General features: G+C 72.2%; 51 protein-coding genes and 2 pseudogenes (2 of these 53 cut by a window edge). 17 read left to right on the plus strand and 36 right to left on the minus strand.

Features of this window, described 5'->3' with window-relative positions; genetic code table 11:
- The 6 genes from BLW57_RS08970 to BLW57_RS08995 form a co-directional block, all read right to left on the minus strand.
- Positions 1 to 446, minus strand: partial view of a type III polyketide synthase gene (locus BLW57_RS08970; RefSeq protein WP_093473488.1) — the 5' end (the start) only. 658 nt of this gene lie to the left of the window's left edge; 446 of the gene's 1,104 nt are visible here — the first part of the coding sequence; the start codon lies at positions 444 to 446; the stop codon falls past the left edge of the window.
- Positions 443 to 922: an SRPBCC family protein gene (locus BLW57_RS08975; protein ID WP_093473490.1), complete on the minus strand. Its 480-nt coding sequence runs from the start codon at positions 920 to 922 to the stop codon at positions 443 to 445. Before BLW57_RS08975 ends, BLW57_RS08970 begins: the two co-directional genes overlap by 4 nt.
- A gap of 107 nt (positions 923 to 1,029) precedes the next feature.
- Positions 1,030 to 1,845, minus strand: a complete 816-nt coding sequence (gene ubiG, locus BLW57_RS08980; protein WP_093473492.1) for a bifunctional 2-polyprenyl-6-hydroxyphenol methylase/3-demethylubiquinol 3-O-methyltransferase UbiG — start codon at positions 1,843 to 1,845, stop codon at positions 1,030 to 1,032.
- Positions 1,845 to 3,059 (minus strand): acyl-CoA dehydrogenase family protein, encoded by a 1,215-nt coding sequence (locus BLW57_RS08985; protein WP_093473494.1) that lies wholly within the window; start codon positions 3,057 to 3,059, stop codon positions 1,845 to 1,847. The genes ubiG and BLW57_RS08985 overlap by 1 nt, the downstream gene beginning before the upstream one ends.
- Positions 3,060 to 3,064: 5 nt before the next feature.
- Positions 3,065 to 4,255, minus strand: a complete 1,191-nt coding sequence (locus BLW57_RS08990; RefSeq protein WP_093473496.1) for an acyl-CoA dehydrogenase family protein — start codon at positions 4,253 to 4,255, stop codon at positions 3,065 to 3,067.
- Positions 4,252 to 4,560, minus strand: a complete 309-nt coding sequence (locus BLW57_RS08995; protein WP_073896990.1) for an acyl carrier protein — start codon at positions 4,558 to 4,560, stop codon at positions 4,252 to 4,254. Before BLW57_RS08995 ends, BLW57_RS08990 begins: the two co-directional genes overlap by 4 nt.
- A 201-nt stretch (positions 4,561 to 4,761) precedes the next feature.
- Here BLW57_RS08995 and BLW57_RS09000 point away from each other — a divergent pair, with 201 nt between their 5' ends.
- Positions 4,762 to 6,273 carry an MFS transporter gene (locus tag BLW57_RS09000; RefSeq protein ID WP_256339439.1) on the plus strand — a complete coding sequence of 504 codons (1,512 nt, stop codon included), beginning with the start codon at positions 4,762 to 4,764 and terminating at the stop codon, positions 6,271 to 6,273.
- A 231-nt stretch (positions 6,274 to 6,504) separates the two neighbouring features.
- On the opposite strand, the gene BLW57_RS09005 is transcribed toward BLW57_RS09000, so the two are convergent.
- The 8 genes from BLW57_RS09005 to BLW57_RS09040 all read right to left on the minus strand — a co-directional run bounded on the left by BLW57_RS09005 (position 6,505) and on the right by BLW57_RS09040 (position 15,910).
- On the minus strand, positions 6,505 to 6,948 hold the full coding sequence (locus tag BLW57_RS09005; RefSeq protein ID WP_093473498.1) for a sigma factor-like helix-turn-helix DNA-binding protein: 444 nt from the start codon (positions 6,946 to 6,948) through the stop codon (positions 6,505 to 6,507).
- 242 nt (positions 6,949 to 7,190) lie between these two features.
- Positions 7,191 to 8,966, minus strand: a complete 1,776-nt coding sequence (locus tag BLW57_RS09010; RefSeq protein ID WP_093473500.1) for a fatty acyl-AMP ligase — start codon at positions 8,964 to 8,966, stop codon at positions 7,191 to 7,193.
- A 26-nt stretch (positions 8,967 to 8,992) separates the two neighbouring features.
- Positions 8,993 to 9,787, minus strand: a complete 795-nt coding sequence (locus BLW57_RS09015) for a thioesterase II family protein (protein ID WP_256339440.1) — start codon at positions 9,785 to 9,787, stop codon at positions 8,993 to 8,995.
- Positions 9,788 to 9,993: 206 nt separating this feature from the next.
- Positions 9,994 to 10,794, minus strand: a complete 801-nt coding sequence (locus BLW57_RS09020) for an AfsR/SARP family transcriptional regulator (RefSeq protein ID WP_093473502.1) — start codon at positions 10,792 to 10,794, stop codon at positions 9,994 to 9,996.
- 316 nt (positions 10,795 to 11,110) lie between these two features.
- Complete coding sequence (locus BLW57_RS09025) at positions 11,111 to 11,620, minus strand: O-acetyl-ADP-ribose deacetylase (protein WP_093473504.1); 510 nt, start codon at positions 11,618 to 11,620, stop codon at positions 11,111 to 11,113.
- The gene (locus BLW57_RS09030; RefSeq protein WP_093473506.1) at positions 11,617 to 13,026 is read right to left on the minus strand and encodes a phytoene desaturase family protein; all 1,410 of its coding nucleotides are present in this window, start codon (positions 13,024 to 13,026) and stop codon (positions 11,617 to 11,619) included. Before BLW57_RS09030 ends, BLW57_RS09025 begins: the two co-directional genes overlap by 4 nt.
- A gap of 131 nt (positions 13,027 to 13,157) precedes the next feature.
- On the minus strand, positions 13,158 to 14,003 hold the full coding sequence (locus tag BLW57_RS09035; protein WP_093480613.1) for an inositol monophosphatase family protein: 846 nt from the start codon (positions 14,001 to 14,003) through the stop codon (positions 13,158 to 13,160).
- Positions 14,004 to 14,095: 92 nt separating this feature from the next.
- Positions 14,096 to 15,910, minus strand: coding sequence for a gamma-glutamyltransferase family protein (locus BLW57_RS09040; RefSeq protein WP_093473508.1), 1,815 nt, complete (start codon positions 15,908 to 15,910; stop codon positions 14,096 to 14,098).
- A gap of 119 nt (positions 15,911 to 16,029) precedes the next feature.
- On the opposite strand from BLW57_RS09040, the gene BLW57_RS09045 reads away from it, so the two are divergent.
- From BLW57_RS09045 to BLW57_RS09060, 4 genes are all read left to right on the plus strand, one after another.
- Complete coding sequence (locus BLW57_RS09045) at positions 16,030 to 17,094, plus strand: lipoate-protein ligase LplAB (protein WP_093480614.1); 1,065 nt, start codon at positions 16,030 to 16,032, stop codon at positions 17,092 to 17,094.
- Between the two features lie 71 nt (positions 17,095 to 17,165).
- Entirely contained in the window at positions 17,166 to 17,468 is a 303-nt protein-coding gene (locus BLW57_RS09050; protein ID WP_256339441.1) for a hypothetical protein, read from the plus strand.
- Positions 17,446 to 18,000 (plus strand): hypothetical protein, encoded by a 555-nt coding sequence (locus tag BLW57_RS09055; protein WP_093473510.1) that lies wholly within the window; start codon positions 17,446 to 17,448, stop codon positions 17,998 to 18,000. Before BLW57_RS09050 ends, BLW57_RS09055 begins: the two co-directional genes overlap by 23 nt.
- A 150-nt stretch (positions 18,001 to 18,150) precedes the next feature.
- The gene (locus BLW57_RS09060; RefSeq protein WP_093473512.1) at positions 18,151 to 18,819 is read left to right on the plus strand and encodes a hypothetical protein; all 669 of its coding nucleotides are present in this window, start codon (positions 18,151 to 18,153) and stop codon (positions 18,817 to 18,819) included.
- Between the two features lie 16 nt (positions 18,820 to 18,835).
- Here the strand turns inward: BLW57_RS09060 and BLW57_RS09065 are convergent, their stop codons facing one another.
- The 9 genes from BLW57_RS09065 to BLW57_RS09105 all read right to left on the minus strand — a co-directional run bounded on the left by BLW57_RS09065 (position 18,836) and on the right by BLW57_RS09105 (position 29,845).
- Entirely contained in the window at positions 18,836 to 20,362 is a 1,527-nt protein-coding gene (locus tag BLW57_RS09065) for an NCS1 family nucleobase:cation symporter-1 (RefSeq protein ID WP_093473514.1), read from the minus strand.
- A gap of 121 nt (positions 20,363 to 20,483) precedes the next feature.
- Entirely contained in the window at positions 20,484 to 21,503 is a 1,020-nt protein-coding gene (locus BLW57_RS09070; RefSeq protein ID WP_093473516.1) for a TIGR03842 family LLM class F420-dependent oxidoreductase, read from the minus strand.
- Positions 21,504 to 21,514: 11 nt separating this feature from the next.
- Positions 21,515 to 22,918, minus strand: coding sequence for a dihydropyrimidinase (hydA, locus tag BLW57_RS09075; RefSeq protein WP_093473518.1), 1,404 nt, complete (start codon positions 22,916 to 22,918; stop codon positions 21,515 to 21,517).
- A 91-nt stretch (positions 22,919 to 23,009) separates the two neighbouring features.
- Entirely contained in the window at positions 23,010 to 23,852 is an 843-nt protein-coding gene (locus BLW57_RS09080) for a nitrilase-related carbon-nitrogen hydrolase (protein WP_093473520.1), read from the minus strand.
- A 155-nt stretch (positions 23,853 to 24,007) separates the two neighbouring features.
- Positions 24,008 to 25,591 carry a PucR family transcriptional regulator gene (locus BLW57_RS09085; protein ID WP_093473522.1) on the minus strand — a complete coding sequence of 528 codons (1,584 nt, stop codon included), beginning with the start codon at positions 25,589 to 25,591 and terminating at the stop codon, positions 24,008 to 24,010.
- 120 nt (positions 25,592 to 25,711) lie between these two features.
- The gene (locus tag BLW57_RS09090) at positions 25,712 to 26,962 is read right to left on the minus strand and encodes an aspartate aminotransferase family protein (protein WP_176985916.1); all 1,251 of its coding nucleotides are present in this window, start codon (positions 26,960 to 26,962) and stop codon (positions 25,712 to 25,714) included.
- A gap of 29 nt (positions 26,963 to 26,991) precedes the next feature.
- Positions 26,992 to 27,834, minus strand: a complete 843-nt coding sequence (locus BLW57_RS09095) for a nitrilase-related carbon-nitrogen hydrolase (RefSeq protein WP_093473526.1) — start codon at positions 27,832 to 27,834, stop codon at positions 26,992 to 26,994.
- Between the two features lie 375 nt (positions 27,835 to 28,209).
- The gene (locus BLW57_RS09100) at positions 28,210 to 29,457 is read right to left on the minus strand and encodes a hypothetical protein (RefSeq protein WP_093473528.1); all 1,248 of its coding nucleotides are present in this window, start codon (positions 29,455 to 29,457) and stop codon (positions 28,210 to 28,212) included.
- Between the two features lie 136 nt (positions 29,458 to 29,593).
- Complete coding sequence (locus BLW57_RS09105; RefSeq protein WP_093473530.1) at positions 29,594 to 29,845, minus strand: helix-turn-helix domain-containing protein; 252 nt, start codon at positions 29,843 to 29,845, stop codon at positions 29,594 to 29,596.
- A 63-nt stretch (positions 29,846 to 29,908) separates the two neighbouring features.
- Between BLW57_RS09105 and map the strand changes: the two genes are divergently transcribed.
- Both map and BLW57_RS09115 read left to right on the plus strand, forming a co-directional pair.
- Entirely contained in the window at positions 29,909 to 30,685 is a 777-nt protein-coding gene (gene map / locus BLW57_RS09110) for a type I methionyl aminopeptidase (RefSeq protein ID WP_093473532.1), read from the plus strand.
- A 395-nt stretch (positions 30,686 to 31,080) separates the two neighbouring features.
- Entirely contained in the window at positions 31,081 to 33,621 is a 2,541-nt protein-coding gene (locus BLW57_RS09115; RefSeq protein WP_093473534.1) for an ATP-dependent Clp protease ATP-binding subunit, read from the plus strand.
- Positions 33,622 to 33,695: 74 nt separating this feature from the next.
- On the opposite strand, the gene ggt is transcribed toward BLW57_RS09115, so the two are convergent.
- A complete protein-coding gene (gene ggt, locus BLW57_RS09120; protein ID WP_093480615.1) occupies positions 33,696 to 35,498 on the minus strand; it encodes a gamma-glutamyltransferase in 1,803 nt (600 codons plus the stop codon).
- A gap of 142 nt (positions 35,499 to 35,640) precedes the next feature.
- Between ggt and BLW57_RS09125 the strand changes: the two genes are divergently transcribed.
- Positions 35,641 to 36,387: a hypothetical protein gene (locus tag BLW57_RS09125; protein WP_093473536.1), complete on the plus strand. Its 747-nt coding sequence runs from the start codon at positions 35,641 to 35,643 to the stop codon at positions 36,385 to 36,387.
- 26 nt (positions 36,388 to 36,413) lie between these two features.
- Here the strand turns inward: BLW57_RS09125 and BLW57_RS09130 are convergent, their stop codons facing one another.
- Positions 36,414 to 36,686, minus strand: a complete 273-nt coding sequence (locus BLW57_RS09130) for a hypothetical protein (protein ID WP_093473538.1) — start codon at positions 36,684 to 36,686, stop codon at positions 36,414 to 36,416.
- Between the two features lie 419 nt (positions 36,687 to 37,105).
- Between BLW57_RS09130 and BLW57_RS09135 the strand changes: the two genes are divergently transcribed.
- On the plus strand, positions 37,106 to 38,671 hold the full coding sequence (locus BLW57_RS09135) for a CocE/NonD family hydrolase (protein WP_093473540.1): 1,566 nt from the start codon (positions 37,106 to 37,108) through the stop codon (positions 38,669 to 38,671).
- 48 nt (positions 38,672 to 38,719) lie between these two features.
- Here the strand turns inward: BLW57_RS09135 and BLW57_RS09140 are convergent, their stop codons facing one another.
- The 10 genes from BLW57_RS09140 to BLW57_RS09180 all read right to left on the minus strand — a co-directional run bounded on the left by BLW57_RS09140 (position 38,720) and on the right by BLW57_RS09180 (position 46,300).
- Positions 38,720 to 39,598 carry an amino acid ABC transporter permease gene (locus tag BLW57_RS09140; RefSeq protein ID WP_093473542.1) on the minus strand — a complete coding sequence of 293 codons (879 nt, stop codon included), beginning with the start codon at positions 39,596 to 39,598 and terminating at the stop codon, positions 38,720 to 38,722.
- A complete protein-coding gene (locus tag BLW57_RS09145; protein ID WP_093473544.1) occupies positions 39,595 to 40,239 on the minus strand; it encodes an amino acid ABC transporter permease in 645 nt (214 codons plus the stop codon). Before BLW57_RS09145 ends, BLW57_RS09140 begins: the two co-directional genes overlap by 4 nt.
- 10 nt (positions 40,240 to 40,249) lie before the next feature.
- Entirely contained in the window at positions 40,250 to 41,173 is a 924-nt protein-coding gene (locus tag BLW57_RS09150) for a glutamate ABC transporter substrate-binding protein (protein WP_093473546.1), read from the minus strand.
- 17 nt (positions 41,174 to 41,190) lie between these two features.
- Positions 41,191 to 41,934 (minus strand): amino acid ABC transporter ATP-binding protein, encoded by a 744-nt coding sequence (locus BLW57_RS09155; protein ID WP_093473548.1) that lies wholly within the window; start codon positions 41,932 to 41,934, stop codon positions 41,191 to 41,193.
- Positions 41,935 to 42,103: 169 nt separating this feature from the next.
- Positions 42,104 to 42,523: a DUF6278 family protein gene (locus BLW57_RS09160; RefSeq protein WP_093473550.1), complete on the minus strand. Its 420-nt coding sequence runs from the start codon at positions 42,521 to 42,523 to the stop codon at positions 42,104 to 42,106.
- A 15-nt stretch (positions 42,524 to 42,538) separates the two neighbouring features.
- Positions 42,539 to 43,318: an exodeoxyribonuclease III gene (locus BLW57_RS09165; protein WP_093473552.1), complete on the minus strand. Its 780-nt coding sequence runs from the start codon at positions 43,316 to 43,318 to the stop codon at positions 42,539 to 42,541.
- 41 nt (positions 43,319 to 43,359) lie between these two features.
- Positions 43,360 to 43,995: an MBL fold metallo-hydrolase gene (locus BLW57_RS09170; RefSeq protein ID WP_093473554.1), complete on the minus strand. Its 636-nt coding sequence runs from the start codon at positions 43,993 to 43,995 to the stop codon at positions 43,360 to 43,362.
- 37 nt (positions 43,996 to 44,032) lie between these two features.
- Positions 44,033 to 45,322, minus strand: coding sequence for a bifunctional 3-oxoadipate enol-lactonase/4-carboxymuconolactone decarboxylase PcaDC (locus BLW57_RS09175; RefSeq protein WP_093473556.1), 1,290 nt, complete (start codon positions 45,320 to 45,322; stop codon positions 44,033 to 44,035).
- A 32-nt stretch (positions 45,323 to 45,354) separates the two neighbouring features.
- On the minus strand, positions 45,355 to 45,645 hold the full coding sequence (locus tag BLW57_RS42220; protein ID WP_256339807.1) for an IS110 family transposase: 291 nt from the start codon (positions 45,643 to 45,645) through the stop codon (positions 45,355 to 45,357).
- Positions 45,635 to 46,300, minus strand: a complete 666-nt coding sequence (locus BLW57_RS09180; RefSeq protein WP_256339442.1) for an IS110 family transposase — start codon at positions 46,298 to 46,300, stop codon at positions 45,635 to 45,637. Before BLW57_RS09180 ends, BLW57_RS42220 begins: the two co-directional genes overlap by 11 nt.
- A gap of 435 nt (positions 46,301 to 46,735) precedes the next feature.
- On the opposite strand from BLW57_RS09180, the gene BLW57_RS09190 reads away from it, so the two are divergent.
- On the plus strand, positions 46,736 to 47,068 hold the full coding sequence (locus BLW57_RS09190; RefSeq protein WP_256339443.1) for an SPFH domain-containing protein: 333 nt from the start codon (positions 46,736 to 46,738) through the stop codon (positions 47,066 to 47,068).
- A gap of 150 nt (positions 47,069 to 47,218) precedes the next feature.
- A complete protein-coding gene (locus tag BLW57_RS09195; RefSeq protein ID WP_093473560.1) occupies positions 47,219 to 48,487 on the plus strand; it encodes an ATP-binding protein in 1,269 nt (422 codons plus the stop codon).
- A 38-nt stretch (positions 48,488 to 48,525) separates the two neighbouring features.
- Here the strand turns inward: BLW57_RS09195 and BLW57_RS09200 are convergent.
- Positions 48,526 to 48,732: pseudogene (locus BLW57_RS09200) on the minus strand (DUF5994 family protein); the annotation flags it as partial.
- Between BLW57_RS09200 and BLW57_RS09205 the strand changes: the two are divergent.
- From BLW57_RS09205 to mgtA, 6 genes and pseudogenes are all read left to right on the plus strand, one after another.
- Positions 48,730 to 49,044 (plus strand): annotated as a pseudogene (locus tag BLW57_RS09205) (fatty acid desaturase); the annotation flags it as partial. The pseudogenes BLW57_RS09200 and BLW57_RS09205 overlap by 3 nt on opposite strands.
- An 806-nt stretch (positions 49,045 to 49,850) precedes the next feature.
- On the plus strand, positions 49,851 to 50,012 hold the full coding sequence (locus tag BLW57_RS41325) for a hypothetical protein (RefSeq protein WP_176985520.1): 162 nt from the start codon (positions 49,851 to 49,853) through the stop codon (positions 50,010 to 50,012).
- Positions 50,013 to 51,398: 1,386 nt separating this feature from the next.
- Positions 51,399 to 52,265, plus strand: coding sequence for a GAF and ANTAR domain-containing protein (locus BLW57_RS09215; protein WP_371127851.1), 867 nt, complete (start codon positions 51,399 to 51,401; stop codon positions 52,263 to 52,265).
- A gap of 31 nt (positions 52,266 to 52,296) precedes the next feature.
- A complete protein-coding gene (locus BLW57_RS09220) occupies positions 52,297 to 53,022 on the plus strand; it encodes a GAF and ANTAR domain-containing protein (RefSeq protein WP_093480617.1) in 726 nt (241 codons plus the stop codon).
- Positions 53,023 to 53,047: 25 nt separating this feature from the next.
- Positions 53,048 to 55,459 (plus strand): phosphoketolase family protein, encoded by a 2,412-nt coding sequence (locus BLW57_RS09225; protein WP_093473563.1) that lies wholly within the window; start codon positions 53,048 to 53,050, stop codon positions 55,457 to 55,459.
- Positions 55,441 to 56,249: the start of a magnesium-translocating P-type ATPase gene (gene mgtA / locus BLW57_RS09230; protein WP_256339444.1), read on the plus strand. Its footprint extends 1,834 nt past the window's final position; 809 of the gene's 2,643 nt are visible here — the first part of the coding sequence; its start codon is at positions 55,441 to 55,443; its stop codon lies off the right edge, out of view. Before BLW57_RS09225 ends, mgtA begins: the two co-directional genes overlap by 19 nt.

Below are 56,249 nucleotides of genomic sequence, written 5' to 3' on the forward strand. Positions count from 1 at the left end.
CGCAGGTCCTGGCGCAGCTCGAACTCCTTGGCCAGCAGGATGTCCGGGGTGGGTCCCGCGTATCCGGTGCAGCTGGCCATCACGAACGTGCCGACGCGTTCGCGCAGGTCGTTCGCGCCCGCGTCCTGGAGCACCCCGCCCACCGTACGCCGGCTCATGGCGAGGACGTTCTCCTCCCAGGCCGCCATGCGCGGCTTGATGGTGGGGAACCCGTCGGCGTAGGCGGTGCGCGGGTCCCAGGCCATGTGCCGCTGGGTGACCCCGGAGCCGCGGAAGATCTCCTCGGCCTTGGGCACGTCCCGGTAGACCTCGCGGTAGTACGTGTCGAAGGCGCTCGCCTGCGGTACGACGGTGTCGGGTGCGGCGGTGCGCAGGGCCAGCAGTCTGGCCACCCCGCGGGCGGGGGTCCGTCCAACGGTGTCCGGCGCCTCGGTCGCGGTCGTCATGCCGCCGCCCTCGCGCCCGATTCCAGCCGGTCCTTGATGGCGGCGAGGAACCCTTCGGTGACCTCGTCGCTCTGCTGCCGGGCGAACGGCTCGACCAGCGGCAGCACCACGGGCGCGATGTCGACGTCGGCCTCGGAGCGGGTGTCGATCTCCAGGTAGGTGGTGCCGGGCCCGGTGCCGGGGGTGGTGCGGAACTCGCCCCAGGAGCGGAAGTTGTGCGCGCCGACCGGTTCCCAGCGGATGCGGGCGGGGTCGCCGGTGTCGAAGCGGGTGCGGTGGTCGGGGGTGTGGCTGACGGCCCCGTTGGAGATGGTGGCCAGCACGTAGTGGTAGACGTCGTCGCCCTCGGCGGTGAGGCTCTCCACGCCGGGCATCAGCAGGCCGCAGCCCACCACGTCGAGCAGGAGCCGTCGTACGGCGTCGGGTGCGGCCCCTATTTCGGTGCCGGCGAGGCTGGCGGAGCGTATGGAGACCATGGCTGTCCTGTCCTTGGCGAGGTGCTTCGCGGGGTCCTGGGCGAGGGGCCCGTCGCCGGCCCTTCGCGGGGCGGTGCGGGGCGGGCGCGGGGCCGGTGGGGCCTGCTTCAGCCGGCGTCGGCGTCCGGCGTACCGGGTTTGACGGCGTGGCCGATGTAGCTGGCCGAGACGTCGCCGGTGAGGGTGAACTCGCCCAGCCGCCGGTGGCGCAGCAGGCCGGGCAGCAGCGCGGGCAGAGGGCGGGCCGGGCCGAGGCCGCGGGTCTCCGCCAGCCGCATCCCGGCGCGGCCGAGGAGGCCGTGCAGTTCGGCGGGGCGGATGAACATCTTCCAGTTGTGCGTGCCCGGCTTGATGATGCCGAGGAGCTTCTCGGCGACCAGGATGAGCAGCAGGTAGCTGCGGATCGTCCGGTTGACGGTGTCGAAGAGCAGGACCCCGCCGGGGACGAGGAGCCGTTCGATCTCGGCGAGCGCGGCGGGCAGGTCGTGGAAGTGCTCCAGCACGTCGGAGGCGACGACCGCCTCGGCGCAGCCGTCCGGCAGACCGGTGCCGTAGGCGGAGCCGACCCGGTAGGTGACGTCGACCCCGGAGGCCGCCGCGTGCCTGCGGGCCGCCTCGACGGTGCCCGGCGACAGGTCGATGCCGGTGACCCGGTAGCCGCGGGCGGCGAGGTTCTCGGCGACCAGGCCGCCGCCGCAGCCCAGGTCGACGACGCGGATCGTGCCGGCCGGGCGGCCGCGGTGGCGGGCCTTGATGATCCGGTCGAAGTAGCCGGTGCGGGCCGGGTTCATCTCGTGCAGGGCCCGCAGCGGTCCCTCCGTGTTCCACCAGTCGTCGCCGACCTCTTCGTAGTACTCGTTGTCGATCGGCACCCGGACGGGGTCCAGTGCGCCGGTGCGGTCCGGGGTCGTGGAGGTCGCCATCACACCCACCTCGGGGTCTCGACCGGGCTGATGCCCAGGGTGGCCTTGCCGATGAACTCGCGGGCCATGTCGTTGGTGAAGGGCAGCAGCGGGCCGGCCTTCACGTCCCGCCAGATCTGGCCGATGCGGGAGCCCTCGCGGATGCCGGAGCCGCCGATCACCTCGAAGGCGGTGGCGACGACGTGCTCGGCCTCGTTGGTGATGTAGTACTTCGGTACGCAGGTGTCGGCGACGAAGGCGGGCAGGTCCTCGCCCGGGTCGACGTGCCGGGTGGCGTACTCGGTCAGCAGGGCGTCCATGGTGGCCAGCGAGGAACGCATCCGGGCCACCGCGAACTGGATGCCGGGCAGCCGGGCGAGATCGGCGACGGCGGTCGTGGACCGGCCGCGGGTGCGCTCGACGGCGAGCGTGTACGCCCGCTCGGCGAGCCCGAGGAAGACGGCCGCGAAGCAGTAGTGGCCCCACTGCTGGCGGGCCATCACGAACAGGGGGGTCAGTCCGTCGGGGAACACCGAGTCGTCGGCGTCGACGCGCAGACCGTCGAGCCGCAGCGAGTGCGAGCCGGTCATCGGCAGCGCGAAGCCGCTCCAGGGTGCGACCACCTCGATGCCCCGCTCGGGCTTCTCGACGAAGAACGCGGCGAGGTTGAAGGGCGGTTCCAGGTGCTCGTCGTCCAGGCCGGCCGTGACCACCAGGTGGGTGGCCGCGTCGTAGCCGGTGGCGAAGTGCTTGAGCCCGTCCAGGACGAAACCGTCCGGGACGCGGCGGGCCGTGGTCGAGGGCCGCACCCAGTTGCCGCCCGAGCCCTCGTCGGTGAACGGGCCGACGACGAACGCGCCGTCGCGGACCGCGCCGAACATCCGCTCGCGCACGGCCACGCTCAGGTCGCTGCGCATGGAGCCCGTCAGCACGGCGTGGATGGCGAGCGTGAACGCGGTGGAGCCGCAGCCGCCGGCGATGATCCGCAGCAGCCGGGTGTTCTCCTCCAGGGTGGCCTCCAGGCCGCCCATGTCCCGGGGGACGTTGACCGCGGTGACGCCCGCCTCGACGAGGTCCCGGATGTTGCGGCCGACGAACTCGCCGGAGTCGTACCCGTCCTTCGCCCGCTCCTCGAACCGGGCGGCGAGCGCGCGTGCCGTCATCTCCAACCGCGCCCAGCGGGCGTCCCGTTCGGCGTCGTCGACGGCGGTGGTGTCCTGTACGGCGGTGGCCATGGCTTTCAGCCCTCCCAGCGGGGTTCGGCGAAGACCGGCACTCCGAGCGCGTGCTTGCCCGCCCACTCGGCGGTCACGTCGGAGTTCGGCGGGACGAGCAGCCCGGCCACCACGTCCCGGTAGGCGCGCTGCAGCGGGTGCCCGGACAGCAGCGCGGAGCCGCCCTGGACCTGCATCGCGAGGACGACCACCTCGTGGGCGAGGCGGGCGACGCTGTTCTTCATCACGCTCATCTCGATGTAGTGGCCGAGCGGGTCCGCGGCGATCGCGGTGTCGTGGTCGGCGCGCACCGCCTGGTACAGGTGCGCCTCGGCGGCCGCGAGCCGGGTCTTCATCTCGGCGACACGGAACTGCACGCCCGGCAGATGGGCCACGGTCCGGTCGAGCACGTGCAGAGTGCGGCCGCGCTGTTCGCGCACCACCTGCTCCAGGGCGCCGCGCGCGATGCCGAGGAACACGGAGGCGAAGCTGCACCAGGCCCAGTGGACGCCCTGCATGAACATCAGCGGGAGCGCGCCGGGCCGGCCGACCATCCGGTCCTCGGGCACGAACAGGTCGTCCAGCAGCAGGGAGTGGCTGCCCGTGGCGCGCATACCGGCCGCGTCCCACTCCGCGGTGACGGTGACCCCGCGCTCCGGCTTGGGCACGAGGAAGCCGACGGGCTCGGGCAGTCCGCGGTCGTCCGTGCGGGCGGCGGAGAGGAAGAGCAGGTCGGCGGCCGGGAACCCGGTGAAGAAGCCCTTGCGCCCGTTGAGCAGATAACCGCCCTCCACGGGCTCGGCCTTGGTGGTGGGGTGCCACCAGTTGCCGCCGACACCGGGCTCGCTGAACCCGCCGGCGATGACCGCGCCGTCCTGGGCGATCGCCCGGTAGGCGCGTTCGGCGGCCGGGCCGCCGATGCCCGCGATCATCGCGATGCCGTGCACGTGCATGTTGACCGCGAAGGAGGTGCTCGCACAACCGGTGGCCAGCGTCTCCTGGGCCCGGCACAGCTCCTCCAGGTCCGCTCCCCCGCCGCCGTACTCGCGGGGCACGGTCATCGCGGTGTAGCCGGAGGCGACGAGCTCCTCGAAGTTCTCGTGCGGGAAGCTGGCGTCCGCGTCGTGCCGCGCGGCCCGCTCGGCGAACCGGCCGGCCAGTTCGGCGGCGAGGGCCACGTAGTCCGTACGGGCCGGCGCCTGCGTCGTCACGGTCATCGCGCGCTCCCCGCCACCAGCGGCTGCCCCGCGTCCTCGGGCAGCACCATGGACAGGTAGCGGACGAGGCTGCCGACCGTGTCGCCCTCGGCGCGGGTCGCCAGCGCCAGCCAGTCCGCGATCTCGACCTCCCCGTACACCTCCCGGATGCGCTCGAAGAGTTCGGCGAGCTCCACCGAGTCCAGGCCGAGGTCGCCGGTGAGCCGGGAGCGCTCGGTGACCTGCCGGCCCGCGGTCTCGGGGCGTACGGCGACGAGTTGCTCGATCAGGGTCGTCATGAAGGCTTGCGCCCGGTCGTCCTGCACATCCACTCCTGGAAGTCCTCGAAGCCACGGAAGGTCGCTGCCTGCGGGTGCCTGCGGCGATCCATGCTCGGGGCGGCGGCTGTAGCGGCGGTTGCGCCACCGGCCGGAAATCGCTCAACCACGCCTTCAGGACCGGACGGCAGGCTGTGGCCGGGCGCACGGCGTCGTGGCGCTCTCCCGCCGGCCCGAGAGGAGATCCGCATGCAGGACGCGACGGAGTCGTACGGGAGGCAGGCGTTTCCGCCGCCCTCGCCGCCGGACCCGCGCCGCTGGTGGATGCTCGGTGTGCTGTCCCTCGCCCTGTTCCTGATCATCCTCAACAACGGGCTGCTCAACGTCGCGTTGCCCAGCCTGATGCGGGACCTGCACGCGGGCATCGGCACCACCCAGTGGATCGTGGACGGCTACGCGCTGGTGTTCGCGGCCTGCCTGCTCACCGCGGGCACGCTGTCCGACCGCTACGGCCGCAAACGGGCCACGCTCCTCGGCGCCGCCCTGTTCGGCGTGGGCACGCTGATCGCGCTCGCGGCGCGGGACGCCGGGCAGCTGATCGCGGCCCGGACCGTGATGGGCGTGGCCGCGGCGCTCGTGATGCCGGGCACCCTGTCGATCCTGGTGAACGTGTTCCCGGAAGCCGAGCGGCCCCGGGCGATCGCGGTGTGGGGTGCCACATCGGCGCTGGGCGTGGCCGCGGGGCCGGTGCTCGGCGGCGCCCTCGTCGCCCACTTCTGGTGGGGTTCCGTCTTCCTGGTGAACCTGCTGCCGGTGGCCGTCGTCCTGGTGGCCGGCGCGCTGCTGCTGCCGGAGTCGGCGGCGCCCGTGCCGCGTCCGGCGGACCCGGTGGGGGCGGTGCTGGGCTCGGCGGCGATGGTGGGTCTGGTCTACGGCGCCATCCACGCCTCGGGCGAGGGGTGGACGTCCGCGCCGGTGCTCGGCTCGTTCGTGGCGGCCCTGCTCGCCGGTGCCGGGTTCGCCGGGTGGGAGCGGCGGCACCCGAGTCCCCTGGTGGACTTCGCCCTGCTGCGCCGTCCCGCGTTCCTCGGGGCGGGCGCCGGCAACATGCTGCTGTTCAGCGGCATGTCCGGGACGCTGTTCGTGCTGACCCAGTTCCTCCAGTTCGGGCTGGGCTACAGCCCGCTGCGGGCCGGTCTGTCGGTGGCCCCGGTGGCGGTCGCCGTCGGTGCCGGCTCGGCCCTGTCGCCGTGGGCCGCCCGCCGCACGGGCCCGCGCGGCGCGGTGGCGGGCGGTCTGGCCGTCAGCGCCCTGGGCATCCTGTCACTGGCCCAGGCCGGCACCTACCCCGGCATCCTGCTGAGCCTCTGCCTGATGGGCATCGGCGTGGGCGTGGCGCTCGCGCCCGCGACGGACGCCGTGCTGGCCCTGGTCCCGCCGGAACGCTCGGGCAACGCGGCCGCGCTGAACGACACCATGCAGGAGCTGGGCAACGCGCTGGGCGTGGCGGTCGTCGGCACGGTGCTGGCCCGCGAGTCGGGCACCCACCTCGCCGGCGGTGCGACGGGTGACCGCGTCGCGGCCGCCGCCCCGGCGGGCTTCACGGCGGCCGCCGCGATCGTCGCGCTGGGGGCCGCGCTCTCGGCCGTCCTGCTGAGGGGCCCGGCCCGCGGACCCGCCGGGTCGGCGGTTTCCGCCGGAGGTGCCGGCGAGGGAACGCCGGCCCGGATGCCGGGCGCGCGCCGGGACGCGGCCGCCTAGAGCCTGTCGTTCGCGTCATCCCGCTCGGGCCGGCCGACAGCCACCGTGGGCCGGGCCGGCCCGATCCGAACGACAGGCCCTGGGAGATACCGTCGGACCGGCGGGCGAAGCACCGTTGCGCCTCCTCGCGGCGCCAGTGGGGCTGCCGGTCCGGGGCCGGCGGCCACCCGCCTCGGTCGCCGTGCCGCAGCGGGTCGGGATCCGATCGAGCCGGCATTCGGAAACGATCCGTCAGGACTCCGTCACCTCGGCGAGGTTGTCCATCTCGTTCACCCGCCCGGCGGCCGGCCGCCCGGTCCATTCCTCGTCGTGCGGCGAGGCCGGGTCGAAAACCCGGCCGAGCTGCTGGAGCAGCGCGTCCCGGCCCGTGAACCCCACCGGATCGGGCGGCATGGTCACCACCACGTCGACGCTGAGCAGGTCGGCCGTCATCGACTCCGCACGTTCGGCCGCGTCCATGCAGCGGCGCACGGTGTCGCGCTCCTGCTGACCGTGTCGCCCGGCCGCCCAGTTCGTCCGCCGGGCCCGCTGCAAGGCGCTGCAGGACGCCGCGACGCTCATGTACATCAGCGTCGCGGCCTCCTCCACGGGGCGGCCCAGCACGTCACGGAAGATCAACACCGCGCCCTGCCGGGGCGGGAGGTGCCGGAGCGCGGCGAGGAAGACCGGTTCCATGGTCTCCCGCGACTCGGCGGCGGTCTCCGGCCGCTCGTCGTCGGCTCACTCGTCACGGGGACACTGCGTGACGAAAAGCCTGGGCAGCCGTCGGCCGTCGCACAGGCGGACGCCCACCACCCGGGCGGACTTCTGCGACCGCACCGGGCGCGGCACCGGGCTCCCGGCCCGGAACGGGAGTGCCGTTCCGGGCCGGGAGCCCGAGGGGTGCCGTCGGCGTGTGCGGGCGCGGTGGCCGGGGGTCAGCCGACCGTCGCCGCCGTCCGCTCGGCCGGCGGCCGGACGTCGGCCTCGACCACCGCGTACAGCGGCTCGATCACGCCGGTCAGGAACAGCTTCCGCATCAGCGTGCGCTGGATCTTCCCGCTGGTCGTACGGCGGACCGTGCCCGGCGCGACCAGCAGGACGTTGCCCGCCGGCACCGCGCACTCCGCGGCGATCGCGTTCTGCACCCGTTCGACCAGCCGCGGCCCGTGTTCCCCGGCGGCGGCGGCGAGGGCGGCGCCCGCGACCTCCTGGACGACGACCAGACGTTCCCGTCCGCCGCCGCCCGACTGCACCGCGAAGGCGGCGCCCGTGCCGAGCACCGGGTCCGCCGCGCGGGCCGCGGCCTCCACGTCGTGCGGGTAGATGTTCCGGCCGTTGACCAGGATCATCTCCTTGAGCCTGCCGGTCACGTACAACTGCCCGTCGCTCAGGGCGCCCAGGTCCCCGGTGCGCAGCCAGCCGCCGCCCGCCGGACCCGCCTCGTCCGCCGTCCGGGCCCCGAAGGTCTCCGCCGTGGCGTCGGGCCGGGCCCAGTAGCCGTCGGCCACGCTCGCCCCGCGCAGCCAGATCTCCCCGACACGTCCGGGCGCCAGGGCGCGCGCGGTCTCCGGGTCGACGATCCGCACCTCGAAGTCCTCGGGGCACACCACCCCGCTGCTGACCAGCGTCCGGCCGGTCCCCGTCTCCGGGGCGCGGAGTTCGCCGTTCTCCAGGGCCGCCGCGTCGACGGTCCGCGTCGTGGGCCGGATGCCGCGCGGGGTGCCCGACACGAGCAGGGTGGTCTCGGCCATGCCGTAGCAGGGGAAGAAGACCTCGGCCCGGAAGCCCGCCGGGGCGAAACGCCGGGTGAACGCGTCGATGGTGTCGGCCCGTACGGGTTCCGCCCCGTTGCAGGCCCGCTCCCAGCTGGACAGGTCGAGCCGGGGCAGGTCGGCGTCCTTCACCCGCCGTACGCACATGGCGTACGCGAAGTCGGGGCCGCCGCCGATGGTGATCCGGTGGTCACCGACCATCTCCAGCCAGGCCGCCGGCCGGCGCAGGAACGAGCCCGGGTCCATGAGAGCGGCCCGGGCGCCCAGCCACAGCGGCTGGAGCACGTGCCCGATGAGACCCATGTCGTGGTAGAGCGGCAGCCAGCTGCCGAAGCAGTCGTCGGCGCCGGAGCCGAGGGCCCGCTGGATGGCGGCCTCGTTGGCCACCAGGTTGCGGTGGGAGACCATCACGCCCTTGGGCGCGCTGGTCGAACCCGAGGTGTACTGGAGGAAGGCGAGGTCGTCGGGGCGCAGCCCGGGGTCCCGCCACTGGCTCGCGTCCCCCACCGGGCCCGCGTCGGTGGCCAGGCACGGCACCCGCTCGGGGCCCGTGCCCGCCAGCCAGGACTCGACGGCGGCGGCGTGCCGGGAGGTGGTGAGCACCGCCCCGATCCGTGCGTCGGCGGCGATCCGGGTCAGCCGGTCGAAGTGGCGTTCGCGGTCGGAGGGCAGCGGCGCGGGGACGGCGACCGCACCCGCGTACAGGCAGCCGACGAAGGCCGTGACGAAGGACAGGTCCGAGGGGTGGAGCAGCAGCACCTGCCGTCCGGTCAGCCCTCGTTCCTGGAGCCAGGAGGCGATCCCCCGGGCCTGCCGGTCCAGTTCGGCGTACGAGAGCCGGTCGTCGCCGTCGTCCCGGACGAAGGTGAAGGCGGGGGCGTCCCCGCGGTCCGCAGCTCTGGCGAGAACGCGGTCGGTGTACGTTTCCTGAGCTGTCATCGAGTCCCTCCGGGGGCCTTGCGTCGTCAGGCGGACAGGGCGCCCGCGAGCACCGGCGCGTAGGCGTACTGACGGATGACGGCTGCGAGTTCGCGCAGGAAGCCGTCCTCGTGTGCGCGCATGAAGAAGTGCCCGCCGGGCATGACCCGCACCTCGCAGCCGCGTCCGGCGTGCCGCCGCCAGGCGACGACCTCCGGCACCGACACCAGGCGGTCGCGCGCGCCGACGAACAGATGCAGCGGCACCCGGATCGAGTCGGCGTCCGCGCCGAAGGACGCGGTGCACAGGAGCAGGTCGTCACGGGCTATGGGCAGCAGCGCGGCGAGGAAGTCCGGGTGGTCGAGGATCACCCGCGGGATACCGCCCAGCGCGGCCAGTCCGGCGACCAGCTCCTCGTCGCTGGCGCCCGGGTCGGCGATCTTCGGTGCGGGCAGGTGGGGGGCGCGGTAGGAGCTGAGGGCCAGGGCGAGCGGCAGGGGCGCACCGCGCAGCTGCCGGCGGGCGGTCAGCGCGTAGGCGATCAGGGCGCCCATGCTGTGCCCGTAGAACACGTGCGGGTGCTCCAGTTCGGCGTCGAGCTGCTCGTCGAGGTCGGCGACGAGCGCGGCCAGGTCGGTGAACCGGGGCTCGGTCATCCGGCCCTCGCGGCCGGGCAGTTGGACGGGCAGCACCTGGGCGCCGGCGGCGTGCACGTCGAGACCGCGCTGCCAGCGCCGGTAGGCGGAGGCGCCACCGCCCGCGTACGGGAAGCAGAACAGCCGCACTCCGGCGTCATCGGGGTCCAGTTCGGACGGGGATGTCTGGGACAGGTAACGCGTCATTCCGTTCCGCCTCGGGGCTAGTCCGACGTCGGTGGCCGGCCGGGGCCGGCCCGCGCTGCGCGGCCGACTGCGGCCGGCCGGCGCGGGGGGCGGACGTCCGTGCCCGGGACGCGGACACGGGCGGATCACCTGCCCGACCGGCCGGACGCCTTCGGCTCGCGGTCGAGCAGGCCCCGGCAGGCACGTCCCGAGGGTGGCGGGAACCGCTAAAAAACAGCCAAACCGGCGGCGGGCGACTCCAGGGCGGGGTCGTCGCGGAGGATGGCGTGATGCAGCCGCTGGAGCCGCTGCGAGGGCTCGATGCCGAGTTCACCGACCATGGCCGCACGCAGCCGCCGGTACACCTCCAGCGCCTCCCCGGAACGGCTGCTGCGGTGCAGGGACAGGATCAGCAGGGCGTGCAGGCTCTCCTGCAACGGGTACCGGGCCGTCAGCACGCCCAGCTCGCCGATGAGTTCGGCGTGCCGTCCGAGCAGCAGGTACGCGCTCATCCGGCTCTCCAGGGCGCCGCGGCGGGCCTCGTCCAGCCTGCGCACCTCGGTCTCCAGCACCGGTCCGGTCCGTACGTCGACCAGTGCGGGCCCCCGCCACACGGCGAGGGCCTTGTCCAGCAGCGCCGCCGCCTCCTCCGCCTCGTGGCGGCCGAGGGCCTGCTGACCGCGGACCGTCATCCGCTCGAACTCCCGGGCGTCCACGTCCGCGCCGGGCAGGCCGAGGACGTAGCCCGTGTGGGTACGGCTCAGCACCTGCTTCGCGTCCGGCCCGTCGGCCGGGGCGAGCGCGGCGGCCAGAGCGCGCCGCAACTGCTTCACATAGGTCTGCACCACCGCCGTGGGGCAGCCGGGGGTCGCGTCGCCCCAGAGTTCCTGCACGATGGTGCCGACGGACACGTGCCTGCCGAGGTTGGACGCGAGCAACGCGAGCACCTGTCTCGGCTTGGCCGCGCTCGGTGCGAGGGACGTTCCGTTCACCGTCACCACGAGCGGCCCGAGGATTCCTACCTCCATCTCCGCAGCTCCTTCCACGCCGTCGAGACCTTCCGACGGTCTCCATGGCGACGGTCGCATATGCGCCAATCACGCCGACAGGGACGGGTGCATGCAAGCGGGGTGAATCCGCCGGGGTACGGCATGTGAGATCTTCACATCGCCCTGGTCACGCCTCGTTCCGCGGCGTCCGCGCGCGGCTCCGGGACGCCCTTCGGGGCGGCTCCCGGCTGGTCTGCGGTGGTGCCGTTCGCGTCGTCGCCGGCAAGCGGCCTCCGTCGTCCGGCGGTTGCCCGGAGGCCGGCGTGCCGTCCGGGTCCCGGGCCCGGCGCCGGCGTCAGCCGAGCTGCCGACTGAACACGTCGTACGCCCGCTCGTCGAAGAGGACGAAGCGCACTTCCTCGACGGACGTCGGCGTGGTGCGCACCGTCTGCGTCGCGATGCGGGCGGCGTCCTCCATGGGCCACCGGTACACCCCCGTGGAGATCGCCGGGAAGGCGACCGTACGGGCGCCCAACTCGTCGGCCACGCGCAGGGACTCGCGGTAGCAGGAGGCGAGCAGGTCCGAGCGGTCCTCGCCGGCGGACCAGACGGGGCCCACGGTGTGGATCACCCAGCGGGCGTCCAGTGCGCCCGCCGTGGTGGCGACCGCCTGCCCGGTGGGCAGGCCCTTGCCGTAGTGGGAGGCGCGCAGCCTGCGGCACTCCTCCAGGACGGCCGGGCCGCCGCGCCGGTGGATCGCGCCGTCCACCCCGCCGCCGCCGAGCAGCGAGGAGTTGGCCGCGTTGACGATCGCGTCGGCGCTCTGCCGGGTGATGTCGCCCTGGACGAGGGTGATGGTGGTCATGTCTGCCTCAGTCTGCGCCATACGGCCTTGGCCGCGTTGTGACCCGACATCCCGTGCACGCCCGGTCCCGGCGGGGTGGCCGACGAGCAGAGGAACACCGCCGGGTGCGGGGTGTGGTACGGGAACAGGGACAGTCTGGGCCGCAGCAGCAGCTGGAGTCCGGACGCCGCGCCGCAGGCGATGTCCCCGCCGACGTAGTTGGCGTTGCGGGCGAACATCTCGGCGGGTCCGGCCACGGCGCGGGCGAGCACCCGGTCGCGGAAGCCGGGGGCGTAGCGTTCCAGTTGGCGTTCCATGGCGTCGGTGAGGTCGCCGGTCCAGCCGGCCGGGACGTGTCCGTACGCCCAGAAGACGTGCTTGCCCGCCGGTGCGCGGCCGGGGTCGACCACGCTGGGCTGGACGGTGATCAGGAACGGCCGCTCCGGGGCGCGGCCCTCGCGGGAGGCGGCGCGCAGGGCGGTGCCGATCTCGGTCACGCTCGCGCCGACCTGCACCGTCCCGGCGACGCGCGCCTCGGGGGCGGTCCAGGGCACCGGTCCGTCCAGCGCGTAGTCGATCTTGAAGACGCCCGGGCCGTACCGGTAGCCGGCGTAGTGGTCGCCGAGGCCGGCGATGCGGGCGAGCGCGGTGGGCGAGGTGTCGAAGACGTACGCGCGGGCCGGCGGCAGGTCGTCCAGCCGCTTGACCTCGTAGTCGGTGTGCACGGCACCGCCGAGGTCCTTCAGGAGGGCGGCGAGCGCGTCGGAGACGGCCTGGGATCCGCCGCGGGGCACCGGCCAGCCGCGGGCGTGCGCGGCCAGCGCGAAGACCAGGCCGACGGCGCCGGTGGCGGGTCCGCCGAGGGGGGCCATCACATGCGCGACGAGGCCCGCGAGGAGGGTCTTGGCCCGCTCGTCCTTGAAGCGGCGCATCATCCAGGTGTACGGGGGCAGCCCGGCCAGGCCGAAGCGGGCCAGGGTGACCGGGTCGCGCGGGAGCGCGGTCAGCGGCAGCGACATGAAGTCCCGTACGAGCGTGTCCCAGTGGCCGAGGAACGGCGCGACCAGCCTGCGGTACGCGCCCGCGTCGCGCGGTCCGAAGGAGGCGGCGGTCCGGGCCACCGAGCGGGACAGCACGGCCGCGGTTCCGTCGGGGAAGGGGTGCGCCATGGGCAGTTCGGCGTGCAGCCATTCGAGGCCGTATCGGTCGAGGGGCAGGCCGCGGAACGCCGGCGAGTTGACGCCGAGGGGGTGGGCGGCCGCACACGGGTCGTGCCGGAAGCCGGGGAGGGTCAGTTCCTCGGTGCGGGCGCCGCCGCCGACGGTGGACTTGGCTTCGAACAGGGCGACCGAGAAACCGCGCCGGGCCAGCTCCACGGCGGCCGTCAGTCCGTTCGGCCCCGCACCCACCACGACCGCATCGAGCATCGACGGCACCTTCGGACCCCTTCGTCAGCCGATGGCCACTGGCGGTCAGGATATGCCGGGGGTCCGGCGCGTCCCGGCCCGGGTGGCCCCGCGGCGGGCCCCGGCCGGGCGGACGGTGCGCGCGCCGCTCGTCAGCCTTCCGCGCGGAGCAGGGCGGACACGCGGCGGGCGGTGGCCGCGTCACGCGCGGCGGTGAACGGCAGGGCGTTGCCGCCGGTCACACGGAAGGGCTCGCCGGTGAGGGTGAGGTGCGCCCCGCCCGCCTCCTCGACCAGGAGCAGTCCGGCCGCGTGGTCCCAGGCGGCCTCCCAGGAGAACGCCACGGCGTCCAACTCGCCCCGGGCGACGGCGAGGTACTCCAGGCCCGCGGAGCCGCAGGGGCGGGGCGCGACGCCGTCGGTCCACAGGGCGCGCAGTGCGCCCTTCTGCTCGTCGGTGGTGTAGTCGGGGTGGGAGGTGGCGACGACGAGGTCCCGGCCGGGTGCGGGCGGGCCCGCGAACAGCCGCTCGCCGTCGAGGTAGGCCCCCTGGCCGCGGACGGCCGTGGCGAACTGGTCGCGGGCGGCGGCGTAGGTCCAGGAGGCGATGACGACGCCCCGGCGCGCGAGGGCGACCAGGGTGCAGAAGCCGTCGTCGCCGTGCACGAACTGCCGGGTGCCGTCGACCGGGTCGACGATCCACACGGGCGCGTCACCCTGGAGCGCGTCGTACGTCGCGGGGTTGGCGTGGACCGCCTCCTCGCCGACCACCACCGAGCCGGGCAGCAGGGCGCCGAGGTCCTCGGTGAGCCGGAGTTCGGCGAGCCGGTCGGCGTCCGTGACCAGGTCGTGGGGGCCGCTCTTGGTGTCCACCTCGTGGTCGGCGAGGCGGCGGAAGCGGGGCAGGATCTCGGCCGCGGCGGCCTTGCGGACCGCCTCCTCCACGTCGGCCGAGCAGCGCAGAAGAAACTCTTCGATGGTTTCCGTGTCTTCGTTCATGCCCTCCATGAGAGCACGCACCACTGACAATCCCCGCCGGGCGGGTGGCCGCGAGGTGGACTCCGGATGAAGAGCGGGTGCCGCGGGCGGCCTCAGCGGCCCACCGCGTACCCCTGCATACCGCGCGGGTTCGCCGCCGCGAGCAGGACGCCGGTCTCCGGGTCGCGGGCGACCGCGCACAGCCGGCCCTCGGACCAGGCGGGGCCGACGGTGACGTCGTGGCCGCGCCGCCGCAGTCCCTCGATCACCCCGGCGTCCGCGCGGGACTCCACGGTCACGCTGCCGGGACGGCGCCCGCGCGGGTAGAAGGAGCTGGGGAAGCTGTCGTTGTGCCAGTTCGGGGCGTCGATGGCGCCCTGCAGGTCGAGGCCGCCGCGGACCGGGGCGCGCAGGGCGGCGGCGAGGAGGAAGTGCAGCTGCCACTGGTCCTGCTGGTCGCCGCCGGGCGTGCCGAACGCCAGGACCGGCACCCCGCCGCGCAGGGCGAGGGACGGGGTGAGGGTGGTGCGTGGACGGCGGCCCGGGGTGAGGGTGTTCGGCAGGCCCTCCTCCAGCCAGGTCATCTGCAGGCGCGTGCCGAGCGGGAAGCCCAGCTCGGGCACGACGGGGTTGGACTGGAGCCAGCCGCCGCTGGGGGTGGCCGCGATCATGTTGCCCCAACGGTCGACGACGTCGAGGTGGCAGGTGTCGCCCCGGGTGGTGCCGTCGACGGCCACGTGAGGTTCGCCGGGGGGCTCGGCGACGGTCGGTTCGCCCGCGCCCATCGGGTCGAACGCCCGGTTGCCGTCGTCCACACGCGCGCGTGCCTGCTCGGGCAGGCGCGGGACGCGCCCACCGGGACTGCCGGGGCGCAGCTCGTACGAGGCCTCCGCGCCGACGAGGGCCCGGCGGCCGGCGTTGTACCCGTCCGACAGCAGGTCGGCGAGGGGTACGTCGGCGGCGTCGCCGTACCAGGCCTCGCGGTCGGCCATGGCGAGCTTGCAGCCCTCGATCAGCAGGTGGACGTAGTCGGCGGAGCCGTACGCGGGCAGCTCGGCCGGCAGCAGGGCGAGCTGCTGGAGCAGGGCGGGGCCCTGGCTCCAGGGTCCCGCCTTGCACACGGTCCAGCCGTTCCAGTCGTACGTCACCGGGCTCTCGTAGCTCGCCGACCAGCCGGCGAGGTCGGCCTCGGTGAGCGTGCCGGTGTGCCGTTCGCCGCTGGTGTCCAGGGTGGGCCGGCGGGACTGCCGCACCAGGGCCTCGGCGATGAAGCCGGTGCGCCACACCTCGCGGGCGGCGTCGATCCGGGCCTCCCGGTCGCCGGCCCCGGCGGTCTCGGCGAGCAGCCGTTTCCAGGTGGCGGCGAGGGCCGGGTTGCGCAGCGGTTCACCGGGCCGGGGCGTCCTGCCGCCGGGCAGGTAGAGGTCGGCCGACGACGTCCACTCCGTCTCGAACAGCCTGCGCACGGTCTCCACGGTCGCGCCGACCTTCTCCACGGACGGGTGCCCGTGCTCGGCGTAGCCGATGGCGTAGCGCAGGACGTCGTCGAGGCTCCGGGTGCCGTGGTCGCGCAGGAGCAGCAGCCAGGCGTCGAAGGCTCCGGGCACGGCGGCGGCGAGCGGCCCGGTGCCGGGGACGAGATCGAGGCCGAGCCCGCGGTAGTGCGCGGCCGTGGCGCCCGCCGGGGCCACGCCCTGACCGCACAGCACCCGCACCGCGCCGCCCGCGGGGGCGAGCAGGATCGGCACCTCGCCGGCGGGCCCGTTCAGGTGCGGCTCCACCACGTGCAGCACGAACGCCCCGGCCACCGCCGCGTCGAAGGCGTTGCCGCCCGCCTCCAGGACCGCCATCGCCGACTGCGAGGCGAGCCAGTGGGTGGAGGAGACCATGCCGAAGGTGCCCTGGAGGGTCGGCCGGGTGGTGAACAACAGCGCGCTCCTCGGCTCGGGTACGTCGTCCGGGTGATCGTACGGAGGGGACCGGCGGCCGGGGAACACCCCGGTGGCGGGCGGCGTTGATCTCCGTGGCGGGAACGGAGGCCCAGGCGGTGCACGGTGAGTACAAGGTGCCCGGCGGCAAGCTCGTCGTCGTGGACGTGGACGTGGAGGGCGGCGTGCTGCGGCACGTGCGCGTGGCCGGTGACTTCTTCCTGGAGCCCGACGAGGCGCTGGACGCGGTGAACGGCGCGCTGGAGGGTGCTCCTGCGGACACCGACGCGGCGGGGCTGGCCGCGCGGATCGACGCGGCGCTGCCCGCCGGGACGGTGATGTACGGCCTGACCTCGGAGGGCGTCGGCGTCGCGGTGCGCCGGGCGCTGGCCCGTGCCACGGACTGGACGGACTACGACTGGCAGCTGATCCACGAGGGCCCGCAGGCCCCGGCGCTGCACATGGCGCTGGACGAGGTGCTGACGGCGGAGGTCGCGGCGGGCCGGCGGCCGCCGACGCTGCGGGTGTGGGAGTGGGGCGCCCCGGCGGTGATCATCGGCAGCTTCCAGTCGCTGCGCAACGAGGTGGACCCCGAGGGCGCCGCGCGGCACGGCATCGAGGTGGTGCGGCGGATCTCCGGCGGCGGCGCGATGTTCGTGGAGCCCGGCAACACGATCACGTACTCGCTGTCGGTGCCGGAGTCGCTGGTCCAGGGCCTGTCCTTCCAGGACAGCTACGCCTATCTGGACGACTGGGTGCTCGGCGCCCTCGGCGACATGGGCATCCGGGCCTGGTACCAGCCGCTGAACGACATCGCGACCGACCAGGGCAAGATCGCGGGCGCGGCGCAGAAGCGGATCGTCGGCCCGGACGGCGGGCCGGGGGCGGTGCTCCACCACGTGACCATGTCGTACGACATCGACGCCGACAAGATGGTCGAGGTGCTGCGGATCGGGCGGGAGAAGTTGTCCGACAAGGGGACGAGGAGCGCGAAGAAGCGGGTGGATCCGCTGCGCCGGCAGACCGGGCTGCCGCGCGAGTCGGTCATCGACCGGATGATCGAGTCCTTCCGCGCGCGGTACGGGCTGGTGCGGGGCGAGGTCACGGCCGACGAGCTGGCGCGCGCCCGGGCGCTGGCCGAAACCAAGTTCGGGGCCCCTGAGTGGACGGCGCGGGTGCCGTAGCCGCCGGCCTCCCGGTCGAGAGTGGTTCAGGAACGGGTCAAGGGCCGCCCCGCCCCGGGCCAAGGGGTCGTATGAGTTCCGTGTACGCCGTCGACGGCGGGGTCGCCCTCGGCGGCCTGGCCGCCGGGGTGGCGATCACGGCGGCGTTGCCTGTGGAGGGCGCAGTCGCCGTCGCGGCGGTCGGCGTGGGTACGGTGGTCGCCGCGACGTCCGTCCTCGACCACGCCTTCCACGAGCACTGGAGCGAGGACATCCACGACCACGGGGTCGTCGGGGGCGTGTGGACCGGGACGAAGCACGTCGCCTCGGAGACCGTCGACGACGGAAAGCGACTGGCGAAGGATGTCTGGCATGGCGTCACGAGCACCTTCTGAGGCCCCGGTCCCCGGATACTTGGTCCCGGCCCCGGACCTGCCGCGGCTGGGCCGGACGTGGTACCGGCGGGGCGCGCCGTACTGGCTGCGCCGAGCCCGGACGGCGGTGTTCGCCGTCCTCGCCATGGCCCTGTTCTCCCTCTTCGCGCTGGGGCTGTACGAGGGGGTCCGCGACCTGCTGCCGTCCACCGTGCGGGTCGTGTGGGACGGCGTGCAGGTGGCCGCGTCCTCGGTGGCGCTGGTGTGGGGCGGGGTGGCGCAGCGCCGGGAGCTCCGCGAGGCGCTGCTGGATCCCCCCGATCCCGACCGGGCCCTGCGCGCCCGGCGCGACCACGAGCGGCGTGTCCCGGGCCGGATCGCCCTGGGCCGCGCGCTCGTGCTGCTCGGCGTGCCCGTGATGCCGGCGTTCGCGGCCTATGTCGTCGGCCGGCTCGCCGTCTGGCTCACCGTCCGCGAGTACCCCAGCGAGGTCGGCGCCCGCCGCCGGCTGGCGGCGCACGCTGCCGGGCCCACGGCCCGGCAGGGAGCATAAGGGGCAAAGCGGAGCGTCGTGACCGGGTGCCGTGACCGGCCGCGCACACAGCGGAGTTGGCCCTTCCGCCGCACAGGCAGTCGTGTGACACTGTCGTCCCCGTCCACATTGCGGACCCCTCCGCGCCCCGTCCCCCACGAGAAGTGCGACGTGCGTTTGCTTCCTCTGCCGCTCGCCCTCACCGCGCGTCTGTCGCCGGTCGCGGTCCTCGCCTGCGCCGGCTGGGCGCTGACCTCCGGCCCGGCCGCACAGCCCACGGCCACGCATCGGCCGGCGCCCCAGGGTGCGCCCGCCGAGTCCTCCTCCGCCCCGTCGTCCGACGCCACGGTGAAGACGTACGCCGACGCGCCCTCGCCCTGCGGCAGCGTGCCCGTGGGGACCGTCAAGGCCCTGGTGCCCGGGGCGAAGACGGCGGGCAAGGAGATCCCGTCGACGGACACCGAGCTGCGCCGCACCTGCTCCTGGAACGCGCTCAAGGGTTTCGACTACCGCTGGCTCGACGTGTCGTTCGAGATCAGCGACTCCGACCGGGCGGCGAAGCAGCAGTACGAGCAACGGGTCGAGGAGAAGAGCGGCGGCGGCGCCGTCCCCGGGCTCGGGGACTCCGCCTACTCGGTCGTGAACCTCACCACCGAGGACAAGCAGGAGACCCGGGAAGGCGTGGTCCTGGTCCGCAAGGCCAACGCCCTGGTGGTCGTCACCTACAACGGCAGTGACTTCGAGTCGAAGAAGGCCCCGAGCACGGACGAGATCAACAAGGGGGCCATCAAGGCGGCGAAGGCCGCGGTCGGCGCGCTGGGGGGCGGCCGGTCCGGCTGACCGCCCCCCGACCGCCTCAGGCCGCGGCTCCCTTGCGGCCTGTCGCCAGGGTGAGCGCCAGGTAGAGCACCAGGGAGGTGCCGAGCCCCACCGCCCAGCCGTAGTCGGCGAGCGGGGAGAGCGCGGGGATGGGCCGGCCGTCGATCAGCGGTTCGAAGCTGGCGCCGCCGATCGCGAGGACGCCGCCCACCAGGAAGGCCACGACCGCCCGCCAGTTCCAGCCGGCGGCGTACCAGTAGCGGCCCTCCGCGCGGTACAGGTCGGCGAGGTCGAGGCGGGTGCGGCGCACGACCCAGTAGTCGGCGACGAGGATGCCCGCGACCGTGCCCAGCAGACCGCCGACCAGGCCGAGCCAGGTGAAGATGTAGCCCTGCGGGTCGGAGTACAGCTTCCACGGGAAGATCAGCACGGCGAGGACCGCGGTGATCAGCGCTCCGGTGCGGAAACTCACCTTCCTGGGCGCGACGTTGGAGAAGTCGAAGGCCGGGGAGACCAGGTTGGCCGCGATGTTCACGGACAGGGTGGCCACCAGCACGGTCACCAGGGCGTAGAGCAGGCCGACCACGTTGTCGGTCTTGGCGGCGAGCTGGACCGGGTCCCAGACCGGCTCGCCGTACACGGCCTGCGAGCCGGAGGTGACCAGCACCGACAGGAAGGCGAACAGAGTCATCGTCGTCGGCAGGCCGAGGGCCTGGCCCCAGGTCTGCGCCTTCTGGCTGCGGCCGTAGCGGGTGAAGTCGGGGATGTTCAGCGACAGCGTGGACCAGAAACCGATCATGCCCATCAGGGAGGGCCAGAACAGCTTCCAGAAGTCGCCGCCCCAGCCCAGCTCGGACGGCTGGTCGAAGAGCGGTCCGACGCCGCCGGCCTTGTTGCTCATCCACCACAGCATCACCAGCGCGCCGACGATCACGAAGGGCGCGGCCCAGTTCTCGAAGCGCCGGATGGTCTCCATGCCGCGGTAGATGATCGCCACCTGGATCGCCCAGAAGATCGCGAACGACAGCCACATGGTCCAGGCGTGGCCGCCGATCCGCGCGGCGTCGGCCCAGCTGTCACCGATCAGCTTGCCGGCGAGGAAGTAGATGGCCTCGCCGCCGATCCAGGTCTGGATGCCGAACCAGCCGCAGGCCACCAACGCCCTTACGACGGCGGGCAGGTTGGCGCCGCGCACGCCGAAGGAGGCGCGGGCGAAGACCGGGAACGGGATGCCGTACTTCGGTCCGGCGTGCCCGGTCAGCAGCATCGGCACCAGCACGATCAGGTTGGCGAGGGCGATGGTGAACACGGCCTGTTTCCAGTCCATGCCCACCGCGATCAGCCCGGAGGCCAGGGTCCAGGAGGCGGTGTTGTGGGCCATGCCGACCCACAGGGCGGAGAAGTTGTACGTCGTCCAGGTCCGCTTGGCCGCGGGGACCGGGAGGAGGTCCGCGTTGGCGTACGGGCCGCTGGGCGGCTCGGTGCCGGGAGCGAGTTCCACGCGCCCGTCGGGCAGGGTCACTTGGCCGGAGAGGGGTATGGCCGTGGGAGCGGTGTCGGTCATGGGCTGGCCAATCGGGGAGAGAGGGATCGGGCAATGGCCGTTGCGGGCACCAGCCCCCTCCCCGGGACGGCGGGGAGGGGAGACCAAGAGGGGCGTGGGGGGTTCGAGTCGGGTGCGGGGGTCAGGAGTTGACGGCGGGAATGATCCGGCTGCCGTAGGCGTCGATCGTCGCCTCCTGCGCGTCGTGCATGTCGTACACCGCGAACTGGTCGACGCCCAGCGCGCGAAGCGCCTTCAGCTTCTCCACGTGCTTCTCGGCGGGGCCGATCACGCAGAAGCGGTCGACGATCTCGTCGGGGACGAACTGGGTGTCCGGGTTGCCGCTGCGCCCGTGGTGGGCGTAGTCGTAGCCCTGCCGTGCCTTGATGTATTCGGTGAGTTCCTCGGGGACCTGCGCGGAGTGCGCGCCGTACTTGTCGACCAGGTCGGCCACGTGGTTGCCGACCATGCCGCCGAACCAGCGGCACTGCTCGCGGGCGTGGGCGAGGGCCTCGGGCGAGTCGTCCTCGGTGACGTAGGCGGGGGCGGCCACGCAGATCGTCACCTCCGCCGGGTCGCGTCCGGCGGCGGCGGCCGCGTCCTTGACGGCCTTCACCATGTACTCGGTGAGGTACAGGTCGGACAGCTGCAGGATGAACCCGTCGGCCTCCTCTCCGGTCATCTTGAGCGCCTTCGGGCCGTACGCGGCCATCCAGACGGGGAGTTCGGCGCCCTCTCTGATCCACGGGAAGCGGATCTTCGTGCCGCCGAGGTCGGCCTCCTCGCCGTGTCCGAGGGCGCGGATGACCTTCATGGCCTCGCTGATCCGCGCCAGGGTGTTCGGTTTGCGGCCCGCGACGCGCATGGCGGAGTCGCCGCGGCCGATGCCGCAGACGGTCCGGTTGCCGAACATGTCGTTCAGGGTGGCGAAGGTGGAGGCGGTGACCTCCCAGGTGCGGGTGCCCGGGTTGGTGACCATCGGGCCGACCGTCAGCTTCGTGGTGTTCGCGAGGATCTGGCTGTAGATCACGAACGGCTCCTGCCACAGCACGGCGGAGTCGAAGGTCCAGCCGTAGCGGAAGCCGTTGCGCTCGGCCCGCTTCATCAGGCTGATGACACGGGAGGCCGGCGGATCGGTCTGCAGGACGAGTCCGAAGTCCATGGGCGCCACTCCTAGTTGAGGTACTGACAGGTGGAGCGCGGGGTGTAGACGCCGTGGCCGGCGCGTCCGGTGTACTCCCGCTGGTCGACGACGGGCACGCCGCGCGAGAGCACCGTCTCGACCCGGCCGGTGACGCGTTTGCCCTCGTAGGCCGAGTAGTCGACGTTCATGTGGTGGGTCTCGGCGGACATGACCTGCTCGGCGTGCGGGTCGTAGATGACGACGTCGGCGTCGGCGCCCGGGGTGATGGTGCCCTTCTGCGGGTACAGGCCGAACATCCGGGCCGGGGTGGCGCACGCGATCTCGATCCAGCGGCGGCGGGTGATGTGCCCGTCGACGACGGCCTGGTGGAGCAGGTCCATGCGGTTCTCCACCCCGGGCAGGCCGTTGGGGATCTTGGAGAAGTCGCCGCGGCCCAGTTCCTTCTGGCCGGTGAAGCAGAAGGGGCAGTGGTCGGTGGAGACCACCTGGAGGTCGTTGGTGCGCAGCCCCCTCCACAGGGCGGCCTGGTGCTCCCTGGGCCTGAGCGGGGTGCTGCACACGTACTTGGCGCCCTCGAAGTCGGGCTCCGCCAGGTTGTCGGTGGACAGGAACAGGTACTGCGGGCAGGTCTCGCCGAAGACGTTCAGCCCCTCGTCCCGGGCCCGCGCCAGCTCGGCCACCGCCTCCGTCGCCGAGACGTGCACGACGTACAGCGGCGCCCCGGCGACCTGGGCGAGGCGGATGGCGCGGTGGGTGGCCTCGGCCTCCAGCAGGGCCTTGCGGACCTCGCCGTGGTAGCGCGGGTCGGTCTCCCCTCGGGCCAGCGCCTGCTCGACCAGGACGTCGATCGCGATGCCGTTCTCGGCGTGCATCATGATCAGGCCGCCGTTCTCGGCGGAGCGCTGCATGGCCCGCAGGATCTGCCCGTCGTCCGAGTAGAACACCCCCGGGTAGGCCATGAACTGCTTGAAGGAGGTGACTCCCTCCTCGATCAGCAGGTCCATCTCCTTCAGCGTCTCCTGGTTCACGTCGGAGACGATCATGTGGAAGCCGTAGTCGATCGCGCAGTTGCCCTCGGCCTTGGCGTGCCAGGCGTCGAGGCCCTCGCGCAGGGTGTGGCCGACGCTCTGCACCGCGAAGTCGACGATCGTCGTGGTCCCGCCCCAGGCGGCGGCGCGGGTACCGGTCTCGAAGGTGTCGGAGGCGAAGGTGCCGCCGAACGGCAGCTCCATGTGGGTGTGGGCGTCGACGCCGCCCGGGATGACGTACTTCCCGGTGGCGTCGATGGTCCGGTCGGCGCCGAACGCCTCGGCGGCGGGGGTGCCGGTGGCGGCGAGGGCGGCGATACGGCCGTCCTCGATCAGCACGTCGGCGTGGATCTCGTCGGACGCGGTGATGACGAGACCACCGCGGATCACTGTTCGGCGGCTCATGAGCCCTCTCCTTCGTGGTCGCCTGCGGGTCGTCGGTGGCTGGTCGCGCGGTCCCCCGCGCCCCGTGCCGGAGCCGTTGCGGGCTCCGTCGTCAGGGCGCCGTCAGCGGCCCGTACGCGCCCGGCGCGCGGTCGCGGTAGAACTGCCAGCGGTCGCGGACCTCGCGGAGTTTCGCCAGGTCGAGGTCGCGGACGACGAGTTCGGTCTCCTTGTCGCTCGCCACCTCCCCCACGAACTGGGCCTCCGGGTCCACGAAGTAGGTGGTGCCGTAGAAGTCGTTGTCGCCCAGGTCCTCCACGCCGACCCGGTTGATCGCGCCGACGAAGTACTCGTTGGCGACGGCCGCCGCCGGCTGCTCCAGCTGCCACAGGTAGCGGGAGAGCCCGCGCGAGGTCGCGGAGGGGTTGAAGACGATCTCGGCGCCGGCGAGGCCCAGCGCCCGCCAGCCCTCCGGGAAGTGCCGGTCGTAGCAGATGTACACGCCGATCCGGCCGACGGCGGTGTCGAAGACGGGCCAGCCGCTGTTGCCGGGACGGAAGTAGAACTTCTCCCAGAACCCCTGCACCTGGGGGATGTGGGTCTTGCGGTACTTGCCGAGGTAGGAGCCGTCCGCGTCGATCACGGCGGCCGTGTTGTACAGGACGCCCGGCTGCTCCTCCTCGTACATCGGCAGGACCAGGACGATGCCCAGCTCGCGGGCGAGGGTCTGGAAGCGCCGGACGGTGGGGCCCTCGGGGATCCGCTCGGCGTACTCGTAGAACGCCTTGTCCTGGACTTGGCAGAAGTAGGGGCCGTAGAACAGCTCCTGGAAGCAGAGCACCTGGGCGCCCTGCGCGGCCGCGTCGCGCGCCGCCTGCTCGTGGACCTGGATCATGGATTCCTTGTCGCCGGTCCAGGCGGTCTGGAAGAGGGCGGCTCGGATCACTCGGCTCATCGGGACCTCCGGTAGCTCGGTGTGCCGAGAGCCTAGGAAGCCCGGACGGTGCCTTTGAGTGGCAGCGTGTCACGTCTGCGGGGTCCGGGCGTGCCACCGTGTCACGTCTGCGTGGGCTCATGTTTCACCGCCGTTTTCCCAGGTCGTCGCATGTTTCACCCCTGTTGCGCGTCATGCGCGAGGAGCGCGATGTGCACGGAGGCCGCCTGTTCGAAGTCGTCCAGGTCGACGCCGAGGCGGCCCTGTATCGCCTCCAGACGGCGGTAGAGGGCTGGCCGGGAGACATGGTGGAGCTGGGCGGTACGGGACTTGTTGCGGCCCGTCGCCAGGTAGGTCCGCAGGACGTTCAGCAGTTCCGGTTCGGCCGCCCGCAGCAGCCCGTCCAGCTCCCGCTCGGCGAAGGACTGCACGTGCGGGTCGTCCCGCAGCAGCCGGACCAGCCCGCGCAGATGGACGTCCTTCAGCCGTACGACGGCCGGCGGGTCGAGGGCGGCCGTGGAGTCGGCGACGGCCTCGGCGACATGCCGGGCCTCCCGCAGCCCGGCGGGCACGTCGTCCCAGACGGTGCGCGGTTCGGCGGCGGCGACCGTGGCCGCCGGGTCGGTCTCGTCGCGGAGCCGGGCCGCGAAGTGGGCGGTGAGCGCCTGCGCGTGCTGGTCGCGGGCCAGACTGAGCAGGACCGCGGTGGCCCCGTCCGCCAGCTCGGCGACCAGCCCGGGCAGTCCCAGCATGCGCAGCACCCGGCCGAGCCGGGCCGGGTCCCCGCCGGGGACGACGAGCGGGACGAAGGTCCTTCGGTTGACCGGCAGTCCGGCGGCGCGGGCCCGCGGCAGCACCTGCCGGGCCGGTACGACCCCGGAGACCAGGTCGGTGAGCAGGCTCTGCGCGGACTGCTCCTCCCAGCTGTGGGCGGAGCCGCCGCCGAGCATGCGGTGCAGGACCAGCGCCTCGGCGGCCCGGTCGGCGAGCAGCCGTCCGGTGGCCGTGTCGCCGCGGTAGCCGCACAGCAGCAGCCGGCCCCACCGCTCCCCGCGCCCGCCCAGCTCGGCGCTGATCCAGCCGTCTCCCGCGGCGCCGCCGGCCTGCCGGGCGATGCGTTCCCAGTCGCGCAGCACGTCGTCCACCGCGGACCGCTCCCCCGCCGTGGCGAGGACCCGGTGGGCGAGGTTGGTGACGACGACCGGGCAGCCGCTGTGCCGGGCGACCTCGTCGAGGAGCCGGCCGAGCGGGGCGCCGGCCGTGATGAGTCCGGTGAGGGCCGTCCGCACGGTCTCCGACAGGCTGACCGCGGCGAACTTCCGGCGCACCAGCCGGCTCTGGACCTCCTCCGTCAGCTCGGCGAAGGGGAACGGCCGGTGCAGGACCACCATGGGCAGCCCGCACCGCTCGGCGGCCCGGCGCATCACCTCGGGCGGGGTGGGAAAGGCCCGGCCGAGGCCGAGCACGACGGCCGAGGCCTCGGCCCGGTGCAGGGACTGGATGTACTCGGCCTGCTTGGCCTCGTCCCCGGCGAGGAGCACCCCGGTGGTGAGCACCATCTCCCCTCCGGTGAGCATCACGCCGACGTCGGCCGCCTCGGCGACGTGCACCCAGCGCACGGGCCGGTCGAGCTGCCCGGCCCCGGCGACCACTTCCGGCTCCCCGGCGAGCACCCGCTCCAGGGTGAGCACCTGGCGGACGGAGAGGACGGGTTCGGACGGCTGCCGGGCGGGGGGGCGGAGGTCGGTGTCGGATGCCATGGCCGTATCCCTCGCTCGGACGGTGGCGCCCCGACGGGGCGCGGGGATCTGCGCGACCGGCCGCGACGGCCCCGCGGACGACCGCCCACGAGACCCGTCACGGCTTCCCTCGCCACGCGCCTAGTACGAACTCCGCAGCGCGCGTTCGAGGATGGCCGCCCCTTCCTCGGCCTCCGCCACCGTCAGGGACAGCGGCGGGGCGATGCGCAGGGCGCTGGTGTCGTGGCCGCCGCCCTTCCCGATGAGCAGCCCGCCCTCGCGGGCCGCCTCGAGCACGGCGGCGGCCGCCTTCGGATCGGCCTCGTCCGTCCCGGGCCGGACCAGCTCGACACCGATCATCAGCCCGCGTCCGCGCACCTCGCGTACGCCCGGCAGCTTGGCGGCGACGGCCCGCAGCCGCTCGATGAGCAGCCCGCCGACCCGGCGCGCGTTGCCCTGCAGGTCGTGTTCGACCAGGTAGGCGAGGTTGGCGAGACCGGCGGCCATGGTGATCTGCGTGCCGCCGAAGGTGGAGATGCTGTTGGCGTCCAGGCAGTTCATGATCTCGGCGCGGCCGACGACCCCGCCGATGGACATGCCGTTGCCGATGCCCTTGGCGAAGGTGACGAGGTCCGGCGGGCCGCTGCGGGCGTGCGCCTGCCAGCCCCAGAAGTGGTCGCCGGTGCGGCCCCAGCCGGTCTGCACCTCGTCGGCGATCCACAGGATGCCGTGCTCGTTCAGGACCTCGCGGAAGGCGGCGTAGAGGCCGTCGGGCGGGGAGGTGAACCCGCCCACGCCCTGCACCGGTTCGGCGATCAGCGCGGCGGGCGGCCGGGTGTGGCCGAGGATGTCCCTCAGGTCGGCCACGCACGCGTCGATGAACGCGCGGTCGTCGAGGTGGGCGTACGGGCCCCGGGTACGGACGCCGCCGTGGACGTACAGGGTCTGCAGCGGGGACAGCGAGGTCGGGGACCAGCTGCGGTTGCCGGTGACGCCGACCGCGCTGAAGGAGCGCCCGTGGTAGCTGTTGCGCATCGCGAGGACCGTGTTGCCGCGCCGGTAGGTGGTGGCGAGCAGCAGCGCGGTGTCGTTGGCCTCGGTGCCGGAGGTCGTGAAGAACACCCGGGCGTCCGGGATGCCGCTCAACTGGGCGATGCGCTCGGCGAGGTCGACCATCGGCCGGTTGAGGTAGAGGGTCGAGGAGTGCAGGATCCGCCCGGCCTGCTCGCTCACCGCCTTGGTCACCTCGGGCAGCGCGTGAGCGGTCATCGTGGTCAGGATGCCGCCGAAGAAGTCCAGGTACCGGTTGCCCGCGGAGTCCCAGACGTGCCGTCCCTCGCCGTGGGTGATCTCCAGCGGGTCGTCGTAGTAGAGGGCGAGCCACTCGGGCATGACCTGGCGGTGGCGGGAGTAGAGGTCGTTCACGGCTGTACCAGTCCTTCGTAGGCGTCGGGGCGGCGGTCGCGATAGAAGGCCCACTGCTGCCGTACCTGCTCGATGAGGTCGAAGTCCAGGTCGCGGATGAGGAGTTCCTCGGTCTTGTCGCTGGCTACGTCGCCGACGAACTGCCCACGCGGGTCGACGAAGTAACTCGTGCCGTAGAAGTCGTTGTCGCCGTAGTCCTCCTGGCCGATGCGGTTGATGGCGGCGACGAAGTACTCGTTGGCGACGGCCGCGGCGGGCTGCTCCAGCTGCCAGAGGTAGGCGGAGAGACCGCGGTGGGTGGCGGAGGGGTTGTACACCAACTGGGCGCCGTTGAGTCCCAGTTGCCGCCAGCCCTCGGGGAAGTGCCGGTCGTAGCAGATGTAGACGCCCACCTTGCCGACAGCGGTGTCGAAGACGGGCCAGCCCAGGTTGCCGGGCTTGAAGTAGTACTTCTCCCAGAAGCCCTTCACCTGCGGGATGTGGTGCTTGCGGTACTTGCCGAGGAAGGTGCCGTCGGCGTCGATGACGGCGGCGGTGTTGTAGTAGAAGCCGGACTGCTCGACCTCGAAGACCGGTACGACGATCACCATGCCGGTATCGCGCGCGAGTTGCTCCATACGGCGGACCGTCGGGCCGTCGGGCACCGGTTCGGCCCACCGGTAGTGCTCCGCCTCCTGGACCTGGCAGAAGTAGGGGGCGTTGAAGACTTCCTGGAAGCCGATGATCTTCGCGCCTCGGCGGGCCGCCTCGCGGGCGTACTCCTCGTGTTTCGCCACCATGGACTCGGTGTCGCCGGTCCAGGTGGCCTGGACCAGAGCGGCGCGGACGACGTTGGCCATGAGCTGCTCCTTCGACGCGACCTCAGAGCCTCTACGCCCGTAGAGCAGGCCGTAGAGGGACGAAAGTAAGCCTCCCGACGCCCCTTGCCAAGACCATCGTCGTCAACCCGCGGAGTCGATCACGTTTCACACTCCTGTGGGTGAGCGAAGCCGCCCGGCCAGGGGGCGGACGGGGACACGACGGGACCAGGTCCCGGAGGCGCCTCACGATGGGTGCGGCCGGCGTGGCGGGGGCCCGGCCGTCGGAGCGCCTGCCGGGCGAGGCGGCAGCACCGGCGGGACCCGCCCCGGCGCCCCGCCGGGCAACGGTCGCGTCGGGCGCCCTCAACCCGCACGGCGCGCTCCGGGGACCCGCACGGCGGCTCGGAGGGGGCGTCACGGCGCGTGGCCGGCGACGCGGAGGGCGTGGACGAGGTCCCAGTGGCGTTCGGAGGAGACGGCACGGGCCGCTTCCAGGAGGAGGGGGACGAGGCGGTCGGGGGCCTCGGCGACGCTCCGGGCGGCCTCTTCGGGGGTGCGCATGCGCACGTACGCGTCCAGCAGGGCCCGCACCTCCCGGCCGCGCCCCTCGCCCGCCAGCCGCAGCACGGCGGCGCCGATCTGCTCCGCCGGGCGCACCACGCCCTGCCTGAGCATCTGCCGGCCGTCGGCGTCCCGGCCGGCCCCGGCCAGCGCGTCGGCCGCGTCGACCAGGCGCTCGGCGGGCAGCGCGGCGGACTCCCACAGCAGGGTCGCCCAGTCGGCGCCGAGCCCCGCCCGGTGCAGGGCGTCCGCGAGCAGCGGGAGGCGGCCGGCGGGCCATCCCGTGGCCTCCACCAGCAACGCGTGCGCCTCCCCGCTGCGCCCCTGCGCCCGCAGCCGCGCCAGCCGCTCCACCGCGCGCTCGACGGCCTCGGCCGCCGCGTCGTCGACCGCCTCGACGGGGACCGGCACCGGCTCGGCCTCCGCCGCGGCCCCGGCGAACCGGGCTCCCCGCGGCGCGCGCCGCCCACCGCGAGGCTCCACCACCGGCACCGAGGTCTGCGGCACGGCCACCGCGGCGGCCTCGTCCCCGGCCAGCCCGGCGAACCGAGCACCGCCGCGACGGCGTCCGCGGGCCGCCGCCCCTTCCGCCGGCTTCCGCGCCGACTCCTCCAGACGCGACCGGAGTTCGGCGCAGCGGGCGGTGGCACGGTCGTGGTCGTCCTGGGCCCAGGCGAGGTCGAGGCGCAGGGCTTCCGCCTGTTGCGGGGAGGCCGGCGCCGACAGCAGGCGGCTCAGTTCGGCCTTGCGTTCGGCGGCGTACCGCTGCTCCCCGAGCATGGCGTCGAGCCGGCCCGCCAGGGCGTCCCGGGCGCCCGGCCGGGCGTCGTACGCACCGGTCGCGGCGGTGTGCAGCGCGCGGGCCCGCTGCCGTTCGGCCGTCGCGGCGGCGGGGCCGTACGCCGCACCGAGGTCGTGGAGCAGCGCCTCCACCACGTCCCACGGCGGCACCTCCCGCCCGTCCAGGCAGGCCTGCATGCCCTCCGGGTCGCGCTGCCAGAAGACCGCGCTCCAGCCTCCGCCCTGGTCCAGGCGCGCCATGAGGCCGTCCAGGTAGCTCGCGAACTCCCGTACTCGATCGGGAAGTCGATCCCATGCCATCGCCCAGCTCCCGCCCGACTGCCAGCATTCCGGTCGGTAGGCAACACCAGTTGTGTTACCGGACTGCTACGCAGAGTTTTCGGGAAGCCTGCGGACGGCTCAGCATGGGGGGCCGGCCGGTGCGCGCACGGCCGCGTCAGACGACCACGAGCGCGCACCGCTCGACGATGTCGTCCATCGACAGGCCGAGCACCCGGGCCAGCGCGGCCACCGTGAAGAACGCCGGAGTCGGCGCCCGCCCCGTCTCGATCTTGCGGATGGTCTCGGCCGACACGCCGGCCTCGGCGGCGACCTCGGGCATGCTCCGGCCGCCGCGCGCCTCGCGCAGCAGCTGCCCGAGCCGCTCGCCGCGTTCACGCTCTTCGGGGGTGAGAGGGGTGCGCACCATGGAACCGATTCTAATACCGCCCCTCGGCACGGCACCCATTCAAATACCGGTATAGTAATTGGCATGGTGGAGTTGAAGACGGACGCATCGATCGACGCGATGCACGCGGCGGGCCAGGTCGTCGGGCGGGCCCTCACGGCCGTACGGCAGGCCGCGCACGTGGGTGTCTCCCTGCTGGAGCTGGACGAGATCGCACGGGAGGTGTTGCGCGAGGCGGGGGCGTCGTCGCCGTTCCTCGGCTATCGCCCCTCCTTCGCGCCGACCCCCTTCCCAGCGGTGATCTGCGCGTCGGTCAACGACGCGATCGTGCACGGCATCCCGACCCGGTACCGGCTCCGCGACGGCGATCTGCTCTCCGTCGACTGCGGCGCCGAGCTGGACGGCTGGGCCGGCGACTCGGCCGTCAGCTTCGTGGTGGGCCGTCCGCGGGCGGCCGACCTCCGGCTGGTCGACACCGCCGAGCGGGCACTGGCGGCGGGGATCGAGGCGGCCGTGCCCGGCAACCGCATCGGCGACATCGCGCACGCCGTCGGCAGCGTGTGCCGTACGGCCGGCTACGGCATCCCGCAGGGCTTCGGCGGTCACGGTGTGGGCCGCCGTATGCACGAGGACCCCGAGGTGCCGAACGAGGGCCGCCCCGGACGCGGTCTCCCCCTCCGCCCCGGCATGGTCATCGCCATCGAGCCCATGCTGATCGCCGGCGGCAAGGACCACTACTACGAGGCCGACGACGGCTGGACCCTGCGCACGACCGACGGCTCCCGCGCGGCCCACGCCGAGCACACCGTGGCCGTCACGGAGTCCGGCCCCCGCATCCTGACGGCACGGGAAGCCCTCTGACCGGGCCGGCGCGGGAACCGTCAGCCCTCACCTCGACCGGCACGGGAGATCCTCGTGCCGCACGGGAGACCCACGCGCGGCGCGGAATCGGTCCCTGACCCGAGCGGCCCGGACGCCTCCCCGCCCGGTGGACGCCCGGCCGAGCCGGCAGCGACCCCCGCCCCGGCCGCGCGGAAAGACCTCGCCCCCGGCCCCCCCCCGGCCCCGCCCGAGGGACACGCGACACCCTCCGCCCCGCGGGCCACGGGCCCCTCCCCAGGGGCGGCGGACGGAACGGGCATCCCCTCCCGAAGGCGAACATGCCCACCCCCACGGATCGTGACATCGTGGGCATGAGCAACCCGCTCCTGGGCTACCCGGCCGCTCCGCTTGTCGTCAGCGAAGGAACCCATGCCATGACCAACGGCTACCCTCCTGACCCCTTCGGTGAGTTCCTGGCCCGCTTCTTCAGCGGTGCCACGGGCGGGGCCAACCGCCCTCGCCACATCGACATCGGCCGTCTGCTCAGCCAGCCGGCCCGGGAGCTGGTCAAAGGGGCCGCCCAGTACGCCGCCGAGCACGGCAGCCGGGATCTGGACACCCAGCACCTGCTGCGCGCCGCGGTGTCCACCGAGCCCACCCGGAGCCTGCTGAGCCGGTCCGGCGCGGATCCCGACTCGCTCGCGACGGAGATCGACGACCGTTCCGGACCCGTCCAGCACCAGGCGGGCGACGTCCCGCCGCCGACCTCGCTGTCGCTGACCCCGGCCGTCAAGCGGGCCCTGCTCGACGCGCACGACATGGCACGGGCCAGCGGTGCCGGGTACATCGGCCCGGAGCACGTGCTGAGCGCACTGGCCTCGAACCCCGACTCGGCGGCCGGGCACATCCTGAACGCGGCCCGGTTCTCGGCGGGCTCCCTGCCGCCCGAGACCCCGGAGAGCACGCAGACGCGCCCCGAGCGGCAGCGGCCCACCGGCACACCCACCCTGGACAAGTACGGCCGCGATCTGACCGAGCTGGCCCGGCAGGGCCGCGTCGACCCCGTCATCGGCCGGGACACGGAGATCGAGCAGACCATCGAGGTGCTGTCACGGCGCGGGAAGAACAACCCCGTGCTGATCGGTGACGCGGGCGTCGGCAAGACGGCCATCGTGGAAGGGCTCGCGGAGCGGATCGCCGACGGGGACGTGCCGGACGTGCTGGCCGGGCGGCGGGTGGTCGCCCTGGACCTCACCGGGGTCGTGGCCGGCACCCGCTACCGGGGCGACTTCGAGGAGCGCATAAACAACATCGTGGAGGAGATCCGCGCGCACTCCGACCGGCTGATCGTCTTCATCGACGAGCTGCACACCGTGGTGGGCGCCGGCTCCGGCGGCGAGGGCGGCGCCATGGACGCGGGCAACATCCTCAAGCCCGCGCTGGCCCGTGGCGAGCTGCACATCGTGGGCGCGACCACCCTGGAGGAGTTCCGCCGGATCGAGAAGGACGCGGCGCTGGCCCGCCGCTTCCAGCCGGTCCTGGTGCCGGAGCCGACCGTCGAGGACACGATCGAGATCCTGCGCGGGCTGCGCGACCGCTACGAGGCCCACCACCAGATCCGCTACACCGACGAGGCACTGGTCGCGGCCGTGGAGCTGTCGGACCGGTACCTCACCGACCGCCGGCTGCCGGACAAGGCGATCGACCTGATCGACCAGGCGGGCGCCCGGGTCCGGCTGGGCGCCCGGACGAAGGACGCGGACGTGCGCGCGATGGAGCGCGAGGTGGAACAACTGGTCTGCGACAAGGACCAGGCCGTCGCGGACGAGGATTACGACCGGGCCAAGGACCTGCGCGACCGGATCGGCGAGCTGAAGCGGCACATCACCGAGGCGAGCGACGACGACAAGGGCGACGAGGGGCTGGACCTGGAGGTGACGGCCGAGGCCATCGCCGAGGTGGTGTCCCGTCAGACCGGCATCCCGGTCAGCCGCCTCACCCAGGAGGAGAAGGAGCGGCTGCTCGGCCTGGAGGCGCACCTGCACCAGCGGGTCGTCGGCCAGGAGGAGGCCGTCGGCGTGGTCGCGGAGGCCGTGCTGCGTTCCCGCGCCGGGCTCGCGAGCCCCAACCGGCCGATCGGCAGCTTTCTCTTCCTCGGCCCGACCGGCGTCGGCAAGACCGAACTGGCCCGGGCGCTCGCCGAGGCGCTGTTCGGCAGCGAGGACCGCATGGTCCGCCTCGACATGAGCGAGTACCAGGAGCGGCACACGGTGTCCCGACTGGTGGGTGCCCCACCCGGGTACGTCGGCCACGAGGAGGCCGGACAGCTCACCGAGGTGGTGCGCAGGCACCCGTACTCGCTGCTGCTGCTCGACGAGGTGGAGAAGGCGCACCCGGACGTCTTCAACATCCTGCTCCAGGTGCTGGACGACGGCCGCCTGACCGACTCCCAGGGCCGGACGGTGGACTTCACCAACACCGTCATCGTCATGACGAGCAACCTCGGCTCCGAGGCGATCACCCGGCGCGGCGCCGGCATCGGCTTCGGGCCGGGTGGCGCGGAGGCCGACGAGGAGGCTCGGCGCGAGCAGATCCTGCGGCCGCTGCGCGAGCACTTCCGGCCCGAGTTCCTCAACCGTATCGACGAGATCGTGGTCTTCCGACAGCTGACCAGCGAGCAACTGCGGCAGATCACCGACCTGTTGCTGGAGGGCACACGGCGGCTGCTGGACGGACAGGGCGTCGGGGTCGAGTTCACGACCGCGGCCGTGGACTGGCTCGCCGAGCGCGGCTACCAGCCGGAGTACGGCGCCCGGCCGCTGCGCCGCACCATCCAGCGCGAGGTGGACAACCAGCTGTCCAGGCTGCTGCTCGACGGCACCATCTCGGAGGGCAGTCGGGTCACGGTGGACGTGAAGGACGGGCGGCTGGACTTCCGCACCGGTGACGCCCCGCACCCCGCACCGGAGTTGTGAGGGACACGGCGCCGCGCCCCGGCGGGGGCACGGCGCCGCGTGGCGCCCTGACTCCGACTTCGGCGTGCCGGGCCCTAGCGCGCCGGACGCACGACCATCGCCGAGCCGCCGCCGCGCCGTACCTTCTCGGCGGCGGCCAGCCACTTCCCGTCGGGCAGCCGCTGCACACCGGTGGCCGCGCCGATCTCCGGGTTGAGTTTGAAGCTGTGCCCGATCGCCTCCAGCCGGGACCGCAGGTCGCTGTTGTAGAGGGCCGGCTCCAGCTCGGTCTGGGCCGCGTTGCGCTGGCTGGCGCGGGGTGCGGCGATCGCGTCGACCAGGGGCAGCCGCCGATCCACGAACCCGGTGAGCGTCTGCAGCACGGTGGTGATGATCGTCGCGCCGCCGGGTGAACCGAGCGCCACGACGGGCCGGTTGTGCCCGTCGAGGACGATCGTCGGCGAGATGGACGAGCGGGGCCGCTTGCCCGGTCCCGGCAGGTTCGGGTCGTGCACGGCGGGGTTGGCCGGGGTGAAGGAGAAGTCGGTCAGCTCGTTGTTGAGCAGGAAGCCGCGGCCGGGCACGGTGATGCCGCTGCCGCCGGTCTGCTCGATGGTGAGCGTGTAGGCGACGACGTTGCCCCACTTGTCGGCCACGGTCAGGTGGGTGGTGTTCTCGCCCTCGTAGGTCGTGGGCGCCGTCGTACCGCCCTTGCCGCAGGCCGCCGGGTGACGCGGGTCGCCGGGGGCGAGCGGGCTGGTGAGGACGGCGTCGTCCTTGATCAGGCAGGCGCGGGAGTCGGCGAACCGCTGCGACAGCAGCTCTTTCGTCGGTACGTCCTCGAAGGCGGGGTCGCCGGCCCAGCGCCCCCGGTCGGCGAAGGCGATGCGGCTCGCCTCGATGAAGTGGTGCAGGTACTGCACCTCGTCCGCCTTCGAAAGGTCGCTGTTCTCCAGGATGTTGAGGGCCTCGCCGACCGTCGTGCCGCCGGAGGAGGAGGGTGCGATGGAGTACACGTTCAGGCCGCGGTACGACGTCCTGGTGGGTGCCTGGAGCTTGGCGCGGTAGACGGCGAGGTCCTTCTCGGCCAGCTTGCCCGGGCGGGCGTTCCAGCCGGAGGCGGGGTCGACCGGCGGGTGCTCGACCGTCTTGACGATGTCGTCGCCGATGTCCCCGCGGTAGATCGCGTCGACGCCCTCGCGGCCGAGCTGCTCGTAGGTGCGGGCGAGTTCGGGGTTCTTCAGCGTGGAGCCGACCTCGGGGAGCCGTCCGTTCGGCAGGAACAGCCGGGCGGTGTCGGGGAAGTAGCGGAACCGGGTCTCGTTGGACGCGGTCTGGGAGCGGAAGGTGTCGTCCACCGTGAAGCCGTCGCGGGCGATCCGCTCGGCGGGCCGCAGGACGGTACGGAGCTTCTCGCTGCCCCACCGGTCCAGTGCCGTCTGCCAGGTGGCGGGGGTGCCCGGGGTGCCGACGCTCAGGCCGCTGCTGACGGCGTCGGAGAAGGCGAGCGGCTTGCCGTTCTCCGTGAAGAGGTCGGAGTCGGCGCTGAGCGGTGCGGTCTCACGGCCGTCGACCGTGTGCACCGTACGGGTCTTGGCGTCGTAGTAGACGAAGTAGCCGCCTCCGCCGACGCCGGCGGAGTAGGGCTCGGTGACGCCGAGGGCGGCGGCCGTGGCGACGGCCGCGTCGACCGCGTTGCCGCCGTGCTTGAGGACGTCGATGCCGGCGGCGGAGGCGTCCGCGTCGACGCTGGAGACGGCTCCGCCGTAGCCGACCGCCACGGGGACCTTGGCGGGCCTGCCGTCCGTCGCCACCGCGGGCGGCGCCGTCGCGCCCGCCGACACCACGACGGCCGAGACCGCCAGAACCACGAGTTTCCGGGTACCAGGACGACCCATGCGTACCTCCCGTCGGGACAGTCCGCGCAGCGTAACCAGATCGCCGTAGTACCGACAGTACGCCTCGGTGGCCTGCCACACGACCGTCACACGTCGAACACGGGTACGTACCGGCCGCCCGGGCCCGCTACCATGCGCGGCCATGAACGACGACGTGCGCAACATCGTTTTGGGCGTCATCGCGGCGGGTGTCTCCGCCTCGCTGGGCTGGGTCGCCCGTACCTGTCTGTGGCGGCGAAGACTGCGGCGCAAGCAGGTCTTCTTCGGGCTGCCGGACCACTCCGAGTCGCTGCTGGTGGTCAACCGCAACGCGGGCGGGCCCGAGTTGTCGGTGATGCGGCACGACGTGTTCGCCCTGCTGGAGCTCTCCGCCCTCATCAAGGACTGCAACGCGCACGCGCAGGTCGTCGCGCACGACGCAACCCAGCAGGGGTTCGGCGAGCGCACGGAGTTCTGCCTCGGCGGTCCCGCCTCGAACCGCCGGATGGCGGCCCATCTCTCCTCACTGCTGCCGGGTGTCCGCATCAACGTCGAGGCGGAGGCGGGGCCGGAGCTCGGCGCCTTCAGGATCGGCGGGAACGACTACCGGATGGAGAGCGGGAAGAGCGAGTACGTTCTGCTGGCCCGGCTGACCGCGGGCGGACGGCACGACGCCCGTCCGGTGTTCCTCTTCTGCGGCCAGCGGGCCATCACCAACCAGGCCGCAACCCGCTATCTCGCCCGGCACCACGAGCGGCTGGCCCGCAAGCACGGCGCCGGCTCCTTCGTGCTGCTGCTGAAGGTGGTCAACTCGCAGGCGTACGGCCCGGATGTGGTCGAGCTGGTCGCCGATGTGACGCGGGCGGCGCAGACGCCGGTGCCGGAACCGGCCGCGACGGGCGCGGCCTAGGGTCCCGGGCGACCGCTGCGGCGTCGTCAGACCGTCGGGAATCCGCCGGAGTTGCGCACCTCGGACAGCGCCTTCTTGATGGTGACCTTCGCGAAGTAGCCGGCGCCGAAGAATATGCACTGGACGACGTACCAGAACTTCTCGGCCCCGGTCATCTCCACCAGCCCGTACTCGCTCAGGGCCTTCTTCACCGGGACCTTCTGCATGTAGGCGGCGCCGAAGTAGATGCAGCCCAGGATGTACCAGAACTTCTCCGCGGAGGTGGTGGTGCCCTGACCGAGGTACTGCCGTTCCGACATGACGTGCCCTGCCTTTCGATGACAACGGGGTGACTGAGGATCCGGGGGCGGTACGCGCCGGTCCGGACCCTTGCGGGCAGGCTCGGGCAGCAGTCGCGCCGGCGCGGACGCGCGGCGGCATGCTGAAGCACGAGTGGAGAATGGCGTGATACGCACTTGTCACGGTGCTGGTCGTCGTGACGACCAGCCGCCCCCGGATGCGCAAGCGGCAGCATAGGGCAAGAGATCTTGGTCGTCACATCGGTTCTCCGGGGCGCCCCCGCGCACCCCGCCCGGCGCGTCCGGATCGAGGCCGGCCCTCAACAGTCCCGCCGATCAACAATCTTTACCCGCACGTAACTTACCGACGGGTTACTTGCGGTAAGTCGACACGGTTACCGTCGGGTCACTTTGCACTGGACCAAGTGAAGGAGTGACCCATGGGACATGGCCGCACCCCCCTGCGCACCGCCGCCGCGGGAGCCGTCTCGGCCGCGCTGATCGCCGGCACCGTCGTCGGCCTCGCGCCGGCCGCCCAAGCCGCCCCGGCCGTCCGCTTCGTCGACATCACCGGCGACGGCGGCACCGTACTGAAGGCCAACGTCCTCACGCCCGCGGGCGCCGACGGCACGCGCGACTACCCGCTCGTCGTGCTGCCCACGAGTTGGGGCCTGCCCCAGATCGAGTACCTCGCGCAGGCCCAGAAGCTCGCCGACTCCGGCTACGTGGTGCTCACGTACAACGTCCGCGGCTTCTGGCAGTCCGGCGGGCAGATAGAAGTGGCCGGTCCGCCCGACATAGCGGACGCCTCCAAGGTCATCGACTGGGCCCTCGCGCACACACCGGCCGACCCGCAACGCGTCGGCATGGCGGGGGTGTCGTACGGCGCCGGGATCAGCCTGCTCGCCGCCGCCCACGACAAGCGCATCAAGGCCGTGGCCGCGCTCAGCGGCTGGGCGGACCTGATCGACTCCATCTACTCCGGCCGCACCCAGCACGTCCAGGCGGCGGCCGTGCTGGACGGGGCGGGCACCCTCACCGGCCGCGAGAGTCCGGAGCTGCGGGAGATCTTCGACAACCTCTACGCCTCGGACCTGTCCAAGGAACAGCAGATGATCGACTGGGGGAGGAAACGTTCCGCCGGGACCTACGTCGACCAGCTGAACAGCAACGGCGCCGCCGTCATGCTGGCCAACGCCTGGGGCGACACGGTCTTTCCCGCCAACCAGTACGCCGGCTTCTACGAGAAGCTGACCGGCCCCAAGCGGCTGGAGCTGCGCCCCGGCGACCACGCGACCGCCGAACTGACGGGCCTGTTCGGACTGCCCAACGACGTGTGGACGGACACGGAGCGCTGGTTCGACCACTACCTCAGGGGCGCCAACAACGGCATCGACCGCGAGCAGCCGGTCCAGCTGAAGTCCCGTAGCGCGGGGGGATACGAGGGCTACCCGGACTGGAAGTCGGTCGGCGCCACCCGGCGGAAGATCGCGCTCGCGGGCTCCACCACCATCCACGCCAACGTCGACTCGGGTGCGGACGGCGGGATCGTCTTCCTCTCCAGCATCCTCGACCAGGTCGCCCAGCTGCCGCCGATCGCCTCGATGCCGCTGCTGCCGCGCCGCTGGGCGGCCGTCTGGCAGTCGGAGCGGTACGGCACGGCCCAGCAGGTGCGCGGCACGGCACTCCTGCACACCACGCTCACCCCGACCAAGGAGAGCGGCACCCTCGTCGCGTACCTGTACGACGTGGGTCCGCTCGGTATCGGCAAGCTGGTCACCCACGCGCCCCTGAGCTGGCACGGGCGGACGCCGGGCGAGCCGTTCCGTGTCGACCTGGACCTGTTCTCCACGGCCTACGACGTCCCCGCCGGGCACCGTCTCGCCGTCGTGGTCGACACGGTGGACCCGCTCTACACCGAGCACAACCCGTCCGGCGCGCAGCTGACCTTCTCCTCGCCCTCGGACGACCCGTCGTACGTGTCCGTCCCGTTGCGCGAGCAGTGATCTCCGGCTGCCGCCGGACGAGCCTGGCCCGTGTGAACTGCCGCCCCCCTACGGTCTCGGGGCCGTGGGGGGTTCCCCACCCGGCAGCAGCGTCCCGGGGCCGGCCGTGGCGACCGCCACGGCCTCGGTCCTGGGACTGCGCTGCTCACGGCGGGACACCCGGCCGGCGAACCACGAGAGCAGCATGCACATCCCGATGTAGATCGGCGAGATCACCATCACCACGGGGATGAACGGCAAATCGTAGTCGAGGTTCGAGGCGATGAGCTTCCCGGCGTGGAGGAACTCCTCGTAGGTGATGAGATAGCCCAGGGAGGTGTCCTTCAGCGCGACCACCAACTGGCTGATGATGGCGGGCAGCATGGCCCGTACCGCCTGCGGCACGAGGACGTGGGCCATGACCTGGGACTTCCGCATGCCGAGCGCGAAAGCCGCCTCGTGCTGGCCGCGTTCGACGGCGTTGATCCCGGAGCGGAGGACCTCGGCGAGCACCGAGCCGTTGTACAGGGTGAGTCCGGCGACCAGCGCCGTCAGCGGCTGCGCCTCGAGCGCCACGAAAATGAAGAAGATCATCACCAGGACGGGCATGGCGCGGAAGAACTCCACGACGAGCGTGGCCGTCCAGCGCACCGGACGGTGGTCCGACAGCCGCCCGGCGGCCAGCACACCGCCGAGGGCGAGGGAGAGGACGGCCGCCGTCGCGAAGGCCTTCAAGGTGTTGCCGAGTCCGCGCAGCAGCAGTCTCTGGATGCCCTCGTACTCGAAGGGCATCCACTTGGCGTACGTGAACTGCTCCGTGTCCAACAGCAGATACAGGATCCACGCGACGAGCGCGAGGATGACGACGGCGGACACGGCACCGTAGAGGCGGTGGCGTCGCCGGGTGCGCGGTCCGGCGACGTCGTAGAGCGCGGTGGCCTCGGTCATCGGGCGACTCCGTACGTGCGCTCCAGGAAGTTGAACAGGGCGCTGATGGCGAGCGTGATGATCAGATAGCCGACGGCGATCCAGACGAAGGTCCAGACGATGTTGTAGCCCAGCTCGTTGATGGTCCTGTAGGTGCCGAGCAGCTCGGTGACGCTGAAGGCGCCCGCGATGGCGGAGTTCTTGGCCAGCGCGATGAGCGTGGAGCCGACGGGCGGGATGACGGACCGGAAGGCCTGCGGCAGGACGACCAGGTTCAGCGTCTGGCCGAAGGTCATGCCGAGGCTGCGGGCGGCCTCCCCCTGCCCTTTGGGCACGGTGTTGATGCCGGCACGCAGCGCCTCGCAGATGAACGCCGAGGTGTAGCAGCCGAGGGCGAGGACGGCGAACACCTGGAAGGGCAGGACCAGCCCGAACCGCGGCAGTCCGAGCAGCACCGCGAAGAACAGCAGGGTGAGCGGGGTGTTGCGCAGCACGGTGACCCAGACCGTGCCGAAGACGCGCAGAGAGGCGACGGGGGCTACCCGGAAGGACGCCATCAGGAAGCCGAGGAGGAGGGCCAGCAGGGAGGACCAGCCGGTCAGTTGCACCGTGCCGAGGAATCCTTCCCAGTAGACCGAGAAGTTGTCTGTCAGTACGTACATGCCGTCCTCGTCAGCTCGCCGGGTAGCGGTCGATCGCGGGCGGGTGGGGGGCGGGCACGCCCGAGAGGCCGAGCGTGGCGTCGTACGCCTTCTTCCAGTCGCCGTTCCCCTCGCGGGCCCGCAGCGCGTCGTCGAGGGCGAAGCGCAGGGCGTTGTCGCCGTGCGGGACGCCGATGCCGTACGGCTCCCTGGAGAACGGCCTGCCGACGACCTTGAGTTCATCGGGTGCCTTGGCGGCGTAGCCGATGAGGATGGCGTCGTCGGTGGTGACGGCGTCGACCTGGTAGGTGAGGAGGTTGTCGACGCAGATGGAGTAGGTGTCGTAGGCGACCAGGACCGCCTTCGGGTAGTCGGTCCTGATGCGCTGGTACGGCGTCGATCCGGCCGCCGAGCAGACGCGTCTGCCGGCGAGGTCCTGGGGGCCGTGGATGTCGCTCTCGTCCTTGCGGACCAGCAGGGACTGGCCGGCCATGTAGTAAGGGCCGGCGAACCCGACGAGCTTCTTGCGGTTGGCGTTGATGGTGTAGGTGCCGACGTAGTAGTCGATCTGGCCGTTCCGCAGCGCGGTCTCGCGGTTGGCGGAGGCGATGGTCCGGAAGCGCACGGTCTTCGGCGGGAAGCCGAGGGAGGCGGAGAGCATCTTGGCGATCTCGACGTCGAAGCCGGAGTAGGTGCCGGTCGCCGGGTCCTTCTCGGCCAGGTAGGGCTGGTCCTCCTTGGTGCCGACGACGAGGTGACCGCGTTTCCTCGCCCGGGTCCAGGTCCTGGAGCCGGGCAGACCGAAGCCCCGCGCCACCTGATGGACGGGGAGCTCGTCGGCGGCCGGGCCCTTGGCGGGCGGGCTGCCCTCCTTGCCGCAGGCGGCTGTGAGCAGCACGAGGGCGGCGGACAGCACGGCGCGCAGGGCGCGGGGCGCACGGGTGGTACGGAACACGGTTCGCACTCCCCCGGTCAGTGCTTGAGGATCTTGGAGAGGAAGTCCCTGGCCCGCTCGCTGCTCGGGTTGGTGAAGAACCCCTCGGGGCTGCGGTCCTCGATGATCCGGCCGTCCGCCATGAACACGACGCGGTTGGCGGAGGCGCGGGCGAAACCCATCTCGTGGGTGACGACGACCATGGTCATGCCGTCCCGGGCGAGCTGCCGCATGACCTCCAGCACCTCGTTGATCATCTCCGGGTCGAGGGCGGAGGTGGGCTCGTCGAAGAGCATCGCCTTGGGGTCCATGGCGAGGGCCCGGGCGATCGCCACGCGCTGCTGCTGGCCGCCGGAGAGCTGCGCCGGGAACTTGTCGGCCTGGTTCAGCAGGCCGACGCGGTCGAGGAGTCCGCGGGAGCGGCGGTCGGCGTCGTCCTTCTTGCGCCGACGGACCTTGATCTGGGCGAGGGAGACGTTCTGCAGAACCGTCTTGTGGGCGAAGAGATTGAAGGACTGGAAGACCATGCCGACCTCGGCGCGGAGCCGCGCGAGGGCCTTGCCCTCCGCCGGAAGCGGCTGCCCGTCGAGCGTGATGGTCCCGCTCTCGATGGTCTCCAGCCGGTTGATCGTCCTGCACAGCGTCGACTTGCCCGACCCGGACGGGCCGATGACCACGACCACCTCCCCCTTGCCGACGGTCAGGTCGATGTCCCTGAGGACATGCAGCTGCCCGTAGTACTTGTTGACGTTGCGCAGTTCGATCAACGGATCGACGGCCATCCGCAGCCCTACTCGCTCGCAGCTGTGTCGTGGTCGCCGCAAACTATCCAGCGCAAAGCGGAGTTGACGGACGACACGCACCTTCCGGGCATTAGCCGTATTTACACCAGCGGGGTGCGGGCGGGGGCGGACAGCGGGCTTACGCGGGGGTCCGTGCGCGGCCGCGGGATCAGGTCTCGGCGATCTCCGCGTACAGCTGCGACAGCTCCGGGGCGCCGCTCGCGGCCCACTCCTGTCCGGCCGCGACCACTTCGACCTCACGGCCCGAGGCGAGCAGCACGACGGGTTCACCGTCCGGGCGGATCCGCCAGACGGCGCCCGTCACCGTGCGCACCACCACCGTGCCCAGGTACAGCCCCGCGTCGTTGCCCAGCCAGGGCAGGATCTCGGCGTCGTCGCGCCAGCGCGGGACCATCTGGTCCAGGGCCTCCAGGGAGGCCGGGGTGTCGTCGAGGCGGACACCCGCCTGGGCCGCCTGCGAGCGGAGCAGTTCGCACTCCGACAACAGCGCCGCCACCGCCTCGGGGTCGGCGGCGAGCGCCGTGCGAACGTCCTTCTTGTGCCGGTGGCCCAGGAACGGAATGTTCATGGACCCAGCGTGGCATCAGACGTCGAGGTCGACCACCACCGGCGCGTGATCGGACGCGCTCTTGCCCTTGCGCTCCTCACGGTCGACGTAGGAGTCCTTGACAACCTTGGCGAACGGCTCGTTGCCGTAGACCAGGTCGATACGCATGCCGCGGTTCTTCGGGAAGCACAGCTGGCGGTAGTCCCAGTAGGTGAACGGGTGCTCGTACTTGAGGGGGCGCGGGACCACGTCGCTCAGACCGGTCTCGCGCAGGGCGGTCAGGGCCGCGCGCTCGGCCGGGGTGACGTGGGTGGAGCCCTCGAAGGCGGCCGGGTCGAAGACGTCGCCGTCGGTCGGCGCCACGTTGTAGTCGCCGAGGACGGCGAACGGGCGGCTGCCCTGCGCGTCGCCCTGCACGGCCGCCTTCAGGGCCTCGAACCACTGGAGCTTGTACGCGTAGTGCGGGTGGCCGACCTCGCGGCCGTTGGGCACGTACACCGACCAGACGCGGACCGGCCCGCACGTCGCCGAGACGGCGCGCGGCTCGACCGCGCCGTCGTAGCCCGGGTCGCCGGGCAGGCCCTTGACCACGTCCTCGAGGCCGACGCGGGAGAGCACCGCCACGCCGTTCCACCGGCCGGTCGCGTGCACCGCGGCCTCGTAGCCCAGCTCGCGCAGCTGGTCGAACGGGAACTGCGCCTCGGCGATCTTGGCCTCCTGGAGGCAGAGCACGTCGGTGCCGCTGCTCTCCAGCCAGGCCAGCAGCCGGGGAAGACGGGCGGTGATCGAGTTCACGTTCCAGGTGGCGATGCGCATGTCTCACAACCTACCTGCCGGGTGTGACAACCGGTCCCGGCTCACAGGTCGGCGAAGGCTCCCGGAGCGAGCCGCAGGTGCTCCGCACCGGCCAGGGCACCGATCTGGCGGTCGTAGATCGGGCGGGCGAGGTCGGTGAGCAGCGCGTCGTGCACGTCGTAGGCGCGCTGCGGCTCGACCTCGCGGACGTACTCGATCACCTCCGAGATCTTGTTCCACGGTGCCATCACCGGGAGCATCAGGGTCTCGACGGGCCGGTCGGGGACGGTGAGCGCGTCGCCCGGGTGGAAGACCCGGCCGCCGTCGATCAGGTAGCCGACGTTGGTGATGCGCGGGATGTCCGGGTGGATCACGGCGTGCAGCTCACCGTGGACCTGGACGTCGAAGCCGGCGGCGGTGAAGGTGTCGCCATGGCCCACGGTGTGCACCCGCCCGGGGAAGGCCGCGGTGATCCGGTCGGCGACGGACCGGAGCGTCCAGATCTCCGCGGCCGGGTTCGCCTCCATCGCCGTACGCAGCCGGCCCTCGTCGAAGTGGTCCGGGTGCTCGTGCGTGACCAGGATCGCGTCCGCGCCGGCCGCCGCGTCCTCCTCACTGAAGCCGCCCGGATCGATGACGAGCGTCCGCCCGTCCTTCTCGAGGCGGACGCAGGCGTGGGACTTCTTCGTGAACCTCATGTCTCACCATCCTGCCGCCTGCGGCCGCACGCGGCCTTCACTCGGCGGGTGTGGTCTCCTCGCGGATGACCTGCTGGGCGACCCGGAACGCGCTGTTCGCCGCCGGCACGCCGCAGTACACGGCGGCCTGGAGCAGCACTTCCTTGATCTCGTCCGGGGTCAGCCCGTTGCGCAGGGCCGCCCGGGTGTGCGCGGCCAGGTCCTCCAGGTGACCGCCGGTGACCAGCGCGGTCAGCGTGACGCAGCTGCGGGTACGGCGGTCCAGGCCCGGCCGGTCCCAGATCTCGCCCCAGGTGCAGCGGGTGACGAACTCCTGGAAGTCCCCGGAGAAGTCGCCGGCCTGCGCCAGCTCCTGGTCGACGTGCGCGTCGCCCATCACCTCCCGGCGGATCTTCAGCCCGTTCTCGTACCGGTCGGGCTGTCCGGCGGGGCGGGCCGGCACGGCGGCCGGGGCGATCTCCGCGACCGGTACGGGCTGCGGCGGCGCGAGCGGGACGGGAGCGGCAGGGATGCCCGGCAGGGCCGTCTGGCCGGTGTCGTAGGACTGCTGCCAGGCGGTGGCGAAGTGGTGCGCCAGCAGGTCCGTGACGGCGGCGGGCTGCTCGACCGGCACGAGGTGGGAGGCGCCCGGCACGACGGCGAGCCGGGCGTCCGGTATGCCGGCGACCAGCGTGCGGGCCTCGGCGGGGCCGGTGACCTGGTCGTCGGAGCCGACCAGCACGAGCGTCGGCACGCCGATCCGGCCCAGTTCGGGCCGTACGTCGAACGCGGCGAGCGCCTCGCAGGCGGCGATGTAGCAGCCCGGGTCGGTGGTGCGGACCATCTGCACGGCCCACTCGGTGATCGCGGGCTGCGCGGCGGCGAACCCGCCGGTGAACCAGCGGTCCGGTGAGGTGCGGGCGATCGGGTCGAGCCCGTTCGTGCGGACGATCACCCCGCGCTGCCGGAACTCGTCCGCGGTGCCGAACCGGGGCGAGGCCGCGACCAGCGCCAGCGAGGCGACCCGCTCCGGGTGGCGCAGCGCGAGCTCGATGCCGACCGCGCCGCCCAGCGCGCACCCGGCGTACCCGAACCGCTGCACGCCGAGCGCGTCCAGCGTGGCCAGCAGCCGAGCGGTCACCTCGGCGACCGAACCCGCCGGGTGGGCCGGGGCCCCGCCGTGTCCCGGCAGGTCGAACCGGAAGACCCGCCACTGCTTCACCAGCTCCGGTATCTGGCGGTCCCACATGTGCCAGGTGGTACCCAGTGAGGGACCCAGGATCAGGACCGGAGCGTCTTCTGGCCCGTCAAAGCGGTATTGCAGGGTGTTCGGTGGTGTCTCACTCACGCGTCAGACCCTCTCACGTCTCACGGACGCCCCTATAACGCGGGGTTGCGGGAAACCGGTCTGACCAGGTTGAAGACCTCGCGGGCGGCATACCGCTTGAGGCATCGGACGATCTCACGTCGGGTCCTGCCCTCCTGGGTGCGGCGTTCGTAGTACGCCTGGGTACGGGGGTCGTGCCGCAGCCGGGTGAAGACGATGCGGTGCAGGGCGGCGTTGGCCTGCCGGTCGCCGCCGTAGTTGAGTCGGTGCGTGCTCCGACGGCCCGAGGAATACTCGACGGGGCTGACTCCGCAAAGGGCAGCAAAGGACGCTTCAGTGTTCAGTCACTCGGGGTCGTCTCATGGTGATCAGTAGAGTGACGCCGCTGTCCGGACCGATGCCCACGGGTACGAGCAACTGTGGGGCATGGCGTTCGACGAGCCGGGTCAGCCGCTGGTTCAGCTCATCGATCTGCCCGGGGAGCTGCTCAATGCGCTCGGCGAGCATGCGCAACGTCAGGTAGGTGGCCTGGGCCACCGCGTCCTCGTCACCCCCACCGCCGGGTGGGCCGAGGCGTGCGCGGGTGCGGAACAGCTCGCGGTTGCCCAGGCTGGACAGCTGTTCCCGAGGGGCGGGATCGGCGATGACCAGAACGGCTTTGAGCTGGTTGATCGCCTGGGTACGGGCCTTGACCGCGGAGTCCTTGCCGAGTTTCGACGTCCGGGCGCTGTGCACCGGACCGTCGCCGGACTTGGCCCGGGCCGTCCGGGCGCGACCGCTGAGCACGGCCCGCGCGGCGACCTGCGCATCGAGCGGGTCCGACTTCCCCAGCAGCCGGCGGGCCGAGCGGTCGGGCCGGTTCACCTCATATACCTCGACCTGCTGAGCCGGCAGGTAGCGGGACAGGCCCGCGCCGAAGGTGCCTGTGCCCTTCACACCGGCTCGGCGCACCGTACCCCGCTCGCGGGCCCAGACGAGCAGCCGGCGGAACGGCGGCATTCGTGATCCACCGGCTCGACTTCGAGCACGCGGAAAGGATCGCCGTGCACCGGTACAGTCGCGCGCTGCCCGGCGGCCCGCGCCGCAGCACCGACACTGCACGACCCCCCGCGACCAGCACCGTCCAGGTCGCCGACCGTCGGCGCGGTTCGTTCCGACGGGTTTCGGCGCTGTATCACGAACCGACGCAGGCGCATGCAGAGGTCTCGACCGGCGGGTCCCCGCCCCAGGTGGTCCTCCTCCCGAGGAGCAGCATGGGCAAGCCATGATCGTTCTCATCGCCGTGATCGGCCTCCTGGCCGTCCTGGCCCTCGCCCTGTCCGTGAAGGTCGTCAAGCAGCACGAGAAGGGAGTGCTGTTCCGCTTCGGCCGACTCGTCGGAACACGCTCCCCGGCCTGCGGTTCATCATCCCGTTCGTCGACACCCGGCACCGGGTGTCGCTGCTGGTCGTCACCATGCCGATCCAGTCCCAGGGCAGCATCGCCCGGGACAACGTGAACGTCGACGTGTCGGCGGTCGCCTACTTTCGCGTCGTCGACGCCGGCGCTTCAACTGCGCAATCTCCAGAGCCTGGTGGAGATCGGTGTCGACCAGAACACCACCGTCGTCTCCCCTGCCCCCTCATGAGCACGATCGGCGAGCTCGGCTCCTTCCTCGCCCGGGAAACCGCAGCCGCCGCACCCACCGCGGCAGCACCACCGGCCGGCAACGGCCGCACCGACAAGCCTCTCAGTCCGGCCGGCTCCGCGCCCGGTACCGCAGCATGACCCGACTACGGCCCGCACCATCAGCGCACCGCGGTGGTGCCGGCGAGCGATCCGTGCCACCGGGGCGGACTCGCGGCCGACGTCAGTCACGCGCGCCCTCCGGGTACCCCGGCTGATGATGGGAGTACGGCCGAACACGCGGAGTTGATCATGACGGGTTGGCGGGTCAGGGACTACACCCAGGACGATCTCGAAGCGCTGATCCGTGTCGACATGGAGAGCGGCACGACCGAGGTGCCGCCGCTCTTCCCGCTCTCGGACGCCGTGACGGCCCTCCAGGCCCGCCATCCGGCTGTGGTGGCCACGGCCGACGACGCACTGATCGGCGCGGCGGTGAGCAGGGTGGAGGGCGAACGGGCATGGATCCTGCGCATCTGCCTGGCGCCCGGCTGGCGGCAGCGCGGGCTGGGCAGTGCCCTGGTCACCGCCCTTGAGCAACGGCTCTTCGCCGTGGGCGTCCGAGCGGTGCACGCCGTCCTGCCCGAGGGCGAGACCGGTGCCACCGCCCTGCGCAACTGCGACTTCGGCGCCCGCCCCGGGCTGGTCTTCTTCGAAAAGCGCGGGCCGGTGACTCCGCAGTCGGCCGACACGCTGTCCTCGCTCGGAGCCGAGCTGCCACCGGGGGGACTGTGGCAGAAGGTCGCGGGCATGCAACGGGAGAAGCGGCTCATCGAGCGACGCCTGGTCCTGCCGCTGGCCCATCCTGAACTGGCCGCCCAGCACGGAGTGGAACTGCCACGGGCGGTGATGCTGTTCGGCCCACCCGGGACCGGCAAGAGCACGTTCACGCATGCGATCGCCAGCCGCCTGGGATGGCCCTTCCTCGAACTGTTCCCCGCCCGTCTGGCCGCCGAGTACGGCCTGGCGACCGGGCTCAACCGGCGCTTCGACGAGATCGCCCGGCTCGACCGCGTCCTCGTCTTCATCGACGAGGTCGAGGAGATCGCCGGCGAACGCGGCGGCGCGGACGCGACCGCTGTCGGCGTCGTCAACGAACTGCTCAAAGCGATCGTCCGGTTCCGTAACCAGGACGGGCGGCTGCTCGTCTGCGCCACGAACAACGTCACCACGCTGGACTCCGCGTTCCTGCGCCACGGCCGCTTCGACTACGTCCTCCCGATCGGCCCTCCCGATCACACCGCCAGGACCGCACTGTGGGAGAGCTACCTGGCCCGAGCGGGGGCGCAGGCCGACAGCGAGGTACTCGCGTCCGCCAGCGAGGGGTTCACCCCCGCTGATATCGCCCATGCGGCGCGAACCGTCTCCCAGGCCCAGTTCGAGCGCACGTTCGACACCGGAACCCGGACCACCCCCACCACCGACGACTACCTGGACACGATCCGCGACACCAGGCCAACGGTCAGCGCCGCCATGGCTCAGGAATTCGCCCAGCAGACCGAGAAGTTCGCCCGCATCTAGGGTCCAGGCCGACGGGGAGTCGATCCGCGACGGACGTGTCAGGCCGACGTAGGCGGCGCGTCACCGCCCGTATCGATGAGGATCTGTCCGGCCTCGGTGACGTTGTCGGCCCGGACGGCCCTGGCCATCGCGGCGCGTGCCGCGTCGGGCGACGTGTCCGGAGGGACCAGCATCAGGGAGAAATGGTCCCGGTCGCCCCGGGTGATGAGGATGGTGTCGTCACCGACCGGGAAGAAATCGATATGCCGATCCTGACCGGCAACGACCGCCCCGACTTCCTGCGCCGCCAGGTCCTCACCGCACGCAACGTACGCGGCAGCTGGTTCACCGACCTCGCCCTGGGCAGCCTGAACCACCAGATCGAACACCACCTGTTCCCCAGCATGCCCAGCCCGCACCTGCGCAGGGCCCGACCCATCGTCCGCCGCTACTGCCGGGGCCTGGGAGTCGACTATCCGGAAACCGGACTGATCGCCTCCTACCGGCAAGCACTCGCCAGTCTCCACCGAGCAGGAGCGCCACTGCGGCGAGCCCGTATCAGCAGCGCCCGAGCATGACCCATCGGCGCCGGCGGTGGATGATCTCGCCACCCTGTCTGAACCAGGAGGCAATCCCGTCGAACCGCTTGCATGAGTCGGCAACTGTGAGCATCCAGATGTCCTCGCTGCTCCAGCGCCTTGTCCCGGTGCCGGCTGAAGTGATCCGGTGAAACCCAGCTGCCGGGACAGCCCCGTCGGCTTCCCGGCGGGGCTGCGTCGTCTCACGGCTCCCCTCCCATATGCATGGGCGCAATCGCGAATCCAGCGTCCCGCGGGCATCGCAGGAGCACGAACTGTGTGCGGAGCCGAACGCGGTCATGCGCGCAAGCACGGTCGAGATCACGGCGATGCCCCGCCGGAGCGCTCCGGTGGGGCTTCGTCTCATGGCTCCGAGCAGAAGCCCCGTCGGGGAATGGCTCCCGGACGGGCTTCACTGCTTCGCCCTCTCTCACACCGCTGTCACGAACTGAGCGGACACCCGCGAACCGCAGGTACCTGACCTGCAATTTTGTGCGCGCTCCGCAGCGGCTGGACACCCGTGGACGATCGTTACATTTCCCTGCGTCGGCGGGTGGAATACGGCCGATGTCGCGGCCGCGCATGCGATAGCCGCCGCGATGACCTCCGTGTGGTGGACGAGGCGGTCGATCATCGCGGCGGCGACGGTGTCGTCGCCGAAGACACCTCGCGGTTTCATGGCCCGTGACGGGGGCTTGACCCCAGCAGGCGGGCACCGCCGGGGGCGGCGCAGTCGGGACTTGTCCAGACACGTTTGCGATAGGGGCCGGAAGGAGTCAGAGTCTGAGGGGGCACAGGAGGCGACCGTGACCTTTCTCGCGATGTTTCTTCTCATCATCGGGGCGATTTTGATCCTGCTCGGGACGCTCCTGGTCGCCATCGGGGCAATCGTGATCTTCCTGGGGATTGTCCTGATCGCCATCGCTGCCTTCCTGCTGATCCGGAGAGTGCTGGGGCACCGACAGTAGAAGGGCAATGCCAGGCGAGTGTCTGTACGTGCGGGCCAAGTGGTGGCCTCGGTCTGGCCCGCGCCGAGGACGAGGCCGAGAAATGGGATCGCATCAAGCCGGATGCGTCGAGTGGTCGTTGCGCCTGGCTGGCCAGGCCGCGGTTTCCGTGCTGAGGACTGCGGCGGTGACCGGGCCCGGGACGTCGGTGGTTGCTGCGTCCGCCACGGCGTACCGGACGGCGCTGCTGTTCTTCGCCGGCCTGGCCATCGCCCTGCTCGTCGGCTTCCTGCTGCCGGTCTACCTGCTCACCCAGATTCGGCTCGCGGATTTCGACGATGCCTTTCCGCTGCCGCCCGGTTGTCAGATTCCGGCCCGTTCGGACCCACCGCGGCGAAGGGCCGGGGACTATGCTGATGAGCGGACGCCCAGGACCCCGGTGGACGCACGGCCTGCTGAGCACGATGCCACGGGAGCGGATTCTCGTCCGGACCCGTCGCATCTCCGAGGAGATCCCTGTCGGGCACCGAATCTCGGAGCGCGGAACCCCGACCTGGTGACCCACTCACGTCCTCGTACGCCCCGACCTCGGTCGCACCCCGCCGGGTACGAAGCCCCGCGCCTCGCGGACGGTGCCCGGTAGCGGTCCCGAGAACACCTGAACGGCTGGAACAGAGGTGTCATGCCATACTCTGCGGCTGCCCATCCGCCTGCGGGGCTCGCGTCCGCTCGCGCAGCCCTCGTCCCTTCCAGCGGGCGAGGGCGCCATGATCATCTCTCGGGCCCGCGGTCAGCCGTGGAGCGGAGGCGGTTGCGAGCAGCCCGCCGTGGAAGCGATGTGCCCGCGCCGGCTCAGCCGCCGGCACCCCGCCTGTTGGCGCGGGGATCTCGCGGGTCCGTCGCGGAGTCCCGCGCAGCGGCGTCCGGCGAAGATGCGCGCGAGCCGAGCCCGGAAGTCCGACCAGGACGTCTCGCCGTCGCCGTACGGCAGCCCGGATTCTCCGTGGTGGTCTCGGAGGCCGCGGCCCTGGAGGGCTGCGGGTTCGGATCTTCCCCGGGGTGGCGGCGCCGGCGGCTCCCCCACGCGGCCCCAGCCCCCCGTGCCGTACGAGGTGACGGCTTCGGGTGGCCGGGATTCGACGGAGCGCTGCCACCTGCCGTCGGAGGGATCACCGGCGCCGGCGCCGGCTTCACCGGGCTCCTGGTCCACCCGCACGAGCGGCATTGGGATGTGACCCGACGGTTGCGGGAACCGCTCCTCTCCGAGCGCCAGGCATCACTCGGTGTCGCCTTGGCGGACCGGGCCGACGAGCCGATCGTGGCCTCCCTCCGCTCCTGGCGCAGGAAAGGCGTCGGAAACGTCCGCGGGCCGGCCGACGGTGCCGTGTCCCTGGCGCTGATTCCCCCCTGGATCCGGTGGTCACCGTGATCCCCGGCAGCCGGTCGGCGCGGATCCAGGCTCTCGTGGCCGAGCAGGCGGCCCTGCGCGGCGCCCGGGTCGGCCTCCTCGACGTGTGTACGGCGGCGGTGGCGGCGCTGCCGGTCGGCGGGGCCGGGGTGTCCGCGATGTCCCGCGGCCGGGCGAGTCATCCGCTGTGCAGCACCGACTCCGTCAGTCAGCAGCTGGAAGAACTCCAGCTCACACTGGGCGAGGGGCCGTGCGTGGATGCCTTTGTCCTCGGATCCTCGGTCCTCTGCACCGACTTGTTGGCCGGTGAACTCCAGCGGCATTGGATGGTGTTCGCCGACGCGGCCCTGGAAGCCGGAGCCAGGGCGGTCTTCGCTTTCCCCCTGCAGATCGGTGCCATCAGCCCCGGCGTACTCGACCTGTACTCCAGCAGCTCGGTCGAGCTGGACGCGGACGAGGTGGCCGATGCGATGGCCTTCGCCGACACTGCCACGCTGCTTCTGCTCGACGCCGGGATCAGCGAGACGGGTGTCCCGTCCGACACCTGCGCCTCCGGCACCGACATGACCGGCACGGACCGGCCGGACGCCGCGTCCTTCGACGACCTGGGCGATTACCGGGCCGAGATCGACCAGGCCACCGGCATCCTCATGGTCCAGCTCGGCGTCGGCGTCGAGGAAGCCTTTATCCGGCTGCGCGCCCACGCGTACGCCCGGGGGACACGGATCTCGGTGGTCGCCGCCGACGTGGTCGCCCACCGGCTCCGCTTCTCCCCGGAGACCACACCGTCCGACGTGAGACCGCCGGATGCACGTCCTCCCGACTCGCAACCGCCGGATGCGCGACCGCCCGACGAGGAGCCCTGATGCTCACGCCCCACAAACAGAGGTGTGCACGATGAAGGAACAGCTGATGGCCCGGACGTTCGTCGAACTGGCGGACAGTCTCGTCGCCGACTTCGACCTCATGGACTTCCTGCGCCTGCTCACCGACCGCTGCGTCGATCTGCTCGACGCGAGTGCGGCGGGCGTCCTGCTCGCCGACCGCGACGGCGTGCTGCGCGTCATGGCCGCCTCCGACGAACGGGTGCGCCTCCTCGAACTCTTCCAGCTCCAGAACCACGAAGGCCCCTGCCTGGACTGCTTCCACACCGGGACCACCGTCTCCGTTCCCGACCTGCGCGACGAAGCGGCCCGCTGGCCTCTGTTCACCGCCCAGGCGCAGCGCCTCGGCTTCACCGCCGTCCAGGCGCTGCCCATGCGCCTGCGCGACGAGGCCGTCGGCGCACTCAACCTCTTCCACACCACCCCGGCGCCCATCAGCCCCGCCGCCACCCCCTTCGCACAGGCCCTCGCCGACGTCGCCACCATCAGCCTGCTGCAACAACGCACCACCGAGCGCAGCACCCTCCTCAACGAACAGCTGCAGACCGCCCTCAACAGCCGCGTCCTGATCGAACAGGCCAAGGGAAAGCTCGCCGAACGCCGCCACACGGACATGGAACGGGCCTTCACGACGCTGCGCGCCTACGCCCGCGCCCACAACCGCCGCCTGGCGGACGTCGCCCGCGCCTTCATCGACGAAACCGAGCACCTCCCCGGTCTCAGTCCGAGAAATTCCTGATCATCCCCTGCGAGAAGGGTTCGTCATGCCACTCGGCCCCACGACCGGGACCACCCTCGACACTCCGGGCACGCCCGACCGCCTCGACCAGGAGGAGCTGAGCGCTCTGGACGCCCATTGGCGGGCGGCGAACTACCTGGCCGTCGGGCAGATCTACCTCATGGCCAACCCTCTGCTGACCGAGCCATTGGCGCCTGAGCACGTCAAGCCGCGACTGCTCGGGCACTGGGGCACTTCACCGGGCCTGAATCTGGTCCACACCCACCTCAACAGGGTCGTCAAAGCGAGGAACCTGGACGCGATCTGTGTCTGGGGGCCCGGTCACGGCGGGCCGGCCGTGGTGGCGAACTCCTGGCTGGAGGGCAGCTACACCGAGACGTACCCGGACATCACGCGGGACGCGGCCGGCATGACCCGCCTCTTCCGGCAGTTCTCCTTCCCGGGCGGCATCCCCAGTCATGTCGCACCCGAGACCCCCGGATCGATCCACGAGGGCGGCGAGCTGGGCTACTCCCTCTCTCATGCCTACGGGGCCGCGTTCGACGATCCGGGGCTCCTGGTGGCCTGCGTGATCGGCGACGGTGAGGCCGAGACGGGCCCACTGGCCGCCTCCTGGCACTCGAACAAGTTCCTCGACCCGGTACGGGACGGTGCCGTCCTGCCGATCCTGCACCTCAACGGCTACAAGATCGCCAACCCGACGGTCCTGGCCCGGATACCGGAGCCCGAACTCGACTCCCTGCTCAGGGGATACGGCCACGAGCCCCTCCATGTCACCGGGGACGACCCTCACGCCGTCCACCAGACGATGGCTCGCGCCATGGACGAGGCCCTGGACCGTATCGCCGCCTTCCAGTACGCCGCCCGTGCCGGTTCCGTCATCACCGAACGCCCACGCTGGCCGGTGATCGTGCTGCGCACGCCCAAGGGCTGGACCGGGCCCGCCGAGGTCGACGGCCTCCCGGTGGAGGGCACCTGGCGAGCGCACCAGGTGCCGCTGCCGGCCGTACGCGAGAACCCGGACCATCTGCGGCAGTTGGAGCGATGGCTGCGCTCCTACCGGCCCGAGGAACTCTTCGACGAGCACGGACGCCCCCGGGAACAGGTCCTCGCCTGCGTCCCCGACGGCGCGCACCGCCTGGGCGCCAGCCCGCACACCAACGGCGGCCTGCTGCTGCACGACCTGCCCATGCCGCCCCTGGAGCGGTTCGCCGTCCCGGTCGACAGGCCCGGCGCGACGGCGCACGAGCCGACCCGCGTCCTCGGCGACCTGCTGGCGCAGGTGATGGCCGACACGGGCGAGCGGCGCGACTTCCGGCTGGTCGGGCCGGACGAGACGGCCTCCAACCGCCTTCAGGCCGTCTACGAGGCGAGCGGCAAGGCGTGGGAGGCCCAGGTACTGCCCACGGACGAGCACCTGGAGCGCGGCGGCCGGGTGGTGGAGATCCTCTCCGAACACACCTGTCAGGGCTGGCTGGAGGGCTATCTCCTCACCGGCCGGCATGGCCTGTTCTCCTGTTACGAGGCTTTCGTCCACATCGTCGACTCCATGGCGAACCAGCACATCAAGTGGCTGCGCGTCGCCCGCCGGCTCCCCTGGCGCCGCCCTATCGCCTCCCTCAACTACCTGCTGACCTCGCACGTGTGGCGCCAGGACAACAACGGCTTCTCGCATCAGGACCCCGGTTTCGTCGACCACGTACTGAACAAGTCGCCGGAGGTCGTGCGGGTCTACTATCCGCCGGACGCCAACACCCTGCTGTGCGTGGCGGATCACGTGCTGCGCAGCCGCGACTACGTCAACGTCGTCGTCGCGGGCAAGCAGCCCTGCTTCGACTGGCTCGACATCGACGCCGCCCGCGCGCACTGCGCCCGCGGCGCCGGCATCTGGGACTGGGCCGGCACCGAGTCCGAGCCCGGCGAGCCCGACGTGGTGCTCGCCTGCGCGGGCGACGTACCCACCCTCGAAGTGCTCGCCGCGGCCTCGCTGCTCCGTCACCATCTGCCCGAACTCGCGGTACGGGTGGTCAACGTCGTCGACATCGCCCGGCTCCTGCCCGCGGAGGAACATCCGCACGGGATGCCCGACAGCGAGTACGACGCGCTGTTCACCCCCGACAAGCCCGTCGTCTTCGCTTACCACGGCTATCCGTGGCTCATCCACCGGCTCGCCTACCGCCGGGCCAACCACCCGCACCTGCACGTGCGCGGGTACAAGGAGGAGGGCACGACCACGACCCCGTTCGACATGGTCGTACGCAACGACCTCGACCGTTACCGGCTGGTCATGGACGTGATCGACCGGGTGCCGGGCCTCGCGGTGCGCGCGGCAGCGCTGCGGCAGCGGATGGCCGACGTCCGTTACCTCCATCACGACTGGATCCGCGCCCATGGGGCGGACCTGCCCGAGGTCGCCGAATGGACCTGGAGTCAGTGACCACGGAGTCGGTGACCACCCGTGCGGCGGAGCTGCGGGTGGGGGACGCCGCCGCCGAGGACGCGGAGGCCGTGCTGGCCGCGCTCGCGAGCAGCCCCGACGGCCTGTCGGGGGGCGAGACGGGTGAGGCGGCCGAGCGGCTCGCGGCCTTCGGGCCGAACGCCGTACGCACGCACCATGTCCGCGTCCTGGCGGTCCTCGGGCGGCAGCTGCGCAGCGCCCTGCTGATCCTGCTGGCGGTGACGGCCGGGGTCTCGTACTTCTTCGGCGAGCGGACCGGCGCGATCATCATCGCGGGGATTCTGGTGCTGAGCGTGGCGCTGGGATTCGTGAACGAGTACCGGGCGGAGAAGGCGGCACAGGCCCTGCACTCGCGGGTGCGGCACACGGCCGTCGTGGTCAGGGACGGCGCGGCCGGCGAGGTCGACGTGACCGAGCTGGTGCCGGGCGACGTCGTGCATCTGACGCTGGGGCAGGTGGTGCCCGCGGATCTGCGCCTGCTGGAGTGCACGGCGTTCGCCTGCGACGAGAGCGTCCTCACCGGGGAGTCCGCCCCCGCCGACAAGGACCCGGAACCGGTCGCCGCGGGGGCGGCACTGGCCGAGCTGACCTCCTGCGCGCTGATGGGGACCGTGGTGCACGGGGGCAGCGCCACCGGAGTGGTCGTCGCCACCGGAGGCCGTGCCGAGTTCGGGCGCATCGCGCTGGGGCTGGGAGAACGGCAGCCGGAGACCGACTTCCAGGCGGGGCTGCGCCGCTTCTCCATGCTGCTCCTCAAAGTCGCCGCCGC

It is taken from the genome of Streptomyces sp. 1222.5, assembly GCF_900105245.1.
In the GTDB taxonomy this organism is placed as follows: Bacteria; Actinomycetota; Actinomycetes; order Streptomycetales; family Streptomycetaceae; genus Streptomyces; species Streptomyces albidocamelliae.

Excerpts from the sequence above, each read along its gene's own strand:
- BLW57_RS09105 (WP_093473530.1), bottom strand. The coding sequence starts at position 29,845 with ATGGTGCGCACCCCTCTCACCCCCGAAGAGCGTGAACGCGGCGAGCGG.
- BLW57_RS09095 (WP_093473526.1), bottom strand. The coding sequence starts at position 27,834 with ATGGCCAACGTCGTCCGCGCCGCTCTGGTCCAGGCCACCTGGACCGGC.
- BLW57_RS08975 (WP_093473490.1), bottom strand. The coding sequence starts at position 922 with ATGGTCTCCATACGCTCCGCCAGCCTCGCCGGCACCGAAATAGGGGCC.
- BLW57_RS09080 (WP_093473520.1), bottom strand. The coding sequence starts at position 23,852 with ATGAGCCGAGTGATCCGAGCCGCCCTCTTCCAGACCGCCTGGACCGGC.
- BLW57_RS09145 (WP_093473544.1), bottom strand. The coding sequence starts at position 40,239 with ATGTACGTACTGACAGACAACTTCTCGGTCTACTGGGAAGGATTCCTC.
- BLW57_RS09100 (WP_093473528.1), bottom strand. The coding sequence starts at position 29,457 with ATGGCATGGGATCGACTTCCCGATCGAGTACGGGAGTTCGCGAGCTAC.
- BLW57_RS09010 (WP_093473500.1), bottom strand. The coding sequence starts at position 8,966 with ATGACAGCTCAGGAAACGTACACCGACCGCGTTCTCGCCAGAGCTGCG.
- BLW57_RS09225 (WP_093473563.1), top strand. The coding sequence starts at position 53,048 with ATGCCACTCGGCCCCACGACCGGGACCACCCTCGACACTCCGGGCACG.
- BLW57_RS09195 (WP_093473560.1), top strand. The coding sequence starts at position 47,219 with ATGACGGGTTGGCGGGTCAGGGACTACACCCAGGACGATCTCGAAGCG.
- BLW57_RS09005 (WP_093473498.1), bottom strand. The coding sequence starts at position 6,948 with ATGGAACCGGTCTTCCTCGCCGCGCTCCGGCACCTCCCGCCCCGGCAG.
- BLW57_RS09000 (WP_256339439.1), top strand. The coding sequence starts at position 4,762 with ATGCAGGACGCGACGGAGTCGTACGGGAGGCAGGCGTTTCCGCCGCCC.
- BLW57_RS09180 (WP_256339442.1), bottom strand. The coding sequence starts at position 46,300 with ATGCCGCCGTTCCGCCGGCTGCTCGTCTGGGCCCGCGAGCGGGGTACG.
- BLW57_RS09130 (WP_093473538.1), bottom strand. The coding sequence starts at position 36,686 with ATGTCGGAACGGCAGTACCTCGGTCAGGGCACCACCACCTCCGCGGAG.
- BLW57_RS09140 (WP_093473542.1), bottom strand. The coding sequence starts at position 39,598 with ATGACCGAGGCCACCGCGCTCTACGACGTCGCCGGACCGCGCACCCGG.
- hydA (WP_093473518.1), bottom strand. The coding sequence starts at position 22,918 with ATGAGCCGCCGAACAGTGATCCGCGGTGGTCTCGTCATCACCGCGTCC.
- BLW57_RS09055 (WP_093473510.1), top strand. The coding sequence starts at position 17,446 with ATGGCGTCACGAGCACCTTCTGAGGCCCCGGTCCCCGGATACTTGGTC.
- BLW57_RS09050 (WP_256339441.1), top strand. The coding sequence starts at position 17,166 with ATGAGTTCCGTGTACGCCGTCGACGGCGGGGTCGCCCTCGGCGGCCTG.
- ggt (WP_093480615.1), bottom strand. The coding sequence starts at position 35,498 with ATGGGTCGTCCTGGTACCCGGAAACTCGTGGTTCTGGCGGTCTCGGCC.
- BLW57_RS09125 (WP_093473536.1), top strand. The coding sequence starts at position 35,641 with ATGAACGACGACGTGCGCAACATCGTTTTGGGCGTCATCGCGGCGGGT.
- BLW57_RS09165 (WP_093473552.1), bottom strand. The coding sequence starts at position 43,318 with ATGCGCATCGCCACCTGGAACGTGAACTCGATCACCGCCCGTCTTCCC.
- BLW57_RS09015 (WP_256339440.1), bottom strand. The coding sequence starts at position 9,787 with ATGACGCGTTACCTGTCCCAGACATCCCCGTCCGAACTGGACCCCGAT.
- BLW57_RS09160 (WP_093473550.1), bottom strand. The coding sequence starts at position 42,523 with ATGAACATTCCGTTCCTGGGCCACCGGCACAAGAAGGACGTTCGCACG.
- BLW57_RS09085 (WP_093473522.1), bottom strand. The coding sequence starts at position 25,591 with ATGGCATCCGACACCGACCTCCGCCCCCCCGCCCGGCAGCCGTCCGAA.
- BLW57_RS09070 (WP_093473516.1), bottom strand. The coding sequence starts at position 21,503 with ATGGACTTCGGACTCGTCCTGCAGACCGATCCGCCGGCCTCCCGTGTC.
- BLW57_RS09220 (WP_093480617.1), top strand. The coding sequence starts at position 52,297 with ATGAAGGAACAGCTGATGGCCCGGACGTTCGTCGAACTGGCGGACAGT.
- BLW57_RS09030 (WP_093473506.1), bottom strand. The coding sequence starts at position 13,026 with ATGCTCGATGCGGTCGTGGTGGGTGCGGGGCCGAACGGACTGACGGCC.
- BLW57_RS09090 (WP_176985916.1), bottom strand. The coding sequence starts at position 26,962 with ATGCCCGAGTGGCTCGCCCTCTACTACGACGACCCGCTGGAGATCACC.
- ubiG (WP_093473492.1), bottom strand. The coding sequence starts at position 1,845 with ATGGCGACCTCCACGACCCCGGACCGCACCGGCGCACTGGACCCCGTC.
- BLW57_RS09170 (WP_093473554.1), bottom strand. The coding sequence starts at position 43,995 with ATGAGGTTCACGAAGAAGTCCCACGCCTGCGTCCGCCTCGAGAAGGAC.
- BLW57_RS09135 (WP_093473540.1), top strand. The coding sequence starts at position 37,106 with ATGGGACATGGCCGCACCCCCCTGCGCACCGCCGCCGCGGGAGCCGTC.
- BLW57_RS08990 (WP_093473496.1), bottom strand. The coding sequence starts at position 4,255 with ATGACCGTGACGACGCAGGCGCCGGCCCGTACGGACTACGTGGCCCTC.
- BLW57_RS09155 (WP_093473548.1), bottom strand. The coding sequence starts at position 41,934 with ATGGCCGTCGATCCGTTGATCGAACTGCGCAACGTCAACAAGTACTAC.
- BLW57_RS09065 (WP_093473514.1), bottom strand. The coding sequence starts at position 20,362 with ATGACCGACACCGCTCCCACGGCCATACCCCTCTCCGGCCAAGTGACC.
- BLW57_RS08985 (WP_093473494.1), bottom strand. The coding sequence starts at position 3,059 with ATGGCCACCGCCGTACAGGACACCACCGCCGTCGACGACGCCGAACGG.
- BLW57_RS09035 (WP_093480613.1), bottom strand. The coding sequence starts at position 14,003 with ATGAACGAAGACACGGAAACCATCGAAGAGTTTCTTCTGCGCTGCTCG.
- map (WP_093473532.1), top strand. The coding sequence starts at position 29,909 with ATGGTGGAGTTGAAGACGGACGCATCGATCGACGCGATGCACGCGGCG.
- BLW57_RS09025 (WP_093473504.1), bottom strand. The coding sequence starts at position 11,620 with ATGACCACCATCACCCTCGTCCAGGGCGACATCACCCGGCAGAGCGCC.
- BLW57_RS09115 (WP_093473534.1), top strand. The coding sequence starts at position 31,081 with ATGACCAACGGCTACCCTCCTGACCCCTTCGGTGAGTTCCTGGCCCGC.
- BLW57_RS09020 (WP_093473502.1), bottom strand. The coding sequence starts at position 10,794 with ATGGAGGTAGGAATCCTCGGGCCGCTCGTGGTGACGGTGAACGGAACG.